Here is a 43,781-nt window from a genome sequence, read left to right as displayed (position 1 = left end):
CGCATCACCGAGCAGGGTGAGGTCGTCGCCAACAAGTACGCCGACCCAGAGCTGGCGCGACAAAGTCTTGAGACGCTTGCCTCTGGCGTCGTGTTGGCTTCTCTACGCAAACCAGTGCGCCACCAGCTGGCAGCACCCTACAGTCAGCTTATGGACAGCCTGGCGGAAGGTGCCATGAGCGCATATCGCGCTCTGGTCTACGAGACCCCAGGGTTTGCTGACTACTTCTTCGAGGCGACGCCGATCAACGAGATCGCGGACCTCAACATCGGCAGCCGGCCTGCGTCGCGCCAGGCCAAGCGGACCATCGAGGGTCTGCGGGCGATCCCCTGGGTTTTCTCCTGGTCACAATCACGCGCCCTGCTGCCGGGCTGGTACGGCTTTGGTTCGGCGATTGCGCAGATGCTGGCCCAGGGCGGCAGCCCGGCCAGCCGCAAGGAGGCGCTGGCGCTGCTGCAAAAAATGTACAAGCAGTGGCCTTTCTTTCGCACCCTGCTGAGCAATGTGGACATGGTGCTGGCCAAGAGCGATCTGGCGCTGGCTTCGCGCTATGCCGAGCTGGTGGGCGATGCGCGCCTGCGCAAGAAAATCTTCACGGCCATCGAGGCCGAATGGCACCGCACCGCCGAGGCCCTGGTGCTGATCACCGGAGAAAAGCAGCGCCTGGCCGGCAACGCCGCCCTGCAGCGCTCGATCCGGCACCGCTTTCCCTATATCGACCCGCTGCACCATCTGCAGGTCGAACTGGTGCGGCGCTACCGCGAAGGCAAGGCCGACGAGCGGGTTCAGCGCGGCATTCACATCTCCATCAACGGCATCGCGGCCGGACTGCGCAATACCGGCTGAGGCCGCCACCGGGAAGTAAAACGAGGCAACTGTAGGTCTTGTCCTAGACAAACTACGGCGTCGTCTGATGGCATCGCCCGATGGCTGTCCCTAGCATGAGCTAGCTGCTGCAAATACGCGCGCATTTTGCTGCGCATTGGCAAGCCAAGCTCATTCCCGGGAGAATAAAATCATGACGAGCCTCAAGATCATGGCTGACTTTTCGTCGGCCCATCACGCAGATTTTGTTACCACCGACGCTGCCGAACTGGCGTCGCACATGGACCATTGCGCCAGCGCGCACGGCCGCTTTTTTCCGCTGCAGTCAGCGCTTCAGTCGGTGCACGCCGTGGTGTCGCCGCGGATTGTGACGGTGGGCGTGCTGGCGCTCATCGGTTTCGGCCTGCTGGCACTCGCCTGACGGTGTGATGGCGGCCGTCATAGACCGGCTGGAACCTTTAAGTCCCTACGCCAGGCAGCTACTCACCACCTCCGGGGGCGAGATACAGCAACCGATACGCGCCGAATTGTTCGGTGCGCAGCGGTTCGAGGATCACGGCCGCAGCCTGGCTGCGGCCCAGCCCGTGCGGCCCGCCGACGCACCGGATCGCGGGCCGGCCTTCTTTCCGCGGCTAGAGGAGAACATCGCCGCGCTGCGCAGTGCCTACGACTACATTGCCATCACCTCGCGCAGCGGCCACTATGTCACGCCGGCGGCCGAATGGCTGCTTGACAATTTCCACCTGATCGAGGCGCAGCTCCAGCAAATTCAGGACGGCGTGCCGCACCGCTATTACGCCGACCTGCCGAAACTGGCCGATAAGCCGCTGGAAGGGCTGCCGCGTGTCTACGGCATTGCCTGGGCCTATGTGGCGCACACCGACAGCGTGCTGGACCCGGTGCTGTTCACCGCGTTCCTGCATGCCTACCAGGAGGTCAGCGAACTCAATCTGGGCGAGCTCTGGGCCTTGCCGACGACGCTGCGCGTGGTGCTGCTGGAAAACCTGCGCCGCATGGCCGACCGCATCGCCCGCAACAAGGTCGCGCGCGAGGTCGCGCATGCGGTCTGGGACACCGACAAGACCCTTGGCCTGGACGACCTGGACGCCTTGCATCAGCACATGAAGGACCACGGCCTGGAACGCAGCTACCTGACCCAGCTCTGGCAGCGCATGCCTGGCGAGCGGGTCGAGGCCGACATGCCAGCGTCCGCCGCCACCCGCTGGACCGCACTGCACTGCCCCGATGCCTTGGCCCTGATTGCGGAGGGGCAAACCGTTCAGGTCGCGGCCAACCTGACCGTCGGCAACATCATCACCACGCTGCGGCTGATTGGCCAGGTGGAGTGGGCCGAGCTGATTGAGCCGGTCAGCCACTCGCTGCAGGTGTTGCGGCGCCTGCCGAGTTTTTCCAGGGAAAGCGAGATGACGCGCCAGCAGATCACGCGCGCCATGGAAAGGCTGGCCCAGCAAAGCGGCAAGTCGGAGCGCGCCGTGGCCGAAGCCGTGCTGGCCGCGGCGCGCCAGCCCAACAACTCACTGGTGGCGCGCACCGCGGGCTACTATTTGTTGGGGCTGGGGCGCCCGCTGCTGGAGGCCGCCTTGCGCCCGGCAGACACCGCCAGGCCACCGCGCCGGGCGCGCGCGGCCCGCGCCTGGCGCCTGCCCGCGTATGCGGCGGTCTGGTCGCTGGGCACACTGGGCGCGCTATGGTGGGCCGTGCATCCGCTGGCTGGGCTGAACGCGATGGGCTGGCTGGCGCTGGCCCTGATGGCCTGGCCAGCCTCCGAAGCGGTGGCCGCACTGATTCACCGCCTGATCGCCGAATCGACCCGTATCCAGCCGCTGGCCCGGCTCGATTTTTCTGGCGGCATTCCGGCCGAACACCGGGTGCTGGTGGTGATTCCGTCGATGCTGACTTCGGTCGCGGCGACCACCGAACTGGTGCATAGACTCAGCCTGCACTGGCTGGCCTGCCGCGAAAACCAGGCCCAGTTTGCGCTGCTGACCGACTGGGCCGATGCCGACAGCCAATCGCAGGCCGGCGACCAGGCCCTGCTCGATGACGCGCTGGCGCAGGTGCGCGCGCTCAATCGCTGTTACCCGGCGGCGGCGGGCGCGCCCTCGCGCTTTGTGCTGCTGCACCGCGCGCGCGCCTGGTCAGAAACCGAAGGGCGCTGGATTGGCTGGGAACGCAAGCGCGGCAAGATCGAACTGCTGCTGCGGCAACTGGCCACCGGCTCGGCGTCGGTCTTTGTGCCGGCCGGCACGGCAAGCCCGGACATGCGCCTGGCCGACGGCCTGCGTTACGTGCTCACGCTGGACAGCGACACCGGCTTGCCGCCGGGCTCGCTGCGCGAGCTGGTGTCGATTGCGGCTCACCCGCTGAACACGCCGCAGATAGACCGCAAAACCCGCCGCGTGACTGCGGGCTATGGCATTTTGCAGCCGCAGCTGGTGACGCCGCTGCCCACGCGGCATGAGCGCTCGCCGTTTCATGCCCTGTTTGCCGGTCACACCGGGCTGGACCCCTACAGCAGCGGCACCTCCGATCTCTACCAGGACGTGTTTGGCATGGGCAGCTTCACCGGCAAGGGGTTGCTGCATGTGGCGGCGGTTCATGCCGTGCTGGACGGCCGCCTGCCCGAGGATGCCGTGCTGAGCCACGACCTGCTGGAAGGCAGCATTGCGCGCTGTGGCTATGTGGGCGACGTGGCGCTGATGGAAGACCATCCCCACCACGCCGGGGTGGCGGCATCACGCGTGCATCGCTGGACCCGCGGCGACTGGCAGCTGCTGCCGCTGATGCTGCGCGCCCGGCACTTCGGCATCGATGCGCTGGGCTTGTGGCGCATGGCCGACAACCTGCGCCGCTCCCTGATGGCGCCGGCTTGCCTGGGCTTGCTGCTGGCGGTGATTTTTACCGCCGCCCTGCCGTTGTGGACGGCGCTGGCATTCACGCTGGCGGCCTTTCTGACGGGGCCGCTGATGGCCGCGCTGGCCAGCCTGGTGCCGACGCGGCGCGGCATCGCCTGGCTGCACTTTTTTGATGTGGGCATACGCGACATGGTGCGCGGCGTGCTGGCCAGCAGCTGGCAGTTCAGCCAGCTGTTTGTGCAGGCCGGCTTGATGCTGGACGCCGTCGCGCGGGCGCTCTGGCGCATGGCCTCGAGCCGCAGCATGCTGCTGGAATGGACCACGGCTGCGCAGGCGCAGGCGGCGGCGAAATACGCTCTGGGCGCCTTTGTGCGCCAGCACGCCATCGCGTCCCTGCTTTGCCTGGGCCTGGCACTGGCGGCTTGCTGGAGTCCCCACCCCTGGGCCGGCCCCGCGATTTTCCTGCTCTGGGCGCTGGCACCGCTCACCGCCTGGTGGGCCAGCAAGCCGGCCCGGCTTGAGCCGGCCCTGGCCCTGGCTGCCGGGGACCGTGACTACCTGCTTGAGCTGGCCCGGCACACCTGGCAGTTTTTTGAACGCTGCGTCGGGCCGGAGGACAACCACCTGCCGCCCGACAACCTGCAACTGGACCCCGAGCCGACGATTGCGCACCGCACCTCGCCCACCAATATCGGCCTGTACCTGCTGGCCGTGGCCAGCGCGCGCGAGTTTGGCTGGATCAGCACGGCCGAACTCATTGCCCGGCTACAGGCCACGCTGGACACGGTGGAGCGGCTGGCCAAGCACAAGGGCCACCTGCTGAACTGGTATGACAGCCGCACGCTGGAGGTGCTGACGCCGGCCTATGTGTCCACCGTGGACAGCGGCAACCTGGCCGGCCACCTGCTGGCCACAGCCCGGGCCTGCATTGAGTTGGAGAAGCTGGGCACAACCAGTGCAGAGCAAGGCACCAGCCTACTGCGGCTAGTGGCCCGGTTGGAGCGCCTGTGCATGGCGATGGACTTCAGCGGCCTGTACAGCGCCAAGCGCCATCTGTTTCATATCGGCCTGCGGGTGCACGAGCAGGTGCTGGACGCCAGCTACTACGATCTGATGGCCTCCGAAGCCAGGCTGACCAGCTTTCTGGCGATTGCCAAGGGCGACGTGCCCAGACGGCACTGGCTGTCGCTGGGGCGCGCGTTTCTCACGGTGGGGGCCATGCCGGGCCTCAAGTCCTGGTCGGGCTCGATGTTTGAATACCTGATGCCCGCGCTGGTCATGACGGAGCCCGCGCACGGCCTGCTCCACGTCAGCGGGCTGGCCGCCGTGAAAGAGCAGCAGGCCTTTGGCCGGTCGCAGCAACTGCCCTGGGGCGTTTCGGAGTCGGCCTATTTTGCGCAGGACCATACCCTGGCCTACCAGTATTCGCCGTTTGGCGTGCCCCGGCTGGCGCTGCGCCGCACGCCGCCGGGCGACCGTGTCGTCGCGCCCTATGCCAGCGTGATGGCCTGCATGTTCGCGCCGCAGCCGGCGATCGCCAACCTGCGCCGGCTGGAGCGACTCGGCGCCCGCGGCGACTATGGCTTCATGGATGCCGTGGACTTCACCGTGGCCAGGCAACCCGGCGCGCAGGCGCTGAGCGTGGTGAAAAACTTCATGGCGCACCACCAGGGCATGTCGCTGGTGGCGCTGTGCAATGTGCTGTGCGGCGAGGCGCCGCGCCGCTGGTTTGCGGCGGCGCCGCTGGTACAGGCCTACGAATCGCTGCTGCATGAAAAGACGCCGCGCCAGATCATCGAGAGCGCCGACCCGCGCGCACTGCCGCCGCTGGATGACACCGAGGAGGCCCCGCTCTACCACTCGCGCGGGCTGGACCCGGCAGCGCCCGGCTGGCAGCCGGTGCAGCTGCTGTCCAATGGCCGCTACAGCGTGGCCCTGCGTGCCAATGGCGCGGGCGTGAGCCGCTGGCGCAGCGACAACCGGACCTGCAACATCACGCGCTGGCGCGACGACCTGCTGCGCGACGCCCATGGCAGCTTTATTTACCTGTGCGCGGCAGGCCAGCCGCCGGTGTCGCTGACCCAGCACCCGGCGCCGCACCCCGACTGGCAGTACAGCGCCCGGTTTCTGGCGGACCGGGTCGAGTTTGAGGCGAAATCGGAACAGCTGGAGGCCATGACCACGGTGCTGGTCAGCCCCGAGGACGACACCGAGCTGCGCACCGTCACGCTGTGCAACCTCTCCAGCGCCGAGCTGACCTTTGAGGTGATCTCGTGCTTTGAGGCGGTGCTGGCAGACGCGCGCGCGGACGAGACCCATCCGGCTTTTTCCAACCTGTTCGTGCAGACCGAGTGGCATGCCGAATGGCGCGCCCTGCTGCTGTCGCGCAAGCCCCGCCTGCAGGGCGACCCGGTGATGGCGGTGGCGCATTTTCTGGCCGATTCGGACGCCAACGTGCGCGCCATCGACTTCATCGCGGACCGGCGCGCCTTCCTGGGGCGCAACCGGCTGGCGGCCCGGCCGGCGCTGCAGGTGCAGGCCAAGGCGGCCGATGGCGCGCCCATCAACGGGCTCGATCCGGTCGCCGGTCTTCGCGTGCGGGTGCGGATTGCGGCGGGCGGCGTGGCACGGCTGAGCTTTGCCACTGCCGCCGCCGAAACCACCGCGGAGCTGGTGGAGCGCATCGACAAATACCTGCAGCCCATGCATGTGGAGCGGGCCACCCGCATGGCCGCCACGCTGGCGCAGGTGCGGCTGCGCGACCTGGGTGTGGAGCCGGAAGAAAATGCGGCACTGCAAGACCTCAACACGGCGCTGATGTACACCAGCGCGCGACCGGTGACGGAAAGCGGCCCGGTGGACCAGCGCCAGCTCTGGCGCTTTGGGCTGTCGGGCGACAAACCGATCGTGCTGGTGCGCATTCACGCCAGCGCCGGCCTGGCGCTGCTGCAGGCCCTGCTGCGGGCCCAGACCTGGTGGAGCTTTTGCGGCCTGGCCGTCGATGTGGTGGTGCTCAACAGCGAAGCCAATTCCTACCTGATGCCGCTGCAGCGCGACATCCTGGCCCTGCGCGACCGCACGCTGCAGCAGGCCGAGAACAGCTTTCCGCGCAACGATGCGGCCGGTTTTTACTTGCTGCGCGAGCAGGAGGTGGCAGCGCCCGAAAAAGCCAGCCTGGCGGGCCTGGCCCGCGTGACCTTCATCGCCGATGGCCGGCCGCTGGCGCAGCAGGTGGCGGCGCTGCAGGACAGGCCCGCCCTGCCACGCCGGGCCGAGGCTTCTGCCACGCCAGTCCTGCCCCGGCCGGCAGAACCGGTGCACGGGCAGGCTATGGCCATCGAAGCTCCCGTCGGCCGGTTTGATGCGCAGTCAGGCGAATTCCAGTTTGCCATCGATCCCCAGCACCGCCCGCCGCGCCCCTGGGTCAATGTGATCGCCAACCCGTCATTCGGCTTTCAGGTCTCCGAGGCCGGCGCGGGCTACAGCTGGGCCGTCAACAGCCGCATGCACCAGCTCACGCCCTGGTCCAACGACCCGGTGCAGGACCCCGCATTCGAGCACTACCTGCTGCAGGACCTGGACACCCGGCAGCCGCTGGCGCTGGCCCCCTCCACCGAAAGCGGTGCGCAGCTGGCCTGCCGCGTGCGTCACGGCCAGGGCTACAGCGTGTTCGAATGCCGGCACGGTGACCTGAGCGTGGAAACCACTTTTTTTGCCGACACCCAGGATGCCGTCAAGGTGGTGCAGCTGCGGCTGCACCACCAGGGCAAGGCCAGGCGCAGGCTGCGCGCGCTGGCGATGGTGGAATGGCAGATGGGCGCGGCCCGCCACGAGCGCAGCACCGTGCTGGCCTGGAAAAGCAAAGAGCTGCCGGTGCTGCTGGCGCAGCAGCGCCAAAGCCGTGGCGGGTTTGGCGGCAGCAGTGCCTTTCTGGCCCTCACCGGCTTGCCGGGCGTCCTGCAGTGGACCTGCGACCGCAGCGAGTTCTTTGATGCCACCGGCCGCCTGGTGCTGCCCGCTGTGCTGGGGCAGCAGGCCAGCGGCGGCGCAGACCCCTGCGCGGCGCTGGCGGGCGATTTCAGCCTGGCGCCCGGTGAACAGCTTGAGCTGAGCTTTTTGCTGGGCCACGCCGCCGATGCGGCAGCAGCCGGGCAACTGGCACGCGACTGGCAAAGCCGGGATGTGAAGGCGGCGCTGGCCGGGGTCAAGAATTCCTGGAGCACCCTGCTCGGCAAGGTGCAGGTGCGCACGCCCGATCCGCTGTTTGATGCCCTGCTCAACCGCTGGCTGCTGTACCAGACCCTGAGCTCGCGCCTGTGGTCCAGGGCGGGCTTTTACCAGGCCGGCGGCGCCTTCGGCTTTCGCGACCAGTTGCAGGACGCGATGGCCTTTGCGCTGACCGACCCGCAGCGCCTGCGTGAGCAGATTTTGCTCAATGCCTCGCGGCAGTTTCCTGAAGGCGATGTGCAGCACTGGTGGCACGCGCCGGGCGGTGAAGGCGTGCGCACGCATTTTTCGGATGACCTGCTGTGGTTGCCCTATGCCTGCGCGCATTACGTCGAGGTCACCGGCGACCTCGGCATTCTGGACGAAACCGTGGCATTTATTGAGGGCGCGGCCATTCCCGAAGGCGCGGAAGATGCCTACTACGCACCCGAAACCAGCGCGCAAACCGCGTCGGTGTTTGAGCATTGCGCGCGCGCCATCGACCGCAGCCTGGCCACGGGCGTGCATGGCCTGCCGCTGATGGGCACCGGCGACTGGAACGACGGCATGAACCGCGTTGGCCACGAGGGGCGCGGCGAGTCGGTCTGGCTGGCCTGGTTTTTATGCAGCGTGGTGGAGCGCTTTGGCCCGCTGGCGCAGGCGCGCGGCGACACGGCGCGCAGCACCCGCTGGAAGCACAGCCGCGAGGGCTGGATCGCGGCCCTGCACGGCGACGGCTGGGACGGCGCCTGGTTTCGCCGGGCGTTTTTTGACAACGGCGCGCCGCTGGGCTCGGCCAGCAATGCCGAGTGCCGGATTGACCTGATCGCCCAGGCCTGGGCGGTGCTGTCAGGCGCCTCCAGCGACCCCTACACCGTGCCGGCCCTGCAGGCCATGCAGCGCGAACTGATAGACCCCGAGGCCGGCCTGCTGCGGCTGCTGGCGCCGCCGCTGGAAAAGTCAGTCAACAACCCCGGCTACATCCAGGCCTACCCGCCCGGCATTCGCGAAAACGGCGGCCAGTACTCGCACGCCGGGGTCTGGGCCCTGATGGCACAGGCGCAGGCCGGTGACACCGAGGCCGCCTGGGACAGCTTCAGGGCCCTGAGCCCGGCCCACCGCAGCCAGCACCCCCAGCGCGGGCCGGTGTATGAGCTGGAGCCCTATGTCATGGCCGGCGATGTCTATGGCGCGGCGCCCTACGTCGGCCGCGGCGGCTGGAGCTGGTACACCGGTTCGGCCTCCTGGCTGTACCGCGCGGCGCTTGAAACCCTGCTCGGCTTGAGCGTGCGGCAAGGCCAGCTGTCGCTGTCGCCGCGCGTGCCGGCTGACTGGCCTTCGTTTGAGATCACGCTGCGCCTGCAGGAGCGGGTGATCACCCTGCGCTGGCAGCGCGCGGAGGGGCCGGCGCGGGATGGCCCCCAACCCGATCGCACCCTGGCGCCGGGGCAAACCCTGACCCTGGCCGATTTGCCCGCCGAAAGCTGGCTGCTGGTGCAGGCCGTGGCGGAAAGCGTCAGTCCCGAGTTGCTATTAAATAAATAGCATACTATGCAAGTAATATATGGGCTACAGGCCATTTTTACCAAAAAAATGCCGATTTCATCCGGAAAATGGCCGCACCAGGCGCACCAGGCGCGCCAGGCCGCGTTGCCCGAGCCATCCGGCGCTTGCGGGTTCACATCGCCCAGATCCGGGGTTGCACCGCCGCCTTGTTCCACAGCGACTGGCGCCAGGCGGCCCAGACTTGTTTCAGCAAATCCATCGCCGGCTCCACCTGCGGCGCCAGCACGCGCAGCACCAGCAGCTGGGGGTTCGGGCTGGTCGCTCCGGCGCTGGCCTGCAGCGCATGCCCCTGCAGCAGCCGGCGGGCACCGTCCAGCGCCAGCTTGCGGCGCTCGCGGCCCAGCGGGCTGCCTGCCGCAAAAAAGATCGACGCCAGGCAGTGCTGGCCGGCCAGGCCCAGCGGACTGCTGAGCAGGCGCGTGTCCGCTGCGTCCAGCAGCCCGCGCTCCAGCCAGACACCGGGCATCTCGATATGCTGGCAAAAGCGCCCGGCCACGAAAGGCTTGTCGGCATGCGGCAGCCCCAGCGCCGTCACATCCCAGCCGATCAACTCGGCGCCCGGCGCCAGCTCAAAACTCAGCTGGTTTTCCGCCTGGCAACCGCTGTACAGGATCGTTTCCAGCGGCAACCACTCGAGGCGCGCCCCCGCCTCCAGCCGCAGCCGGGTGCGTTGCACGGCGCGGGCGCCGCTTGAGCCGTAAAACCGGGTTGCGCCCGGCGTGGTGATCAGGCCGTGCGCCGCACTGCCCACCGCGACGCGGAGGTCCAGCGTGTCGCCACCGACCAGCCCGCCCGGCGGGTGCACCAGCACGTTGCAACAGGTGGCATCGCCCTCGGGGTACAGGCTTTGCAGCACGCGCAAGGGGCCATGGTGGGCGTGGCGCACGACACTGCGGCCGGATTCAAGCGTGTAATCGAGCGAGAGCGAAGCGTGCCAGGACATGCCGGGATCGTAACCAGTCGCCGGCGGCGCAAATCAGATCGCGACCAGCTGACGCACGCCATGGACCTGCATGTCCTTGCCCAGCCCGCGGGCCAGCACCGAGCCCCGCTCCATCACCACATAGTCATCGGCCAGGGCCGAGGCAAAGTCATAGTACTGCTCGACCAGCACAATCGCCATGTCGCCGCGGTCGGCCAGCATGCGGATGACGCGGCCAATGTCCTTGATGATGCTGGGCTGAATTCCCTCGGTCGGCTCGTCCAGAATCAGCAGCCTGGGGCCCGCCGCCAGCGCCCGGGCAATGGCCAGCTGCTGCTGCTGCCCGCCAGAAAGGTCACCGCCGCGCCGATTCAGCATTTGCCGGAGCACCGGAAACAGCTCAAACAGTTCGGGCGGTATCGGTGTACCAGCCCGCTTGTAGGCCAAGCCCATGCGCAGGTTCTCTTCCACCGTGAGCCGCGCAAAAATTTCACGGCCCTGGGGCACAAAGCCCATGCCGGCGCGGGCGCGCTCATAGGGCGTGGTGTGTTGAACCGGCTTGCCGTCAAGCTCTATGCTGCCGGTCCTGATCGGCACCAGGCCCATCAGGCTCTTGAGCAAGGTGGTTTTGCCCACGCCGTTGCGGCCCAGAATGACGGTGACCTTGCCCGGCGTGGCCTGCAGACTCACATCGCGCAGGATGTGCGAGCCACCGTAATACTGGTTGATGTTTTTGACTACAAGCATTGTGTTTACTTCATCAAGCAATTTTTCGCCGGGCCGCCCCAAGAAAAATTAGCCCCCTCGTGGGGCAGCGACCCGTGTAACGGTGGAGCGTGGGGTAGTCATCTTCCAAGATACACCTCGATCACCCGCTCATCGGCCTGCACCTGCGCCAGCGTGCCCTGCGCCAGCACCGAGCCGTCGCACAGCACCGTGACGAGGTCCGAGATGGTGTTGATAAAGCTCATGTCGTGCTCCACCACCACCAGCGAATGCTTGCCCTTGAGCGTCAAAAACAGCTCGGCCGTGCGCTCGGTTTCTTCGTCCGTCATGCCAGCCACCGGTTCATCGAGCAGCAGCAGCTTGGGGTCCTGCATCAGCAGCATGCCGATTTCGAGCCACTGCTTTTGCCCATGGCTCAGATTGCCCGCCAGCCGCGACACGCTGTCAGCCAGATGAATGGTGTGCAGCACCTCGGCCAGGCGGTCAGCCTGCGCAGAATCGAGGCGAAAAAACATCGACGCCCTCACCGCCTTGCTGGTTTTGAGCGCCAGCTCCAGATTCTCGAACACCGTCAGCTGCTCGAATACCGTCGGTTTCTGGAATTTCCGGCCTATGCCCAGCTGCGCAATTTCGGGCTCGCTGTAGCGCAGCAGGTCAATCGTGCTGCCAAAAAACACCCTGCCCTCGTCCGGCCGCGTCTTGCCGGTGATGATGTCCATCAGGGTGGTCTTGCCCGCGCCATTGGGCCCTATGATGCAGCGCAGCTCGCCGGGGGCAATGTCCAGCGAGAGCTGGTTGATCGCCTTGAAACCGTCAAAACTGACGCTGACCTGTTCCAGATAAAGAATGCGGCCATGGGTAACGTCCACCTCGCCGGGTGTGGCAATGCGCGAGAAGCCGGCCTGCCGGCCGCCTGAGGCGGTCCTGCCCTGAACTGTCTTCTGTACGTGCGCTTCGGCCCGGCGGGCACCCTGCTCCAGCAGATCGGGCGTCATTGAGCGCCCCCTTTGAGCTTCTTGAGCAGGCCGACCACACCGTTCGGCAGGAAAAGCGTCACCCCAATGAATAGCGCGCCCAGAAAATAAAGCCAGAACTCGGGGTAGGTCACCGTGAGCCAGCTCTTGGCGCCATTGACGATGAAGGCGCCGACGATGGGGCCGATCAGCGTGGCCCGGCCGCCCACGGCGGCCCAGATCGCAATCTCGATCGAATTGCCCGGACTCATTTCGCTCGGGTTGATGATGCCCACCTGCGGCACGTAAAGGGCACCCGCGACGCCGCACATCATGGCCGAGATCACCCAGATGGTCAGCTTGTAGCCAACCGGCGAGTAGCCCGAGAACATGACCCGCGTTTCGGCATCACGCACCGCCTGCAACACCCGGCCAAACTTGCTGCCGACCAGCCAGCGCGCCAGCAGGAAGAAGGCCAGCAGCGTCACACCGGTCATCACAAAGAGCAGCATGCGCATGCCCGGCGTGGCGATGGGCATGCCCAGCACGCGCTTGAAGTCGGTGAAGCCGTTGTTGCCGCCAAAGCCGGTTTCGTTGCGAAAGAACAGCAGCATCGCCGCGAAGGTCATGGCCTGGGTGATGATGGAAAAGTACACGCCCTTGATGCGTGAACGGAAAGCAAAGTAGCCAAAGACAAAGGCCACCAGGCCCGGCACGGCCAGCACCAGCAACAGGGTCGCCGCAAAGCTGTCGCTGAAAGTCCAGTGCCAGGGCAGCGTCTTCCAGTCCAGAAACACCATGAAGTCGGGCAGATTGCTTTTGTAGTTGCCATCCGCGCCGATCTGGCGCATCAGGTACATGCCCATGACGTAGCCGCCCAGCGCAAAAAATACGCCGTGACCCAGACTCAGGATGCCGGTGTAGCCCCAGATCAGGTCCATCGCCAGGGCGCAAATGGCGTAGCACATGATTTTTCCGAGCAGCGCGACGGCGTAGCTGCTCATGTGGAAGGCGCTGCCCTCGGGCACCCACAGGTTCAGCGCCGGGGCCACCGCGCACACGGCGATGAGCGCCAGCATGAAAGCGCCCCAGCCGCTACGGCTCAGCAGCGGCGCCCTGGAAGGAAGCAGGGAAAGATTTGCAGCCGTGCCGGGGATGTTCATGGTCATGCTTCGGCGCTCCGGCCCTTCATGGCAAAAATGCCTTGCGGACGCTTCTGGATAAAGATGATGATGAACACCAGCACCGCAATCTTGGCCAGCACGGCACCGGTCCAGCCCTCCAGAAACTTGTTCAATATGCCCAGGCCCATGGCGGCATAGACCGTGCCGGCGAGCTGGCCCACGCCCCCCAGCACCACCACCATGAAAGAGTCCACGATGTAGCCCTGCCCCAGGTCCGGTCCGACGTTGCCGACCTGGCTCAGTGCGCAACCGGCCAGCCCGGCAATGCCCGACCCCAGCGCAAACGCGTAGGTGTCAATCCGCGCCGTATTCACCCCCATGCAGGCGGCGATGGGCCGGTTTTGCGTGACGCCGCGCACAAACAGTCCCAAACGCGTGCGGCCAATCAGCCAGGCCACCCCCAGCAGCACAGCAATGGCAAAACCGATGATCACGAGCCGGTTGTAGGGCAGTGACAGATTGCCCAGCACCTGCACCCCGCCGCTCATCCACGACGGGTTTTCGACCCCGACGTTCTGCGCGCCAAAAAGGCTGCGCACCAGCTGCTGCAGCATGAGGCTGATGCCCCAGGTGGCCAGCAGGGTCTCCAGCGGGCGGCCATACAGAAAGCGGATGACACTGCGCTCCAGTGCCGCCCCCATCAGCGCCGACGCCAGGAAGGCCGCCGGCAAGGCGGCCAGCAGGTACCAGTCAAAGGCAGCCGGCAGGTATTTCTGGAACAGTCCCTGCACCACATAGGTGGCGTAGGCGCCAATCATCATCAGTTCACCGTGGGCCATGTTGATCACGCCCATCAGCCCATAGGTGATGGCCAACCCCAGCGCCACCAGCAGCAAAATGGAGCCCAGGCTGATACCGCTGAACAGGGCGCCCAGCCGGTCGCCCCAGGCCAGCACCCCCTCCACCTGACGCAGACTCGCCTGCAACGCCGACTTGACATCCGGCTCGGTCTCGGTCTGCAGCCGGCCCAGCAACACGGTTTTGGTTGTGGCCTGCGTGCTTTGAGCCAGCAACCTGGCAGCTTCCAGGCGCCTGGCCTGGTCCGGGCTGTTCAGCAGCGCGGCGGCACGCACCAGCCCCAGCTGCTCCCTGATTTGCGGATTTTCCTCGGCCGCCAAAGCCTTCTCGATCAGCGCCAGCTTGCTGTCATCCGCATCGCTTTGCAGCTGCTGGATCGCCGCCCGACGCGTTTTTTCGTCTTTGGAAAAAAGCTTGAGCGCGGCCAACGCTGAATCGAGTTCGCCGCGCATCCGGTTGTTGTTGATCACGTCCTCGGCATCGTCGGGCAGTGAAGTTTGTGCGCCGGAGACCGGGTCGTAGCCCTTGCCATCGCGCACGACAAAGACCCTGTCGCCCTTGGCCTTGACCTGGTCATCGGCCAGGGCCTGCAGGAAGGCCGCGGTTTTCTCATCGGCCGCCAGCATGGCCTGGTTGAGCGCCGCAATGCGTGTCTCGCTCTCCCCCAGGCTGATGGATCTCGCCTCTTCCATCGTCAGGCCATGGGCCTGAGCGGCCAGCAAACAGAGGGCCAGCGCCGTCAATCGGATCCATCGTCTAAGCATTCACAGACTCTCTTGTTGGCGTGGTGTGGCCGCGACGAACCCTCCGGGGCGGACTCCTGCGAGCCCCGTCCCGGACGGCGTGACGGCTTTACGGTTCGCTGAGGACTTACTTTTTCGCCACATCCATCTTGGCCGGCTCATCAGGCTTTTTGTCATTGCCTTCGATATACGGAGACCAGGGCTTGGCCTTGACCGGGCCGGGGGTCTTCCACACCACATTGAACTGGCCATCGGCCTTGATTTCGCCAATGAACACCGACTTGTGCAGGTGATGGTTTTTCTCGTCCATCTTGCTCACGATGCCGCTAGGCGCCTTGAAGGTCTGGCCGGCCATGGCGGCGATGACCTTGTCGGTATCGGTGGACTTGGCCTTTTCTACCGCCTGCTTCCACATGTTGATGCCGATGTAGGTGGCCTCCATCGGGTCGTTGGTCAGTGGCTTGTCGGAGCCGGGCAGCTTCTTGGCCTTGGCATAGGCAGACCACTTCTTGATGAACTCGTCGTTGGCCGGGTTCTTGATCGACTGGAAGTAGTTCCAGGCCGCCAGATGCCCCACCAGCGGCTTGGTGTCCACGCCGCGCAGCTCTTCCTCACCGACCGAGAACGCCACCACCGGCACGTCCTTGGCCTTCAGGCCGGCATTGCCCAGCTCTTTGTAAAAGGGCACGTTGGAGTCGCCATTGATGGTGGAGACCACGGCGGTCTTGCCACCGGCCGAGAATTTCTTCACGTCGGCCACGATGGTCTGGTAATCGGCGTGGCCAAACGGGGTGTACTTCTCGTCGATGTCGGTGTCTTTCACGCCCTTGGACTTGAGGTAGGCGCGCAGGATCTTGTTGGTGGTGCGGGGGTACACATAGTCGGTGCCGAGCAGAACCCAGCGCTTGGCGCCGCCGCCCTCCTTGCTCATCAGGTAATCGACCGCCGGAATGGCCTGCTGATTCGGCGCCGCACCCGTGTAGAACACGTTTTTGGACAGCTCCTCGCCTTCATACTGCACCGGGTAAAAAAGCAGGCCATTCATTTCTTCCACCACCGGCAGCACCGACTTGCGCGACACGGAGGTCCAGCAGCCAAAAATGACCGCGACCTTGTCCTGGCCCAGCAGCTGCTTGGTTTTCTCGGCGAACAGGGGCCAGTTGGAAGCGGGATCCACAATCACCGGTTCCAGCTTTTTGCCCATCACGCCGCCCTTGGCATTGATCTCTTCAATGGCCATCAGCACGGTGTCTTTCAAGACGGTTTCCGAAATCGCCATGGTGCCCGAGAGGCTGTGCAAAATCCCCACCTTGATGGTGTCGGCAGCGTGCACTGCAGCCACCCCCGTCAAGCCAAAACCCAGCACAATGGACGCAGTAAGTGACTTTAATGAGCCGCGACGATTCATGACATTTCTCCAAATGAGTTAGGAACCTGATCCAGACCGGATCTGGTGGAACTCGTGCAAGGGTCGTGCCAGCTGGAATTGCGCGAACCGCACCATGCTGGGTGTTTTTTTGCACCAAGTTGAATCGACTTGCGGCCTGCTGGTGGTGGCCCGGCATTGCAGGCACGGCACGCAAGTTGCAACACAATGCCTAAAGACGAACCCGGAAGACGCCCATGGAACTGACTCCCCGAGAAAAAGACAAGCTGCTGATTTTTACGGCCGGTTTGCTGGCGGAGCGGCGCAAGGCGCGCGGCCTCAAGCTCAACTACCCCGAGGCCCTGGCCCTGATCAGCGCGGCCGTGATGGAGGGCGCGCGCGACGGCAAGACCGTGGCGCAGCTCATGAGTGAAGGCCGCACCATCCTGACGCGCGCGGACGTCATGGACGGCATTGCCGAGATGATTCCCGACATCCAGGTGGAGGCCACCTTTCCCGATGGCACCAAACTGGTGACCGTGCACCAACCGATTGTTTGATTCACCATGCCCTCCCTGATAACTCCCCAACCGGTAACGGCCTTGACCCCAGGCGAAATCATCACGGACGGCCCCGACCACGCGCTGAACCCGGGCCGGCGCACCCTGACCCTGGTGGTGCAAAACAAGGCGGACCGACCGATACAGGTGGGTTCGCACTACCACTTTGCCGAGACCAATGAGGCGCTCGGCTTCGACCGGGCCGCCGCACGCGGCATGCGCCTGAACATCGCCTCGGGGTCGGCGGTGCGCTTCGAGCCGGGCCAGCAGCGCACCGTGGAGCTGGTGGACTACGCCGGCGAGCGCAAGGTGTTTGGTTTTCGCGGTCAAATCCAGGGGGCCTTGTAATGGCAACGATAGGACGCCGCGCCTACGCGGAAATTTTCGGCCCCACCGTGGGCGACCGGGTACGGCTGGCCGACACCGACCTGGTGGTTGAAGTGGAACAAGACTTCACCCTGAACGCCGGCGGCTACGGCGAAGAAGTCAAATTTGGCGGCGGCAAGACCATACGCGACGGCATGGCGCAATCGCAGCGCATGCGCTCAGAAGGCGCGGTCGATTGCGTCATGACCAATGCGCTGATCCTGGACCACTGGGGCATCGTCAAAGCCGACATCGGCCTCAGGGGCGGCCGCATCGTCGCCATTGGCAAGGCCGGCAACCCGGACGTGCAGCCCGGTGTCGACATCATCATCGGACCCGGCACCGAAGTCATCAGCTGCGAAGGCAACATCGTCACCGCCGGTGGCATCGACTCCCACATCCACTTCATCTGCCCGCAGCAGATCGAGGAAGCCCTGGCCAGCGGCGTCACCACCATGCTGGGCGGCGGCACCGGTCCGGCCACCGGCACCTTTGCCACCACCTGCACGCCGGGGCCGTGGAACATCGAGCGCATGCTGCAGGCGGCCGACGCTTTTCCGATGAACCTGGGCTTCCTGGGCAAGGGCAATGCGTCCTTGCCGGCCGCCCTGCATGAGCAGGTCAAGGCCGGGGTCATTGGCCTGAAGCTGCACGAAGACTGGGGCACCACGCCCGCCGCCATCAGCAACTGCCTGGACGTGGCTGACGAAACCGACACCCAGGTGGCGATTCACTCCGACACCCTCAACGAGAGCGGCTTTGTCGAAAACACCATCGCGGCCACCAAGGGGCGCGGGCTTTGTGCCTTTCATACCGAAGGCGCCGGCGGCGGCCATGCGCCCGACATTTTGCGGGTGGTGGGTGAGGCCAATTTCTTGCCCTCGAGCACCAACCCCACCATGCCCTACACCGTCAACACGCTGGACGAGCATGTGGACATGCTGATGGTCTGCCACCACCTGGATGCGTCCATCGCCGAGGACCTGGCCTTTGCCGAGAGCCGTATCCGCAAGGAAACGATTGCCGCCGAAGACATCCTGCACGACCTGGGCGCCATCAGCATGATGTCCAGCGACAGCCAGGCCATGGGGCGCGTCGGCGAAGTCATCCTGCGCACCTGGCAAACCGCGCACAAGATGAAGGCGCAGCGCGGCAAACTCCCTGAAGACAACGAGCGCAACGACAACTTCCGCGCCAAACGCTATGTCGCCAAGTACACCATCAACCCGGCCATCGCCCACGGCATCAGCCACGAAGTGGGCAGCATAGCGGTCGGCAAATGGGCCGACCTGGTGGTCTGGAAGCCCGCTTTTTTTGGCGTCAAACCGGCGCTGATTCTGAAGGGCGGCTTCATCGCCATGGCCGCCATGGGCGACCCCAACGCCTCCATCCCGACGCCGCAGCCGGTGCATTACCGGCCGATGTTTGGCGCATTCGGCGGCGCGCTGGCCAGGGGCTCGCTGACCTTTGTCTCGCAGGCGGGCTTGAATGCGGGCATCCAGGAACGCTTCGGCCTGGCCAAGACCCTGAGCGCCGTCAAGAACATACGCGGCGTGCGCAAGCAGCACATGCTGCACAACAGTTACCTGCCCAAAATGGAAATCGATGCCCAGACCTACACCGTGCGTGCCGATGGCCAATTGCTGACTTGCGAGGCGGCGCAAACCCTGCCCATGGCGCAACGCTACTTTTTATTCTGATGCTCCAGATTTCCAAACTCATGCCGCAAGGCGCCGGACTTGCGCCCGTGCTGATCAAACGCGCGGCCACCGTTGAACTCGACTGGGACGTGCGCCAGAAGAGCCGCTTTGACGCCACCGACTCGGCGGGCCGTCAGATTGGTGTGTTCCTGCCGCGGGGCACCGTGGCGCGCGGCGGCGATGTGCTGCTGGCCGAAGACGGCTCGCTGATCCGGGTCATCGCGGCCGCGCAAGCCGTGCTGCGCATCACGCCTTGCAGCGACCACGGCACGCCCTATGACCTGATACGCGCGGCCTATCACCTGGGCAATCGCCACGTGCCCATAGAACTCAAGCCCGACCACCTGAAGATCGAACCCGACCATGTGCTGGCCGGCATGCTGCGCGCCATGCACCTGATCGTGACGCCGGGCAACGAGGCGTTTGAACCCGAAAGCGGCGCCTACGCCAGCGGCGGCCATGCCCCCCACGACCATGGACACGAGCACTCGCACCACGCCTGAGCCGCGGCAAGCGCTGCATGACAGCAGCCTGATGCAGCTGATGTGGCTGGCCTCCCCGGCGCTGCCGATTGGCGGCTTTTCTTATTCAGAAGGCCTGGAGGCCGCCGTGGACAGTGCCCGGGTTGCTACAGAATCAGGAGCAGCGGCATGGCTTCTGGACCAGCTCCACCTGAGCCTGGCGCGCGCCGACCTGGCCGTGGTGGCGCAGGCGGTGCCGGCCTGGCAGTGCGCCGAACATGCCCGCATTGCCGCGCTCAACGCCTGGGTGCTGCAGACCCGCGAAAGCAGCGAGCTGCGCCAGCAAACCGAGCAAATGGGCCGCTCGCTGCTGGAATGGCTGCGCAATCACACCACCGCCCGGGCGGAGCAAATCGACCTGCTGGCCGCGCTGCAGCCGACCTACCCGTTGGCCTTTGCGCTCGCCTCCAGTGCCTGCCAGGCGCCGGTGCGCGCCTGCCTGCTGACTTACGCCTTTGGCTGGGCCGAGAACATGGTGCAGGCCGCCATCAAATCCGTGCCGCTGGGCCAAAGTGCGGGTCAGCGCATACTTTCTGCCCTGACCGCCCGGATTCCCGCCGCCGTCGACCACGCGCTGGCGCTGGCTGACAGCGAACGTCAGGCTTTTTCCCCCATGCTGGCCATTTTGTCGGCCCAGCATGAAGTTCAATACTCAAGGCTGTTTCGATCATGACCCTGCACCACATCGCCCATCGCACCAAAAAACTCCCTCCCCTGCGCGTCGGCATAGGCGGGCCGGTCGGCTCCGGCAAAACCACGCTGCTTGAAATGCTGTGCAAAGCCATGAAGGGCCAGTATGACCTGGTGGCCATCACCAACGACATCTACACCAAGGAAGACCAGCGCATCCTGACGGTCAGCGGCGCGCTGGAGGCCGAGCGCATCATGGGCGTGGAAACCGGCGGCTGCCCGCACACCGCCATCCGTGAAGACGCCTCGATCAACCTGGAGGCCATAGACCGCATGCTGGTCGACTTTCCCGATGCCGACATCGTGTTTATAGAGAGCGGCGGCGACAACCTGGCCGCCACCTTCAGCCCCGAACTCAGCGACCTGACGATCTACGTCATCGACGTGGCCGCCGGCGAAAAAATCCCGCGCAAGGGCGGGCCGGGCATCACCAAGAGTGATTTATTCGTCATCAACAAAACCGACCTGGCGCCTTACGTCGGGGCCAGTCTTGAGGTGATGCAGGCCGATACCACCCGCATGCGCACCACGGCGCGTGGCCTCAAGCCCTTTGTCATGACCAACCTGAAAACCGGAGCCGGACTGGCGGATGTGGTCGCCTTTATCGAGCAGCGCGGCATGTTGCAGACCGCTTAGCAGCGCCGGCAAAGTACAGCTACGCCCCCAGGAACTCACCAATCGGCTTGAGGTCATCGACCCGGTCGCAGATGGATTTCACGATCATCAGGATCGGGATACCCAGCAGCAGCCCCCACACCCCCCACAGCCAGCCCCAGGCCAGCAGCCCCACGAACACCGCCACCGGGCTCAGGCGGCTGGCGCGGCTGGTCAGCCAGGGGGTCAGCAGGTTGCCTACCAGGGTGTGAATCACCAGCGACGCGCCTCCCACCAGCAACGCCATGTCGAGCGAGCCAAACTGCAAAAAGCCAACCAGTGCGGACGTCACCGCAGTGACCAGTGAGCCCACATAGGGCACCAGATTCAGAATGCCCGCAACGATGCCCCAGACAGCGGCGTTGTGCAGCCCGATGGCCAGCAGGGCCAGCCAGGTCAGCGCGCCGACCAGCGCGCTGGTGAACAATTGGACCTGCAGATAGCGTTGGATATCGCCGGTGATTTCGTGCAGCGCCTGCAGGGTGATTTTTTTGCTGCTCAGGGTCGGGCCGGCCAGCTTGATCAGCTTGCGGCGAAACGCGTCGCCTGACAGCATGAGGAAATAAGTGAGAAAGACGACCGCCATGGTCTGGCCCACCAGGGCGATCAGGCCCAGGGTGCCGGTCCACAAGTAGTCTTTGATATTGAAGCCCGGGGATTCAACCACGACCCGCATCGCGCCCCGGTTGGCACCGGAGGGGCTTGCGCCCTCACGCGCCGCCTGTTCGATTTGCGAGGCGGCTTTCTGGACGGTTTCCAGCGTGCTGTCGGAGGCACCCGCCCTTGCCTTCATCGCCAGCCTGAACTTTTGCGCCGCCGCCGGCAAGGACTCCACCAGTGCGCCAGCCTCATCCCTGAGCGAATAGGCCGCCGAAATGATGGCGCTCACAATCGCCAGCATCAACACCGCTGCGCCCAGCCAGCGCGGCACGCGCCTGAGTTCCAGCCAGTTGACCACGGGCGACAGTGCATAACTGAACAGCACGCCAAGCATCACCGGAATGAACACCGCCTTGGCCCAGTGCAGCACAAACAGGCTGGCCAGCCCCGCCAGCACCACCAGCGACACATTGCGGATGTCCACCGGCATGTGAAGCAGCACGCGGTCGGGCTCGGGCACCACGACCACTTCGGGATCCGCAGACGGCAGGTCGGCAGCGTGTTTTTCAGTCATTGGGGGTTCTCGTATCTCGGCATGGGCTTGAGCGCTGCTGTCCAGCCAATTCAAACCGAAAGACCTGCCAAATCCTGTAGGACACTTCCGCTGGAACCCGGCGGCCGGAATGCCAGAATTCCATCACCCCACAATCGCCTCCCGCACCGCACTGAGCTGGCGGCGTGACACGGTGAGAACTTCGTCAATGCCGTTCAGCCGCACCGCCCAGCCTTCGCCCTCCTCGGGGTCAAAATGCTTCTCAAGCGCACGCACCGCGCGCCGCGCAATCAGCGCGTTGCGGTGAATGCGCATGAACTGCGCGGCATGGCGCTCTTCCAGCTCGCTCAGGGAGCCGTCCAGAATGTAGCTGCGGCTGGCGGTGCGCACCGTGATGTATTTGAGCTCGGCCTTGAGGTAGAGCACATCGGCCAGTGGCACCCGCTCGGTCCGGCCCCGGTCCTGGATGATCAGCATTTCCTGTGCCATTTCTGGCTGTAGCCCACGTCTGGATTGCGCAAGGCGCTCTACTTTTTGTAGCGCCTGCCGCAGCCGATCGAGCCGCACCGGTTTCGTCAGGTAGTCCACCGCATCGACCTCAAAGGCCTGCACCGCATGTTCGGAATGGGCGGTGACAAACACCACGGCGGGCGGCAGGGGCAGGCCGGCCAGGGTGCGGGCCAGCGTCACGCCATCCACGCCCGGCATGCGGATGTCGAGCAGCACCACGTCAAACTTGTCGCGCTGCAAGGCGGTCATGGCCTGCACCGCGTTGGCCGCTTCGGCGACCACGGTCACGGCCGGCGCGGTGCAATCGCCCAGCAGGGTGCGCAGACGCGAACGCGCCAGCGCCTCGTCGTCAACCACCAGTACCTTGAGTGTCATGCGGGAACCTCCAGCCGGACCTGAAACAGGCCATCCTTGAACACCACCCTGAACTGCGCCTGCACATCATGCAGCAAAAGCAGGCGTTCACGCACATTGGCCAGCGCCAGCCCATTGCCGCGCTCGCCCACGCCGGCCGGCGTGGAATTGGTCACCTTGACCACCACCCTGCTGCCGCGCCGCTGGGTCGATATCTTGAGCTGCGCGCCGCTGGCACTGGGCTCCACGCCGTGCTTGACCGCGTTTTCCACCAGTGGCTGCAGCAGCAGCGGCGGCAGCCTGGCCTGGCTGGCGCCGGCATCGAGGCTCCACTCCACCTGCAGGCGCTCGCCAAAGCGGATCTGCTCAATCGCCAGGTAGCGCTGGGCCAGCTCGATTTCCTGGCCCAGCGTGACCGATTCGGTCGGGTCGGCCAGCGCGCTGCGAAACAGCTCGGCCAGGTCTTCCAGCACGGTTTCGGCCTGGGCCGGCTCGGCGCGCACCAGCGCAATGGCGCTGTTGAGCGTGTTGAACAAAAAATGCGGCCGGATGCGCGACTGCAACTCGGCCAGCCGCGCCGCCGTGGCGGCCGGCGTGCGCGCCTTGGCACGCCAGAACAGCCCCGCCAGCACCATGGCCGAAAGCAGCGCGCCCGCCGCCGCGCTGGCGCTCCAGGGCGCGGGCTGCAACAAACCCATCAGCGCCAGCATGCCGCAGCCGTACAGCCCGGCCAGCGCGCCCAGCGCCATACCGGCCAGCCACTGGGGCGAAGGCGGCAAGCGGCCCAGGTACGATTTCAGCGCGCAAGCGGCGATCAGCCAGGCCAGCGTGGCCGGCAACACGCCGCCGGTCAGCAGCGAAAACCGCAGCAGCCAGTCCACCGCCTCACCGGCGCCAAACATGGCGGCCACGCCGACCACCGCCTCCACGAACAGCACCACCCGCAGCACCACCCCGACGTGGCAGGCGTCAAACATGCTGGCCTGCCGCGGCGCGGAAGCGCTCGCCGCATCAACCGTGCTCTCGCCGTCGCCCGGCATCAGGCTGCCCCTGAGCGTGGAATCTGAAAAATGGCGGTGATCGTCAGGCAGTTTCATGGTTTTGGGCAGCAGTTGCGGCGGTTCTCATGGCAGCGCCGCCGCAGATAAAATCTCAATGACGAGTATTGCACCGGGCGTGGCCCCTGAGCCGCGGCCTGACGGGCACTTGCCCAGAATAGCGCAGTTGGCGCCCCGCCTGCCCCGCCCAAACCCTGACCGCTTCCCAACGAAAGCCTGACGTGAATCAATTCGACAAAAAATCCCAAGCCTGGTCCGCCCTGTTTTCCGAACCCATGAGCGACCTGGTCAAGCGCTACACCTCGAGCGTGTTTTTTGACAAGCGCCTGTGGCAGGCCGACATCGCCGGCTCGCTGGCCCATGCCGACATGCTGGCCACGCAAAAAATCATTGCTCCGGGCGACCACGCCGCCATTCAAAAAGGCATGGCGCAGATCACCGCTGAAATCGAATCGGGCGCCTTCGACTGGAAGCTGGACCTGGAAGACGTGCACCTCAACATCGAGGCCCGCCTGACCCAGATCGTGGGCGACGCCGGCAAGCGCCTGCACACCGGCCGCAGCCGCAACGACCAGGTGGCCACCGACGTACGGCTGTGGCTGCGCGGCGAGATCGACCTGATAGTCGGCCTGCTGACGGACCTGCAAAAAGCGCTGGTCGACATCGCGGAGAAAAACGTCGAGGTGATATTGCCCGGTTTTACCCACCTGCAGGTAGCCCAGCCGGTCAGCTTTGGCCACCACATGCTGGCCTATGTGGAGATGTTTGCGCGCGATGCCGAGCGCATGCTGGATGTGCGCAAACGCGTCAACTGTCTGCCGCTGGGCGCCGCCGCGCTGGCCGGCACCAGCTACCCGCTGGACCGCGAGCGCGTGGCCAGAACCCTGGGCATGGTTGATGAAAAAGGCCGGCCCTGCGTTTGCCAGAACAGCCTGGATGCCGTGAGTGATCGCGACTTTGCGATTGAATTCACCGCCGCTGCGTCGCTGGCCATGGTGCACATCAGCCGCATGAGCGAAGAGCTGATTTTGTGGATGAGCCAGAACTTCGGTTTTATCCAGATTGCCGACCGCTTCACCACCGGCTCGTCCATCATGCCGCAAAAGAAAAACCACGATGTGCCCGAACTGGCGCGCGGCAAGACCGGCCGCGTGGTCGGCCACCTGATGGGCCTGATTACCCTGATGAAGGGCCAGCCGCTGGCCTACAACAAGGACAACCAGGAAGACAAGGAGCCGCTGTTTGACACGGTGGACACGCTCAAAGACACGCTGCGCATTTTTGCCGAGATGGTGGGCGGCATCACCGTCAAGCCCGAGGCCATGGAGCAAGCCGCACTGCGCGGTTACGCCACCGCCACCGATCTGGCCGACTACCTGGTCAAAAAAGGCCTGCCTTTCCGTGATGCGCACGAAACCGTGGCGCATGCCGTCAAGGCCGCGATTTCACACAACGTGGATCTGTCCGAATTGCCGCTGCAGGTGTTGCAGGGCTTTAACCCGAGCATCGAGAAGGATGTCTACGCCTGCCTGAGCCTGCGCGGTTCGCTCAATGCCCGCAACATCCTGGGCGGCACCGCCCCGGCGCAGGTGCACGCCCAGGTTTCAAGGCATAGGGCGCGCTTGGGCTGAAGCGGGCTGCGGGTACTTCAGACGCTTCTGCGGGTCATTCTGCAGCCACGCCAGGATGATTTTGATTACTAGGGAAATTACCTAGTAATGATGTCGACAACAATGTTGACATAGATGTTGACCATTTTTTATACTGGAGCCATGCCGTCATGGATCGCCGACGCCTGGGTGGGCCGCGCATCCCATGACCGCAGACCGGACCGGGAATCCTGCGCGCACCGCCAGGCGTTCCGGGCCGCAACATCAACGCATTGAGGCATTACATGACCACGTCCACAACCCTTCACGCCGGGGTGGCCCAGCCATCCCAGACTGAAGTCGATACCACTTACAGCAAGATCACCTGGCGATTGATCCCCTTCCTGGCTTTCCTCTGGCTGCTCGCCTGGATAGACCGCGTCAACGTCGGCTACGTCAAGCTCACCATGCTGGACGAGCTCAAGTGGAGCGAGTCGGTCTACGGCCTGGGGGCGGGGATTTTTTTCATCGGCTACTTCTTCTTTGAAATTCCGAGCAACCTGATGCTGCAGAAAATCGGCGCCAAGAAAACCCTGATGCGCATCACCCTGGGCTGGGGCGCGACCTGTGTGGCCATGGCTTTTGCCAAGACCCCGGAAATGTTCTACGTGCTGCGCTTCATCATGGGCGCGTTCGAGGCCGGCTTCCTGCCGGGCGTGATCGTCTACCTGACCTACTGGTATCCCAGCGGCCGGCGCGCCAAGGTGTTCAGCCTGATCACCGCCGCCTCGGCCCTGTCCAGCGTCGTCGGTGGCCCGCTGGCCGGCAATATTCTCAACCTGATGGGCGGCGTCGGCGGCCTGTCGAGCTGGCAGTGGGTGTTCCTGATCGAGGGCACGCCCACCGTGCTCGCCGGCATCTTCACCTTCTTCTACCTGACCGATCACCCCAAGGACGCCCACTGGCTGACGGCGCGTGAAAAGCAGCTGGTGGCGGCCGAACTCGAGCGCGACCACAAGGCCCTGGGCGAGCGCGAGCACAGCATTTTCGCGGCCCTGAAAGACGTTCGGCTGTGGCTGTTCGTGCTGATTTACTTCTGCATCGTGGCCGCCAATGCGACCCTGAACTTCTACGGCCCCAGCCTGGTCAAGGACCTGGGCTTCACCAACCCCGCCACCATTGGCTGGATCATGTCCGGTGCCTTCCTGCTGGGCGCTGGTGCGCAGATTCTGAACGGCTCCCATTCCGACCGCCAGCGCGAGGTGCGCTGGCACTGCGCCGGTGCCGTGCTGCTGGGCGTGATCGGCATGCTGATCGTGGCCTTTGCGCAAGGACGCAGCCCGGCCATGGTGCTAACAGGATTGGTGATCGCCGTTATTGGCACCAGCAGCGCCTTCCCGGTGTTCTGGCAAATGCCCAACCGTCTGCTGACGGGCGCCGCCGCCGCCGTCGGCATTGCCCTGATCAACTCGATTGCCAACCTGGCCGGCTTCGGTTCGCCCTTCATGCTGTCGGCCATCAAGGCCGCCACGGGCAAGCTGACGTCAGGCCTGTTTGTCATCGCCGCGGTCGAACTGCTGGCCGTGCTGCTGATCATCTGGTTCGTGCCTAAAAACGTGCTGGCCAAACCGAAAACCATCTGAAGAAGATACCCCATGACCCAACGTAAACGCATAGGCGTGCTGACGCCTTCCTCCAACACGGCACTGGAGCCGCTGACCAGTGCCATGGTCAGCAGCCTGCCCGGCGTGACGGCGCACTTCTCGCGCTTCAGCGTGACCGAGATCTCGATGCGCGACCAGTCGCTCAAGCAGTTCGACGACAGCAAGATCCTGGAGGCGGCCCGCCTGCTGGCCGATGCCCATGTCGACGTGATCTGCTGGAGCGGCACCTCCGCCAGCTGGCTGGGTTTCGAGAAAGACCGGCAGCTGTGCGCCCGCATCACCGAGGTCACCGGCATCCCGGCCACCACCTCGGTGCTGGCGCTCAATGAAATCCTGGCCGCGCAAGGGGCGCGTACCCTGGGCCTGGTGTCGCCTTACGTCGAAGACGTGCAGCAGAAAATCATCGCCAACTACCGGGGCATAGGCATTGACTGCGTGGCCGAGCAGCACCTGGGCATCACGGTGAACTTCGCGTTCGGCGAGGTCGAGCCCGACACGCTGCGCGGCATGCTGCGCGAAGCGGCCAAACAGCGGCCGCAAGCCATGACCGTGATGTGCACCAACCTGCACGCCGCGCAACTGGTGCAAGAGCTGGAGGCAGAACTGGGCATCCCCATTTACGACTCGGTGGCGACCGTGGTCTGGAAGGCGCTCAAGACCGTCGGCATGGCCCCGAGCGAGCTCAAGGGCTGGGGCCGGCTGTTCCAGGAAGTGGCGTGATGCCGGCGCCAGGACAAGTCTCCATGAGTGATTCCGCCTTTGATTTGGTCATCCGCAATGCCCTGGTGGCGACGGCCAGCGACACCTACACCGCCGACATCGCCATCCGCGCCGGTCGCATCGTGCAACTCGGCGAAGGCCTGGCGGCGGGCGTCCGTGAAATCGACGCCCGCGGCCGGGTCGTCACGCCCGGCGGCGTGGACGCCCATTGCCACCTGGACCAGCCGATGGAGGCGCCGGCGCGCATGGCCGACGACTTCAACACCGGCACGCGCTCGGCGGCCTGCGGCGGCACCACCACCGTGATTCCGTTTGCCGCCCAGGAAAAAGGCCAGTCGCTGCGCGCCGCGGTCGAGGACTACCACCGCCGCGCCGAGGGCAAGGCCCATGTCGATTACGCTTTTCACCTGATCGTCAGCGACCCCACGCCTCAGGTGCTGAGCGAAGAGCTGCCGGCGCTGATCCGCGAGGGTTACAGCTCGTTCAAGATCTATATGACCTATGACGACCTCAAGCTCGACGACGGCCAGATCCTGGACGTGCTGGACGTGGCGCGCGAACACGGCGCCATGGCCATGATCCACGCCGAGAACGCCGACTGCATCGAGTGGCTGACCAAGCGGCTGGAGGCCGCTGGCCGCACCGCACCGCGCTTTCATGCGCACAGCCGACCCATGCTGGTCGAGCGCGAGGCGACGCATCGCGCCATCGCGCTGGCCGAGCTGGTCGATGTGCCCATCATGGTGGTGCATGTGTCGGGCCGCGAGGCGGTCGAGCAGATTCGATCGGCGCGCAGCCACGGCCTCAAGGTGTTTGCCGAAACCTGCCCGCAGTATTTGTTCCTGACGGCGCAGGATCTGGGGATTGATGACAGCTACCAGGGCGCGCGCTGCATCTGCAGCCCGCCACCGCGCGACAAGCGCAACCAGCAGGTGATCTGGGACGGCCTGGCCGACGGCCTGTTCACGATTTTTTCGTCCGACCATGCGCCGTTCAACTACGACGCGCCCGAGGGCAAGAAGCCGGACGGCGAGGAAGTGGCGTTTCGCCATATTCCCAACGGCATTCCGGGTCTGGAAACCCGGATGCCGCTGCTGTATTCCGAAGGCGTGCTGGGCGGGCGCATCACGCTTAACCGCTTCGTCGAACTCACCGCCACGAATCCGGCCAAGGCCTATGGCCTGCACCCGTGCAAGGGCACGATTGCCGTGGGCAGCGATGCCGACCTGGTGATCTGGGACGAGCGCGAACTGACACTCACCAATGCGGCCCTGCACCATGCGGTCGACTACACGCCTTACGAAGGCCAGCACCTGCGGGCCTGGCCCGCGCTGACGCTGGCGCGCGGCGAGGTGGTGTGGGACGGCCAATCATTCCATCCGCGTCAGGGCGGCGGCCGCTTTCTGCGCTGCGGGACGCCCTCGTTGCTGCCGGGCAAGCAGCCGGACCGCCCGGCTGCCCAAATCTGAGGGCATTGCGCGGTCCATGGGGGGCCGGCGCGCCCGGCCGGCCTTGCATAAACCCGTTTAAGCCCCGTCTAAGCGCCACAACGCATACTGTGTGGCTGCAAGGGGGAAAACGATGCGCTTACTGCTGGTTGAAGACGACGCCATGATCGGCGAAATCGTGCTGCAGGTGCTGCGCGGCGAGCACTACGCGGTCGACTGGGTGCGCGACGGCCCCATGGCCGACGCGGCCCTGCGCAGCGAACAGTACGACCTGGTGCTGCTCGACTTGGGCCTGCCCCAACGCGACGGGCTGGAGGTGCTGCGCGCCCTGCGCAGCCGGCGCAACACCGTGCCGGTGCTGGTGGCCACGGCACGCGACGCGGTGGACGACCGGATTGCCGGCCTGGACGCCGGCGCCGACGACTATGTGGTCAAACCCTATGACACCGACGAGTTGCTGGCCCGCATCCGCGCTCTGCTGCGCCGCAGCGCGGGACGGGGCGAACCCGCCTTTGAGCACAAGGGCGTCAGCCTGAACCCGGCCACCCACGAAGCCACGCTCAACGGCCAGCCGGTGGCGCTTTCGGCCCGCGAGTGGGCCGTGCTGGAGCCGCTGCTGGCCCGCCCCGGCGTGGTGCTGTCGCGCGCCCAGCTCGAAGAAAAACTGTTCAGCTGGAAAGACGACATCAGCAGCAATGCGGTCGAAGTCTATATTCACGGCGTGCGCAAAAAGCTGGGCAACGACCTGATACAGACGGTGCGCGGCCTGGGTTATGTGGTGCCCAAATGACGAATGGCGCGAGTTCGCATTCCCTGAGAAAGAGGCTGCTGTGGTTTGTGCTGGTCGCGATTTTGCTGGCCGCGGTCATGCAGGCGGCCACCGCCTACCGCGGTGCGGTGCAGCAGGCCGATGCGCTGTTCGACGACCATTTGCAGCAAATGGCGCGCTCGCTGCGCAGTGGCGTGCCGCTGGGCGCGCTGCTGGCCGAAAGTGGCGACGACAGCGGCTTTGACCTGTACGTGCAGATCTGGGGCCAGGACGGCACCCAGCTGTTCCGTTCAACGCCCTCGGCGTTGCCGCCGCGCGCGGTGCTGGGCTTTTCCGATGTCGAGGCCAACGGCAACCGCTATCGGGTCTACACCCTGCAGACCGCGTTTCAAACCGTGCAGATTGCGCAGGACCTCAATGCCCGCGCGGCGCGGGCGCGTGCGCTGGCGCTGCGGGCGGTGCTGCCGTTTGCCCTGCTCACGCCGCTGTTGATGCTGGCGGTCTGGTGGGTGATCAGCCGGTCACTGGCGCCGATTGAACGTGCGCGCCGCCAGCTGGCCGGCCGTGCGGCCGAAGATTTTTCGGCGCTGGCCAATGACGGCCTGCCCGACGAAGTCCGGCCGCTGGTGGATGAGCTGAACCTGCTGTTCGGCCGGGTGCGCGGCGCTTTTGATGCCCAGAAAAATTTTGTGGCCGACGCCGCCCATGAGTTGCGCTCGCCACTGACAGCGCTACGGCTCCAGGCGCAAGCCTTGCGCCATGCCAGCGCAGATCCGACCGCCCGCGAAGCCGGCATCGCCCGCCTGAACCAGGGCATAGACCGGGCCATCCGGCTGGTCGAGCAGCTGCTGCTGCTGGCCCGCGAGGAAGCCAGCGCCGGCCAGCCATCCGCGCTGGCCGAACGGGTCGATTTGCGCCAGGTGATCAAGCTGGCGGTGGCCGACGTGCTGCCGCAGGCCGCACTCAAGCAGATTGACCTGGGCCTGGCCGGCGAGCCGGCCCCGACCGTGCCCCCTATTGCGGGTCAAGGTGAAGCGCTGCGCATGCTGCTGCGCAACCTGCTGGACAACGCCGTCAAGTACACCCCCGCGGGCGGCCAGGTCGATGTGTCGCTGCGGCAGCGCGCCGAAGGGCTGATGCTCACGGTCGAAGACAGCGGGCCCGGCATCGCGCCCGAACATCGCGCGCGGGCCTTTGACCGCTTCTACCGCGCGGGCGACGTCGGCCTTGCACCCGGCAGCGGCCTGGGTCTGGCCATCGTCCAGGTCATCGCCCAGCGCCATGGCGCAACGCTTGCGCTGGGCACTTCAGCCCGCCTGGGCGGCTTGAAGGTGGAGATGCTGTTTGCCGCCGCGCTTGTGCCCGCCGCGGCCGGCCCGGTTTAAGACTGGCCTAAGCCTGGCTCCTCATAGTTGGCTCATCGGCACCGGTGCGTGCCTCCAACCGAAGGAAGCCCTCATGAACTCCACAGCATTGAAAAATACCCGGCTGGTCGCGGCGCTGCTGGCCGCCGGCGCCATCGGCGGGGCCGGCGTAGGTGCCCTGAATGCCCTGCATGGTCCGGCAACGGCCGCCGCGCCGCCCGCGCTGGTGGCGGGCAGCGTGGTCAGCACGCCCGTGGCGCTGCCCGACTTCTCCCAGATCACCGAACGCTATGGCCCGGCCGTGGTCAACATCAGTGTGACCGGCACCAGCAAAATCTCGGCCGGCGATGGCAATGACGAGATTCCGGGCATGCCCAACGACCCGTTTTTTGAATTTTTCCGCCGCTTCCAGCAAGGCCAGGAGCAAGGCCAAAGGCCAGGCCTGCCGCAGGAAGTGCCGACGCGCGGCCAGGGCTCGGGCTTTATCGTCAGCAGTGACGGCATCATTTTGACCAACGCGCATGTGGTGCGCGATGCCAAGGAAGTGACCGTCAAGCTGACCGACCGCCGCGAATACCGCGCCAGGGTGCTGGGCGCCGACCCGAAAACCGATGTCGCCGTGCTGCGCATCGACGCAAAAAACCTGCCGGTGGTGATGCTGGGCAAAATCAGCGAACTCAAGGTCGGCGAATGGGTGCTGGCGATTGGCTCGCCCTTTGGTTTTGAAAACACGGTGACGGCCGGCGTGGTCAGCGCCAAGGGCCGCTCGCTGCCCGACGACAGCGCCGTGCCCTTCATCCAGACCGACGTCGCCGTCAACCCCGGCAACTCGGGCGGGCCGCTGTTCAACACGCGCGGCGAGGTGGTCGGCATCAACTCGCAAATCTACAGCCGCAGCGGCGGCTACCAGGGCGTGTCGTTCGCGATTCCGATTGATGTGGCGACCCGCATCAAGAACCAGATTGTCGCCACCGGCAAGGCCGAGCATGCGCGGCTGGGGGTTTCGGTGCAGGAGGTGAACCAGGCCTTTGCCAACTCGTTCAAGCTCGACAAGCCCGAGGGCGCCCTGGTGTCCACGGTAGAAAAAGGCAGCCCTGCCGACCAGGCGGGCCTGCAAGCGGGCGACGTGATCCGCCAGGTCGATGGCCGGCCCATTGTCTCGTCGGGCGACCTGCCCGCCGTGATAGCCATGGCGGCGCCGGGCGACACCGTGAAGCTGGAGGTCTGGCGCCAGGGTGCATCCCGCGAGCTGACGGCGCGCCTTGGCAATGCCGGCGACAAATCGGCCAAGGTGGCCAGCAATGCGGATTCGTCCAGCCATGGCAAGCTCGGCCTGGCGCTGCGCCCGCTGCAACCCGATGAACAACAGGAGGCGGGCGTTGCCAGCGGCCTGCTGGTGCAGCAGGCCAGCGGCCCGGCGGCGCTGGCCGGCGTGCAGGCGGGCGACGTGCTGATCTCGGTCAACGGCGTGCCGGTCAAAAACATCGAGCAGGTCCGCGCCAGCGTGGCCAAATCCGAAAAATCGGTGGCGCTGCTGATCCAGCGCGGCGACACGCGGATTTTTGTACCGGTGAATCTGGGCTGAGGCGGCGGGCGGCAATACCAAGGACGCCCCGCGGTGCCGCCCGAAAACTCGATGGTCGCATCCACGGACCATTTATTTGCTATTATTTCAATAGCACGTAGCACCCGTTCTTCCTGGGCTAGAGCCCAAAAACGCCCAAAAATACCCCCAAACCAGCTCGCTGCAGGCGTTCCGACGGAGCGCTGCTTGCTGCCGCGGCGGGTAGGCGATGCGGCCAGGCCAGGCGCCAGCTTCAAAATAATTTCATTGCCAGATTGCAGGATTCACGCAGCCCGTGGCGGCGGGCCGCTACCATGGCCGGACTCCACCGAAAAGCCCGGACCCCCACACCATGACCGTGATCACCACCATTGAAGACCTGCGCGTGCTGGCGCAAAAACGCGTACCGCGCATGTTTTACGACTATGCCGATTCCGGCTCCTGGACCGAGAGCACCTACCGCGCCAACTCGGAGGACTTCCAGAAAATCAAGCTGCGCCAGCGCGTGGCGGTGAACATGGAAAACCGCAGCACGGCGACCCGTATGGTGGGCGTGGAGGTGAAGATGCCGGTGGCCATTGCCCCGGTCGGGCTGACCGGCATGCAGCATGCCGACGGCGAAATCCTGGCGGCCAAGGCGGCCGAGAAGTTTGGCATTCCGTTCATTCTGTCCACCATGAGCATCTGCTCGATCGAGGACATCGCGGCCCACACCCAGGCCCCGTTCTGGTTCCAGCTTTACATGATGCGTGACCGCGAGGCCATGGCGGCCATGATCGAACGTGCCCGCAAGGCCCGTTGCAGCGCGCTGGTGCTGACGCTGGACCTGCAGGTGATAGGCCAGCGCCACAAGGACCTGAAAAACGGCCTGACCGCGCCGCCCAAGCCGACGCTGGCCAACATCATCAACCTGATGACCAAGCCGCGCTGGTGCCTGGGCATGGCGGGCACCCGGCGCCACACCTTCGGCAACCTGGTCGGCCACGTCAAGGGCGTCAGCGACATGAATTCGCTGTCGGCCTGGACCAACGAGCAGTTCGACCCGCGCCTGTCTTGGGCCGATGTCGCCTGGGTCAAGGAAAAATGGGGCGGCAAGCTGATCCTCAAGGGTATTCAGGACGTGGAAGACGCCAGGCTGGCCGTGCAAAGCGGCGCCGATGCCCTCGTCGTCAGCAACCACGGCGGGCGCCAGCTCGATGGCGCCCAGTCCAGCATCGCAGCGCTGCCCGCCATCGTGCAGGCCGTGGGCGACAGCATCGAGGTCTGGATGGACGGCGGCATCCGTTCCGGCCAGGATGTGCTCAAGGCCTGGGCGCTGGGCGCCCGCGGCACGCTGATTGGCCGCGCCATGGTCTATGGCCTGGGCGCCATGGGCGAGGCCGGCGTCACCAAGGCGCTGCAGATCATCCACAAGGAGCTGGACATCACGATGGCGTTTTGCGGCCACACCGACATCCGCACCGTAGACCAGGGCATCCTGCTGCCCGGCACGTTCTAGGGCCAAGCCGGCCGCTACAGATCCAGCACCAGCTCCCGGCTCTTGCAGCCCGAAACGCAAATCATCATCACCTTGTTGGCGGCGCGCTCCTTGGTGCTGAGGATAGAGTCGCGATGATCGGGTTCGCCCGCCAGCACGCGGGTTTCGCAGGAGCCGCAAATGCCTTCGCAGCAGCTGTGGTCCACCTTCAGGCCGGCGTCGAGCAGCGTATCGAGTATCGACTTGCCCGCGCTGATGGTAAAGCTGCGGCCGCTGCGCCGCAGCTCCACCGTGTAGGTCGCCTGGGCATCGGACGAGGCCGCCACCGCGACGGCGGTGAAACGCTCGATGTGGGCATTTTCATGGCCAAGCTCGGCGCTGATTTTTTCAAAGGCATCGAGCATCACGGTCGGGCCGCAGGCGTAGTAATGGGTCTGGGCGTCGGGGGCGCGCTGCGCCAGCAAGGCCCGCAGATCGGGTGGCCCGCCCTTTTCATCGTCAAAATGCAGCAGCAGCGGCATGCCCAGCGCCTGCAGCTCGTCGACAAAGGCCGCGCCCTGGCGTGAGCGGGCAAAGTACATCACCTCAAACGGCCGCCCCGCCGCTTTCAGGCGGCGCGCCATGCTCAAAAGGGGGGTCACGCCGATGCCGCCGGCAACCAGCACCGTCAGCGCCGCCTCTTCGTGCAGCGGAAAGTTGTTGCGCGGCGCCGAAATCGGCAGCCGCATGCCGACCCGTAACTGCTCATGCACGCAGCGCGAGCCGCCGCGGCTGGCGCGGTCGCGCAGCACGCCCACCACATAGCGGTTTTTTTCGTCGCAGGCATTCGACAGCGAATAGCTGCGCTCCATGCCGTTGGGCAGGTGGAGGTCAATGTGCGAGCCTGCCGTGAAGGCCGGAAACTCGGTTCCCGGCACGGGTCGCAACTCGACGCTGATGACATCATCGGCCTCATGGCGCAGCGTATGGACGAAGGCGTTCAGGGTGGTGGTCATGGCGGTGCTCGGTTAGGACAGGACTCGGGACAGGGCTCAGGGGGCTCAGGCCGCGGCGCCGGACCTGGCCGCCGCCATGGCTTCCAGCTGTTCGTCGGCCAGGTTGCGCAGGTGCCGGCGCAGGCGGACCACGCCAATGTCGTGCTGGTAGAGGTTTTCATGCTGGTTCGCGTCGGGCTCCATCTGTTCCAGCATCACGCGGTCCTGCTCCAGCACGGCCCAGTGGCGGGCTTCGAGCCGGTTGCGGTAGAGAAAGCGCCAGACATCGCGCTGCCAGCTAGAGACCTTGCGGCAGCGCCAGAAGAAGGCCGCCGTGGTGCTGCCGTCTATCGGCGTGGCGCAGGCGATGATGGCGAAGTTGCCGCCGGGGCCGCCGGTTTTGGGGTACGGAATTTCCAGCCGCATCCAGTGAATGCCGGTGCTGGCCCATTCGGTCCAGTCGAAATTGACGCCGCGCTGGCCGGTTTTTTCAAACACAAAACCCGTGTCGGTGGTGCGAATCTGGAACGTCGCCGTGCTTTCGCCCTCGGCCATGGAATGCGACTGCTTGTGCAGAAACGTGCCATGCATCGGGTCCATCACGTTGTCGAGCGCATAGCGGTAGTCGCCCTTCCACTCGGCGTAGCACAGGAAATGAGAGTACTCGGGCGAGGTCAGCTCCTCGGGCATGGTCAGCGGCGGCGGCGTGTCAATATTGACGTCGCTGTTGTAGAGGAAGAGGGTGCCAAAGGCTTCCCGCACATGAAAAGCCAGCGCCGCGCGCGAGCCTTCGAGCTTGCAGCCGGGGCTGCCCGGCACCTTGGTCACGGTGCCGTCACAACGCACTTCCACGCCGTGGTAGGGGCAGGCCAGCCGGTCGCCCAGCACCATCCCCTGCGACAGCGGCGCGCCACGGTGCGGGCAATGGTCTTCCAGCGCATGCGGCATGCCGGCGGCGTCGCGCCACAGGGCAATTTTCTTGCCCAGGCGGTGCAGCGAAATCGCGCGCTCGGCCACAAAGCCGGACGGGCAGATCGGGTACCAGAGGTCTTTGAGGCCGTCCCGCAGCAGCGCGTCGACCGGGTCTTTGGTGAAGGTGATGGTGTCCATGGTTTGTCTCCTTGTTCTCAAGCGCCCAGCCGGGCCATCAGGGTCTGCAGGCCCTGCTCGGTCCAGGGCTGGCCGTTCTCGCTGGACGGCCCGGTCTGGTTGAGGCAGGCCACCAGTTCGGGCAGCGTGTACGCGCCCTGCGCAAAGGCGCGCTCAATCGCGTCACCGAGCAGGTCTTCAAAGTTGGTGGGGGCACGCTGGCGTGCCTGGTGAGGTTGGAGGTAGCGTTCGGTTTGCATCAGGTGTTCCCCTTTATCCTTGCGTGTCAATCAGCCTGGATGTCCAGCTCTTTGATGATCTTGCCAAAACGGGCAAGATCGCCGGCGTTGGACTGCGCCAGCCGCGCGGGCTCTCCGCCAGCCGGCAGCGCGCCAAATACCGCCATCTTGGACGCCACATCCGGCATTTTCAAGATGTCGTTGAGCTGGCCGTTGAGCGTTTTGACAATGTCGGCGGGCAGGCCCTTGGGGCCGAACAGCCCCTGCCAGGCGCCGACGTTCACATCCTTGTAGCCGAGCTCGGCCAGCGTCGGCACATTGGGCGCCAGCGACGAGCGCTGGGGGTCGGCCACGGCCAGCGCCGCCACCTTGCCGCTGGTGATGTGGGGCGCCACCGGGCCCCAGGTGATGAAGGTCACCGGCACATGCCCGCCCAGCAGATCATTGACCGCCGGCGCCACGCCGCGGTAGGGCACATGCGACAGCTTGGCACCGGCAGACTTGTTGAACATCTCGCCCAGAATGTGCATGGGCGAGCCGCTGCCGGGGCTGGCATAGGACAGGGGCTTGGTTTTGGACAGGGTGACCAGTTCCTTCACATCCTTGATGCCGGCGCCCGTGCTGGCGGCAATAAACAGCGGCTGGACGCTGGTCTGCACGATCGGCGTAAAGCCATTGAGCACGTCATAGCTCGTGGCGGAGCCGGCCTTGAGCACCAGCTGGGCAATCGAAAACGTGCTCGGGGCCAGCAGCAGGGTATAGCCGTCCGCCGGCGCCTTGGCAACGTAGGTGCTGCCAATGGTGCCGCTGGCGCCGGGCCGGTTGTCCACGATCACCGGCTGGCCCAGGCGGGTGGACAGTTTTTCGGCGTACAGGCGGGCCATGGCGTCGGTGTCACCACCGGCCGGGTAGGCCACCACCAGCGTGATGGGTTTGCTCGGATAAGCCTGGGCCATGGCGCTACCGGTGGACAGCGCCGCACCCATGCAGGCAGCGATGGCGAATGCTTGACGACGTGTGAATTTCATGAAGGTCTCCTAAAACTACAAACAAAACCCGGTATCACCGGAACTGGGGAAAAACTGGAATAGCGCTGTATCAGCGGGGTGTCGGTACCGGGGCTGGTTCAGTGCGGCATGGCTCATTGGGCTTCGATCTTTCTGCTCTTGATGATGGGCGCCCAGCTTGCGGTCTCCTTGCGGATGACCTCGCCAAACGCCGGGCCGGTCGTGATCCAGACAGTCAGACCCTGCTTCTCAAGCTGGGCCTTGATGTCCGGGTCGTTGAATATCTGCGTGATGTCGCGCGCCAGCTGCGCCAACACCGGTGCCGGCGTTTGCCTCGGTGCCACCACGCCATACCAGGAGGTCACGGCCACACCGGGCACGCCGGCTTCGGCCAGTGTCGGCACCTCGGCCAGCGCCGGAGCGCGGGTTGGATCCGTCACCGCCAGCGCGCGCAGCTTGCCCGACTGAATGTGCGGCAGCAGCGCAGGCAGGTTGCCGATGATCATGGGCACGGTGCCGCCCAGCACGTCGTTGAGGCCTGGTGCCGAGCCCTTGTAGGCGACATGCAGGATGTCGGCGCCGCTTTGCTGCTTGAACAATTCGCCCGCCAGATGCAAACCGCTACCGACACCGGGCGAGGCGTAACTGACCGAGTTCGGTTTGGACTTGGACAGGGCGACCAGCTCCGCCACATTTTTGGCAGGCACCGACGGGTTGACGGCCAGCACGTTGGGCGCCTTGGCGAGCGACGCCAACGGCGCGAAGTCAGTCTCGACCTTGTAGCCGAGTTTGGGCATCAGCGTGGGATTGATGGTGAGGTTGCCGGCGGGCACCACCAGCAGCGTGTGGCCTGTCGGTGCTGCGCGTTTGACCTGGTCAATGCCGATGTTGCCATTGGCTCCCGCTCGGTTGTCCACCACGGAGGTCTGCTTGTAGCGCCCGGCCAGGCCCGCAGAGAGAATACGGGCCAGTGTGTCTATCGGCCCGCCGGGCGGGAAGGGGGCAATGATCCGGAAAGGTTCTGATGCAAGCGACTTTTCCGCAGGCGTCTGGGCTACAACGAGGCCAGAACTCAGCACCGCCAAGGCGGCCAACAACAGCCGTGCAACACCGCTCTCGAGACGGCGACAGGCCGTGAGTTCAAGTGGCAGAAAGGTCAAACTCATGTAGCCTCCGGTAAAAGTTATCGACATCGGCCTGCGCCTGCTCGCGCATGCGGGCGTTTCGGGTAACACAGGTATTGGCGTTTTCCATGCCACCGGCCTCGCCCACGCGGCGCGACACATCCTGCACAAACTGGCATTTGGGCTGGCGACGTGCACCGAATTCCAGCAACACCCGCGCAACATCCTGGCCCTCCTCGAGCATGCTGGCCAGCACATTGCTGTCTTCGATGGCCATCGTGCCGCCCTGGCCCATGAAAGGCGTTGAAGCATGGGCCGCGTCGCCAATCAAGAGCACCCGACCTTTGCTCCATGGGAGGGGCAGCCGGATCTCTTCAACTGCGGTGTAAAAAACCTGCGAAGGATCACGGATGTCATTGAGCAGCGGCGTGGCCGGGCCGGCAAATTCGGCGAACTTTTCACGCATGGTCAGGTGCAGGCGTGCAGGTTCATAGCGCGGATGGCCGGGCTCGTTGCTGGTGGCATAGACGTAGAGCTGGTCTTGGCTGATGGGCATGATGCCCAGGCGCTTGCCAACACCCATCATCATTATTTTTTCGCGCAGCTCGGGCGGCCGGCGGTGGATACTGCGCCAGACACCAAAGCCGGTGTCCTCGGGCTCAAGGATGCCAAACAGCATGGCGCGAATCTGCGAGCGGATGCCGTCTGCGCCCACCATCAGGCTTGCTTCCATCCTGCTTCCGTCATTCAGGGTCGCAATCACGGCACCGCGCTCGGGGCTGTCCTCTATTGAAGCCACGGTGGCGCCCAGGCGTACTTCCACGCCAAGCGAACGCATGCGGTCCGCGAGAACCCTGTGCATCTCGGAGCGGCGGACACCCAAAATAGGCGCTAGCGTGGTGCCGGGCGCACTCGGGTAATGGGTCTCGGTAATCAGCTCGCCGTGTTGGTCAAAGTAGAGGTTGCGGCCCTGCTCGATGGTAAAACCACTCTCCAGAATCCCGGGCAGTACGCCAAGTTTTTGCAGCTCCGCCAACCCATTGCTGTAGACAAAAATGCCCGAGCTGTGAAAATTCCAGACATCAAGCTTTTCCGCTACCGTCACGCGTATCCCGCGTTGCGCCAGCGCTATCGCGAGTGAACACCCGGCAATGCCACCACCAATAATCAGGACACCGCGTTCCAGAAGTTTCATGTCAAGCTTCCTTTGCCCCGCGCCGAACCACTGGGCACGATGGACGGTTTTGTATCGGTGAGGAACCCACTGCCGGGCTTCACCTTGGACTGGCGACGTGTATTGCCATCGATGCCGCCCTCGATCGCCCATTCGGCGAACACCGTGGGGCCGGGCTCGAAATCGCGCGGCTGCCAGTCGGCGGTCAGCTGATCTTCGTCGGCGTAGTACTCGACGAGCGCGCCGGCCGGGTTGCGGAAATACCAGAAATAGGCCGATGACACCGGATGGCGGCCCGGGCCGAGCTGGGTTTCCCAGCCGCAGCGCGAGATGTGCATGCCGCCGCCAAACACCTCGTGAATGTCGCGCACGGTGAAGGCCACATGGTTCAGCGCCGAGTCGCCAGCCGGGCGCTGCAGCAAAAAGATGTCGTGATGGCCGCCGTCGGGGGCGCAGCGCAAAAAGGCGCCGCGGCCCGGGTAATGGTCGGAAGCGGCAAAGCCGAAGCTCTCCAGGTAAAAGCGCTCGCAGGCCACCACGACCTTGACGAAGAACACCACATGGCCCACCTCAATCGGCGTGGCGCGCTCATAGGCCGGGCTGGCCTTGTTGATGCGCTGCCTGCTGGTCCAGGTGTTGTGCTCGGCGCATTCCACCTCAATCTCGCGCTTGCGCGTGACTTGCAGGAGCACCGACAGACCGTTGGGGTCGGTGCAGCCGATGCGGCCCTCCTCCTGCATAAAGCCGGGCTGCAGGCGAATGTTGTCGGCATAGCGTGCCAGGTCGTCGGCGCTTTCGACGCCCCACACCACCTGGCGCAGGGTCGGACCGGCTTCCATCGCCGGCGGCAGGCCGGCGCGGCTGCTGGCGGCCACGATCACACGGCAGCCATTGAGGGTTTCAAACACCAGTTGATCGGCCTCCTCGCTGACCAGGGACAGCCCCCAGTCCAGGAAGAAACGGCGGCAGGTCGGCAGGTCGTCCGCGCCGTAGGTGATTTCGTCGATGCCCAGTACGCTCATGATGTCAGCCCTTCATGTGATATCGATGGCTCCACTCGTCAAGCGAAGCGAGGCCCATTCGGGGAACACCGCGGAACCGGCTTTGCCGGGCCGCTGGTGTTGCCCCCTTGAGGGGGGAGGCGGCTACACGCAGTGAGCTCGCAACGGGGGTGGTTTTCATTCTGCCCACGCCAGCGGTTGTTCGTTAAGGCCCCAGTACAGGCTTTTTTGTTCCATGTACTGCAGGATGCCGAGCCGCCCTTTCTCGCGGCCCAGGCCGCTGTCGCGCCAGCCGCCAAACGGCGTGGAGATGGAAAACTGCTTGTAGGTGTTGATCCACACGGTGCCGGCCTGCACCGCACGGCCGATGCGCCAGGCGCGCTTGTAGTCGCGCGTCCAGATGCCCGCGGCCAGCGCATACAGGCTGTCGTTGGCCTGGGCCAGCAGGTCGTCTTCATTGTCGAAAGGCATGGCCACCAGCACCGGGCCGAAGATTTCCTGCTGGCAGATCTGGTCGGTGTTCTTGATGCCTTCCAGAATCGTGGGCGTGTAGTAGTAGCCGCGCTCGTACAGTCCGCCTTGCGGCCGCACACCGCCGGTGCGCAGGTTCGCGCCTTCGCTCAAGCCCAGTTCCACATAGCGCTCGACCGATTCGCGGTGCCTGGCCGTGATCAGCGGACCCATCTGGGTGCGCTCGTCGGCCGGGTCGCCCACGCGCAGCACAGCGGCGCGCGCGGCCAGGCGCTCCATGAATTGCCCATACAGCTTGCGCGCCACGAACAGCCGCGAACCGGCGATGCAGGCTTCGCCCGATGAGCTGAAAATGCCATAGAGCACGCCGTTGATCGCGTGGTCCAGGTCGGCGTCATCGAGCACCATGGTGGCCGACTTGCCACCCAGTTCCAGCGACACCGGCATCATCTTGTCGGCCGCGATGTGGGCGATGTGCTTGCCGGTGCTGGTGCCGCCGGTGAAGGACACGCGCTTGACCAGCGGATGCTGGGTGATGGCATCGCCAATCACCGAACCCCGGCCCGGCAGCACGCTGATCAGGCCCCTGGGAATACCGGCTTCCTCGCAGATGGCGGCCAGTTCCAGCGCCATCAGCGGCGTCGCCTCGGCCGGCTTGATCACCACCGCGTTGCCGGCCGCCAGCGCCGGCGCCACCTTTTGCGCCTCGCTGGCAATCGGCGAGTTCCACGGCGTGATGGCCGCGACCACGCCCATCGCTTCGTACACGCTCATGGTCATGTAGTCGCCACGCGAAGGCGTGATGGTTTCTTCCAGCGTTTCGCAGGCGCTGGCAAAAAACTGGAAGGTGCCGGCGGCACTGGCCACCAGATTGCGTGTTTCAGTAATCGGCTTGCCGTTGTCCAGCCTTTGGCGCTGGGCCAGCGGCTCGGCGCGCTCGCGAATCAGCGAGGCCACGCGGTACAGCACCGCCGCCCGCTCATGCGGTTTGCGCTGGGCCCAGCCGCTGGTGCGAAACGCATGGTCGGCGCGGGCAATGGCTTCATCCACATCGGCCAGGCTGGGCGCGCGCAAACGGGCCACCACTTCACCCGTGGCCGGGTACAGCGTGGCCGATTCATCGCCACGCCCCAGGCGCATCTCGCCGCCGATGTTGATGGGAAGCAGCTCTTTTGATTCGGTGATGAGTGACTGGAATGGCATGACAGGTTTCCTCAGATGACGAGCGCGCGGCCGTGGTTGAGCAGTGCGCGCACCACGCTGTAAACGGTCAACGCAGAGGTTTTGGGATTGGCCGGCAGCGGCTTGCCGCGCAGGGTCAGTTCAAAGCTGCCAAAGGCGCCTCGCGCCTCGACATGGTGCACGTTGTCGCTGACCCCCGGATCGGCAAACAGCTGCACCTGCGTGCGCTGCAGCCCCAGCCCGGCCAGCGCCAAGGTGGCCGCCACGTTGGCGTTCTTGGGGTAGAGCTGGGCGGCCTGCTCGGCGCTGCCGTCAAAAATGCAAAACGCCGTGGTCAGGCGGTCCAGGTCGCAGGCGGCCTCGGCCGGGGTATCTTTCCAGGCGCCGGGCGGCTTGCGGCCGGTGTAGATCACCGAATCGAGCCCACCCACGCGCGCCGCCGCCAGCGCGTCGATGCCGCCTATGGCGCCCGACAGCAGCTGCACCTGGGTGTTGCCGCGCCGCGCGGCCTGCTCCAGCATCTGCGCCATGCCGGGCACGCTCAGCGCGCCTATGGAGGCCACGACGCAGGGGATACCGCGCTCCAGGGCTGGCAGCACATGCCGCTCAATCGCGCTGTGACCGGCGCATTCGACGACCAGGTCCGGTGCGTCATCGGCGGCCAGCGCCTCCAGCACCCGCGCCTGCGGTGCCCAGCGCGCCACCGTGGCTTCGGTCTGGGCGCGGGCATTGGCCACGGTCACCACGCGGTCCACCGCCACGTCGGCATCGCCGTGCAGCAGCTCCAGCACGCTGGCGCCAATCGCGCCGCAACCAATCATCGCTATTTTCAGCATGACGCTACACCCTTCAGGCGACGGTCGCGACTTTGGTCGGCGGGCCGGCAAACGCGGTCTTGAAGCTGCCGATCGACAGCATGTCGATCTCCAGGATGAACGGGCCTTGCGCGGCCACGGCCTTGTCGAGACCGGCCGCCAGCTCGGAAAGCTGGCTGACGCGGGTGTGGCCGAGTTTGAGCGACGCGCACAGCTGGGCGTAGTCCGGCGTGTGCAGGTCGACATAGCAGCGCCGGCCGCCGTACTGCGCGTCCTGGATGTTCTGGATCACGCCATAGCGCTGGTCGTTCATCAGCACGTAGACCACGTTGGCCTTTTCCTGCACCGCCGTGGCGAGCTCGCCCAGGTTCAGGATAAA

General features: G+C 65.3%; 36 protein-coding genes. 17 read left to right on the top strand and 19 right to left on the bottom strand.

The features are described 5' to 3' along the window. The 3 genes from RMO23_RS12060 to RMO23_RS12050 all read left to right on the top strand — a co-directional run. Nucleotides 1-846, top strand: an 846-nt coding sequence (locus tag RMO23_RS12060) for a phosphoenolpyruvate carboxylase (RefSeq protein WP_309681785.1), incomplete at its 5' end; no start/stop codon positions are given. Nucleotides 847-1,018: 172 nt separating this feature from the next. Continuing rightward, nucleotides 1,019-1,246: a hypothetical protein gene (locus RMO23_RS12055; protein WP_309681783.1), complete on the top strand. Its 228-nt coding sequence runs from the start codon at nt 1,019-1,021 to the stop codon at nt 1,244-1,246. A gap of 7 nt (nt 1,247-1,253) precedes the next feature. Continuing rightward, nucleotides 1,254-9,452: a GH36-type glycosyl hydrolase domain-containing protein gene (locus RMO23_RS12050; protein ID WP_309681781.1), complete on the top strand. Its 8,199-nt coding sequence runs from the start codon at nt 1,254-1,256 to the stop codon at nt 9,450-9,452. Between the two features lie 133 nt (nt 9,453-9,585). Here RMO23_RS12050 and RMO23_RS12045 read toward each other — a convergent pair whose 3' ends face one another. From RMO23_RS12045 to urtA, 6 genes are all read right to left on the bottom strand, one after another. After that, nucleotides 9,586-10,416: an urease accessory protein UreD gene (locus RMO23_RS12045; RefSeq protein ID WP_309681779.1), complete on the bottom strand. Its 831-nt coding sequence runs from the start codon at nt 10,414-10,416 to the stop codon at nt 9,586-9,588. 33 nt (nt 10,417-10,449) lie between these two features. Beyond that, nucleotides 10,450-11,142, bottom strand: a complete 693-nt coding sequence (gene urtE, locus RMO23_RS12040; RefSeq protein ID WP_309681777.1) for an urea ABC transporter ATP-binding subunit UrtE — start codon at nt 11,140-11,142, stop codon at nt 10,450-10,452. 98 nt (nt 11,143-11,240) lie between these two features. Continuing rightward, complete coding sequence (gene urtD / locus RMO23_RS12035; RefSeq protein WP_309681775.1) at nt 11,241-12,116, bottom strand: urea ABC transporter ATP-binding protein UrtD; 876 nt, start codon at nt 12,114-12,116, stop codon at nt 11,241-11,243. After that, complete coding sequence (urtC, locus tag RMO23_RS12030) at nt 12,113-13,243, bottom strand: urea ABC transporter permease subunit UrtC (RefSeq protein WP_405041598.1); 1,131 nt, start codon at nt 13,241-13,243, stop codon at nt 12,113-12,115. Before urtC ends, urtD begins: the two co-directional genes overlap by 4 nt. After that, nucleotides 13,240-14,820 carry an urea ABC transporter permease subunit UrtB gene (gene urtB / locus RMO23_RS12025; RefSeq protein ID WP_309681773.1) on the bottom strand — a complete coding sequence of 527 codons (1,581 nt, stop codon included), beginning with the start codon at nt 14,818-14,820 and terminating at the stop codon, nt 13,240-13,242. Before urtB ends, urtC begins: the two co-directional genes overlap by 4 nt. 106 nt (nt 14,821-14,926) lie before the next feature. Continuing rightward, complete coding sequence (urtA, locus tag RMO23_RS12020; RefSeq protein ID WP_309681771.1) at nt 14,927-16,207, bottom strand: urea ABC transporter substrate-binding protein; 1,281 nt, start codon at nt 16,205-16,207, stop codon at nt 14,927-14,929. A gap of 215 nt (nt 16,208-16,422) precedes the next feature. Here urtA and ureA point away from each other — a divergent pair, with 215 nt between their 5' ends. From ureA to ureG, 6 genes are read left to right on the top strand one after another with little or no spacing between them, the layout of a single operon-like run. Further along, nucleotides 16,423-16,725 (top strand): urease subunit gamma, encoded by a 303-nt coding sequence (gene ureA / locus RMO23_RS12015; RefSeq protein ID WP_114973678.1) that lies wholly within the window; start codon nt 16,423-16,425, stop codon nt 16,723-16,725. A gap of 42 nt (nt 16,726-16,767) precedes the next feature. Beyond that, on the top strand, nt 16,768-17,073 hold the full coding sequence (locus tag RMO23_RS12010) for an urease subunit beta (protein ID WP_309681769.1): 306 nt from the start codon (nt 16,768-16,770) through the stop codon (nt 17,071-17,073). Next, entirely contained in the window at nt 17,073-18,791 is a 1,719-nt protein-coding gene (gene ureC / locus RMO23_RS12005) for an urease subunit alpha (protein WP_309681767.1), read from the top strand. The genes RMO23_RS12010 and ureC overlap by 1 nt, the downstream gene beginning before the upstream one ends. After that, nucleotides 18,791-19,294: an urease accessory protein UreE gene (gene ureE / locus RMO23_RS12000; protein WP_309681765.1), complete on the top strand. Its 504-nt coding sequence runs from the start codon at nt 18,791-18,793 to the stop codon at nt 19,292-19,294. Before ureC ends, ureE begins: the two co-directional genes overlap by 1 nt. Further along, on the top strand, nt 19,266-19,985 hold the full coding sequence (locus RMO23_RS11995; protein WP_309681763.1) for an urease accessory UreF family protein: 720 nt from the start codon (nt 19,266-19,268) through the stop codon (nt 19,983-19,985). Before ureE ends, RMO23_RS11995 begins: the two co-directional genes overlap by 29 nt. Next, nucleotides 19,982-20,638: an urease accessory protein UreG gene (gene ureG / locus RMO23_RS11990; RefSeq protein WP_309681761.1), complete on the top strand. Its 657-nt coding sequence runs from the start codon at nt 19,982-19,984 to the stop codon at nt 20,636-20,638. Before RMO23_RS11995 ends, ureG begins: the two co-directional genes overlap by 4 nt. Before the next feature lie 19 nt (nt 20,639-20,657). Here ureG and RMO23_RS11985 read toward each other — a convergent pair whose 3' ends face one another. The 3 genes from RMO23_RS11985 to RMO23_RS11975 form a co-directional block, all read right to left on the bottom strand. After that, the gene (locus RMO23_RS11985) at nt 20,658-21,830 is read right to left on the bottom strand and encodes an AI-2E family transporter (RefSeq protein ID WP_309681759.1); all 1,173 of its coding nucleotides are present in this window, start codon (nt 21,828-21,830) and stop codon (nt 20,658-20,660) included. 123 nt (nt 21,831-21,953) lie between these two features. Next, the gene (locus RMO23_RS11980) at nt 21,954-22,694 is read right to left on the bottom strand and encodes a LytTR family DNA-binding domain-containing protein (RefSeq protein WP_309681757.1); all 741 of its coding nucleotides are present in this window, start codon (nt 22,692-22,694) and stop codon (nt 21,954-21,956) included. Beyond that, nucleotides 22,691-23,713, bottom strand: coding sequence for a sensor histidine kinase (locus RMO23_RS11975; RefSeq protein WP_405041599.1), 1,023 nt, complete (start codon nt 23,711-23,713; stop codon nt 22,691-22,693). Before RMO23_RS11975 ends, RMO23_RS11980 begins: the two co-directional genes overlap by 4 nt. Before the next feature lie 239 nt (nt 23,714-23,952). On the opposite strand from RMO23_RS11975, the gene argH reads away from it, so the two are divergent. From argH to RMO23_RS11935, 8 genes are all read left to right on the top strand, one after another. Continuing rightward, nucleotides 23,953-25,362, top strand: a complete 1,410-nt coding sequence (gene argH, locus RMO23_RS11970; RefSeq protein WP_309681753.1) for an argininosuccinate lyase — start codon at nt 23,953-23,955, stop codon at nt 25,360-25,362. A gap of 263 nt (nt 25,363-25,625) precedes the next feature. Continuing rightward, entirely contained in the window at nt 25,626-26,963 is a 1,338-nt protein-coding gene (locus RMO23_RS11965) for an MFS transporter (RefSeq protein ID WP_309681751.1), read from the top strand. Between the two features lie 12 nt (nt 26,964-26,975). Then, the gene (locus RMO23_RS11960; protein WP_309681749.1) at nt 26,976-27,704 is read left to right on the top strand and encodes an aspartate/glutamate racemase family protein; all 729 of its coding nucleotides are present in this window, start codon (nt 26,976-26,978) and stop codon (nt 27,702-27,704) included. 23 nt (nt 27,705-27,727) lie between these two features. Further along, nucleotides 27,728-29,173: a dihydropyrimidinase gene (gene hydA, locus RMO23_RS11955; RefSeq protein ID WP_309681747.1), complete on the top strand. Its 1,446-nt coding sequence runs from the start codon at nt 27,728-27,730 to the stop codon at nt 29,171-29,173. 112 nt (nt 29,174-29,285) lie between these two features. Beyond that, nucleotides 29,286-29,942, top strand: a complete 657-nt coding sequence (locus RMO23_RS11950) for a response regulator (RefSeq protein WP_309681745.1) — start codon at nt 29,286-29,288, stop codon at nt 29,940-29,942. Beyond that, nucleotides 29,939-31,306: an ATP-binding protein gene (locus tag RMO23_RS11945; protein WP_309681743.1), complete on the top strand. Its 1,368-nt coding sequence runs from the start codon at nt 29,939-29,941 to the stop codon at nt 31,304-31,306. Before RMO23_RS11950 ends, RMO23_RS11945 begins: the two co-directional genes overlap by 4 nt. 73 nt (nt 31,307-31,379) lie before the next feature. After that, nucleotides 31,380-32,870, top strand: coding sequence for a Do family serine endopeptidase (locus tag RMO23_RS11940; protein WP_309681742.1), 1,491 nt, complete (start codon nt 31,380-31,382; stop codon nt 32,868-32,870). A 331-nt stretch (nt 32,871-33,201) separates the two neighbouring features. Next, nucleotides 33,202-34,347 (top strand): alpha-hydroxy acid oxidase, encoded by a 1,146-nt coding sequence (locus RMO23_RS11935; RefSeq protein ID WP_309681740.1) that lies wholly within the window; start codon nt 33,202-33,204, stop codon nt 34,345-34,347. A 14-nt stretch (nt 34,348-34,361) separates the two neighbouring features. Here RMO23_RS11935 and RMO23_RS11930 read toward each other — a convergent pair whose 3' ends face one another. From RMO23_RS11930 to RMO23_RS11885, 10 genes are all read right to left on the bottom strand, one after another. After that, entirely contained in the window at nt 34,362-35,321 is a 960-nt protein-coding gene (locus RMO23_RS11930; protein ID WP_309681738.1) for a PDR/VanB family oxidoreductase, read from the bottom strand. A 45-nt stretch (nt 35,322-35,366) separates the two neighbouring features. Further along, a complete protein-coding gene (locus RMO23_RS11925) occupies nt 35,367-36,410 on the bottom strand; it encodes an aromatic ring-hydroxylating dioxygenase subunit alpha (protein WP_309681736.1) in 1,044 nt (347 codons plus the stop codon). 17 nt (nt 36,411-36,427) lie between these two features. After that, complete coding sequence (locus tag RMO23_RS11920) at nt 36,428-36,649, bottom strand: recombinase-like helix-turn-helix domain-containing protein (RefSeq protein WP_309681734.1); 222 nt, start codon at nt 36,647-36,649, stop codon at nt 36,428-36,430. 26 nt (nt 36,650-36,675) lie between these two features. Then, the gene (locus RMO23_RS11915) at nt 36,676-37,656 is read right to left on the bottom strand and encodes a tripartite tricarboxylate transporter substrate binding protein (protein WP_309681732.1); all 981 of its coding nucleotides are present in this window, start codon (nt 37,654-37,656) and stop codon (nt 36,676-36,678) included. 113 nt (nt 37,657-37,769) lie between these two features. Continuing rightward, nucleotides 37,770-38,801 (bottom strand): tripartite tricarboxylate transporter substrate binding protein, encoded by a 1,032-nt coding sequence (locus RMO23_RS11910; RefSeq protein ID WP_309681730.1) that lies wholly within the window; start codon nt 38,799-38,801, stop codon nt 37,770-37,772. Beyond that, nucleotides 38,776-39,954 carry an FAD-dependent oxidoreductase gene (locus RMO23_RS11905; RefSeq protein ID WP_309681728.1) on the bottom strand — a complete coding sequence of 393 codons (1,179 nt, stop codon included), beginning with the start codon at nt 39,952-39,954 and terminating at the stop codon, nt 38,776-38,778. The genes RMO23_RS11910 and RMO23_RS11905 overlap by 26 nt, the downstream gene beginning before the upstream one ends. Continuing rightward, nucleotides 39,951-40,955 carry a VOC family protein gene (locus RMO23_RS11900; protein WP_309681726.1) on the bottom strand — a complete coding sequence of 335 codons (1,005 nt, stop codon included), beginning with the start codon at nt 40,953-40,955 and terminating at the stop codon, nt 39,951-39,953. Before RMO23_RS11900 ends, RMO23_RS11905 begins: the two co-directional genes overlap by 4 nt. 156 nt (nt 40,956-41,111) lie before the next feature. After that, nucleotides 41,112-42,608, bottom strand: a complete 1,497-nt coding sequence (locus RMO23_RS11895) for an aldehyde dehydrogenase (RefSeq protein WP_309681725.1) — start codon at nt 42,606-42,608, stop codon at nt 41,112-41,114. Between the two features lie 11 nt (nt 42,609-42,619). Beyond that, a complete protein-coding gene (locus tag RMO23_RS11890; protein ID WP_309681723.1) occupies nt 42,620-43,423 on the bottom strand; it encodes an aspartate dehydrogenase in 804 nt (267 codons plus the stop codon). A 13-nt stretch (nt 43,424-43,436) separates the two neighbouring features. Next, nucleotides 43,437-43,781, bottom strand: a 345-nt coding sequence (locus RMO23_RS11885) for a thiamine pyrophosphate-dependent enzyme (RefSeq protein WP_309681721.1), incomplete at its 5' end; no start/stop codon positions are given.

It is taken from the genome of Polaromonas sp., assembly GCF_031411155.1.
Lineage (GTDB): Bacteria > Pseudomonadota > Gammaproteobacteria > Burkholderiales > Burkholderiaceae_C > Polaromonas.
The sequence above is the reverse complement of the archived record's forward strand: the minus strand, read 5'-3'. Positions and strand labels throughout refer to the sequence as shown.

Excerpts from the sequence above, each read along its gene's own strand:
- RMO23_RS12055 (WP_309681783.1), top strand. The coding sequence starts at position 1,019 with ATGACGAGCCTCAAGATCATGGCTGACTTTTCGTCGGCCCATCACGCA.
- RMO23_RS12050 (WP_309681781.1), top strand. The coding sequence starts at position 1,254 with ATGGCGGCCGTCATAGACCGGCTGGAACCTTTAAGTCCCTACGCCAGG.
- RMO23_RS12045 (WP_309681779.1), bottom strand. The coding sequence starts at position 10,416 with ATGTCCTGGCACGCTTCGCTCTCGCTCGATTACACGCTTGAATCCGGC.
- urtE (WP_309681777.1), bottom strand. The coding sequence starts at position 11,142 with ATGCTTGTAGTCAAAAACATCAACCAGTATTACGGTGGCTCGCACATC.
- urtD (WP_309681775.1), bottom strand. The coding sequence starts at position 12,116 with ATGACGCCCGATCTGCTGGAGCAGGGTGCCCGCCGGGCCGAAGCGCAC.
- urtC (WP_405041598.1), bottom strand. The coding sequence starts at position 13,243 with ATGACCATGAACATCCCCGGCACGGCTGCAAATCTTTCCCTGCTTCCT.
- urtB (WP_309681773.1), bottom strand. The coding sequence starts at position 14,820 with ATGCTTAGACGATGGATCCGATTGACGGCGCTGGCCCTCTGTTTGCTG.
- urtA (WP_309681771.1), bottom strand. The coding sequence starts at position 16,207 with ATGAATCGTCGCGGCTCATTAAAGTCACTTACTGCGTCCATTGTGCTG.
- ureA (WP_114973678.1), top strand. The coding sequence starts at position 16,423 with ATGGAACTGACTCCCCGAGAAAAAGACAAGCTGCTGATTTTTACGGCC.
- ureC (WP_309681767.1), top strand. The coding sequence starts at position 17,073 with ATGGCAACGATAGGACGCCGCGCCTACGCGGAAATTTTCGGCCCCACC.
- ureE (WP_309681765.1), top strand. The coding sequence starts at position 18,791 with ATGCTCCAGATTTCCAAACTCATGCCGCAAGGCGCCGGACTTGCGCCC.
- RMO23_RS11995 (WP_309681763.1), top strand. The coding sequence starts at position 19,266 with ATGGACACGAGCACTCGCACCACGCCTGAGCCGCGGCAAGCGCTGCAT.
- ureG (WP_309681761.1), top strand. The coding sequence starts at position 19,982 with ATGACCCTGCACCACATCGCCCATCGCACCAAAAAACTCCCTCCCCTG.
- RMO23_RS11985 (WP_309681759.1), bottom strand. The coding sequence starts at position 21,830 with ATGACTGAAAAACACGCTGCCGACCTGCCGTCTGCGGATCCCGAAGTG.
- RMO23_RS11980 (WP_309681757.1), bottom strand. The coding sequence starts at position 22,694 with ATGACACTCAAGGTACTGGTGGTTGACGACGAGGCGCTGGCGCGTTCG.
- RMO23_RS11975 (WP_405041599.1), bottom strand. The coding sequence starts at position 23,713 with ATGCCGGGCGACGGCGAGAGCACGGTTGATGCGGCGAGCGCTTCCGCG.
- RMO23_RS11965 (WP_309681751.1), top strand. The coding sequence starts at position 25,626 with ATGACCACGTCCACAACCCTTCACGCCGGGGTGGCCCAGCCATCCCAG.
- RMO23_RS11960 (WP_309681749.1), top strand. The coding sequence starts at position 26,976 with ATGACCCAACGTAAACGCATAGGCGTGCTGACGCCTTCCTCCAACACG.
- hydA (WP_309681747.1), top strand. The coding sequence starts at position 27,728 with ATGAGTGATTCCGCCTTTGATTTGGTCATCCGCAATGCCCTGGTGGCG.
- RMO23_RS11950 (WP_309681745.1), top strand. The coding sequence starts at position 29,286 with ATGCGCTTACTGCTGGTTGAAGACGACGCCATGATCGGCGAAATCGTG.
- RMO23_RS11945 (WP_309681743.1), top strand. The coding sequence starts at position 29,939 with ATGACGAATGGCGCGAGTTCGCATTCCCTGAGAAAGAGGCTGCTGTGG.
- RMO23_RS11940 (WP_309681742.1), top strand. The coding sequence starts at position 31,380 with ATGAACTCCACAGCATTGAAAAATACCCGGCTGGTCGCGGCGCTGCTG.
- RMO23_RS11935 (WP_309681740.1), top strand. The coding sequence starts at position 33,202 with ATGACCGTGATCACCACCATTGAAGACCTGCGCGTGCTGGCGCAAAAA.
- RMO23_RS11930 (WP_309681738.1), bottom strand. The coding sequence starts at position 35,321 with ATGACCACCACCCTGAACGCCTTCGTCCATACGCTGCGCCATGAGGCC.
- RMO23_RS11925 (WP_309681736.1), bottom strand. The coding sequence starts at position 36,410 with ATGGACACCATCACCTTCACCAAAGACCCGGTCGACGCGCTGCTGCGG.
- RMO23_RS11920 (WP_309681734.1), bottom strand. The coding sequence starts at position 36,649 with ATGCAAACCGAACGCTACCTCCAACCTCACCAGGCACGCCAGCGTGCC.
- RMO23_RS11915 (WP_309681732.1), bottom strand. The coding sequence starts at position 37,656 with ATGAAATTCACACGTCGTCAAGCATTCGCCATCGCTGCCTGCATGGGT.
- RMO23_RS11910 (WP_309681730.1), bottom strand. The coding sequence starts at position 38,801 with ATGAGTTTGACCTTTCTGCCACTTGAACTCACGGCCTGTCGCCGTCTC.
- RMO23_RS11905 (WP_309681728.1), bottom strand. The coding sequence starts at position 39,954 with ATGAAACTTCTGGAACGCGGTGTCCTGATTATTGGTGGTGGCATTGCC.
- RMO23_RS11900 (WP_309681726.1), bottom strand. The coding sequence starts at position 40,955 with ATGAGCGTACTGGGCATCGACGAAATCACCTACGGCGCGGACGACCTG.
- RMO23_RS11895 (WP_309681725.1), bottom strand. The coding sequence starts at position 42,608 with ATGCCATTCCAGTCACTCATCACCGAATCAAAAGAGCTGCTTCCCATC.
- RMO23_RS11890 (WP_309681723.1), bottom strand. The coding sequence starts at position 43,423 with ATGCTGAAAATAGCGATGATTGGTTGCGGCGCGATTGGCGCCAGCGTG.